Genomic DNA, 56664 nt, shown 5'->3' on the forward strand with positions numbered 1-56664 from the left:
CGCTGCTCGCCCAGGCGGACGAACACGGTGTGCTCAGCGCCCGGTTCACCGAGGTGGGCACCGTGGCCTACGAGCGCGGACTGCACGGCTTCACCTTCCGCGTGCTGATCCCCGCGACCGACGACGACACCGAGGAACTCGTCCTCTCGCAGGCCGAGGAGCTCGCCACGGCGGCCGTCCGCAAGCTCGGCGCCGACTGCGTCGAGCTCAAGTCGGTCTCCACCGACCTGGCCAGCATCAAGATCAAGCGGAAGGGGCGCTGACCCTGAGGTCCCGGCGCGCGCGGCGCCCCGGCGCCGCGCGCCCGTACCGGCAGGCTGCGGAACACTCTGATGACACCTGACGAATTCACCCTCGTGCTGTCCGACCCGGTCATGCGCCGCGTATTCTCCGCGGTCGCGCTCGGCTCGTCGACCTCGTCCGAAATCCTCACCGCCTCGGGGCTCGACACCCCGGTGGCCGCCAAGGCCATCGGGCAGATGACCCGCAACGGACTTCTCGTACCCGAGGGGCGCGGCCGGCTCGCACTCTCCGAAGGCCTCCTGGAGGCGGTGGCGGAGACCGCCGCACGCCGCCGGGACGAGGAGGCGGCCGCCGAGCAGCCCGACGCCCGGCTGCGCGGCTACGTACGTGACCGGCTGCTGGTGAGCCTGCCCGACGAGGCGGAGCACGAGGCCCGGCACGCGGTCCTGCGGCACGTGGCGGAGGCCACCTTCTCCCCCGGAGCGGAGTACGACGAGCGCACCGTGACGGAGCGTCTCGGACCGTGGTGCGAGAGCGGCGCCCTGGACGCCGTCTCGCTGCGCCGGGCGCTCGTCGACCTCGACGTCCTGCACCGGCAGTCGGGGCTGTACGGCCTGACCGCCGCGCCGGTCACCGCCGCCTGATACCGACGGGGCCCGTCTCCGGGCCCCGTCGGCCTTCCTGCTCCTGCTTCCTGACGGCTTCCCGCTGAGCCGCGCCCCCGGTCTCTGCTAGACCGCGCCCATGGGCACCGGCCTGGGGAGGCGTACGGCGTCCAGCACGACGGCCTGGTACGGAGTCAGGGAACCCGCCCGCTCCTGCCGTGACAGCTCCGCCCAGTCGGGCTCCCGCCCGCAGGCGTAGAGGGTCCCGAGCGAGGTGAGCATCGAGCGCATCTCGGCCCGCCGCCTGCCGGAGGGCAGCAACCAGCCCTGCCGCTCGCCGTGTTCGAGCGTCTGGCGCACCGGGCTGAGCAGTACCGGATGGGTACTGACCTCAAGGAACACCTCGTGTCCCGCGGCGGCGAGGTTCTCCACCGCGGCCCCGAACCGCACCGGCTCCCGCAGGTTGCGCATCCAGTAGGCGGACCCGAGCCCGGCACCCACCACCGGCTCGGCCGTCACCGTCGAGTACATCGGCACCCGGGTGGGGGCCGGCTCCAGGGTGCGCAGGGCGGTGTGCAGGTCCTCGCGCAGCTCCTCCACGTAGTGGCTGTGCGAGGCGACCGTCCCTTTGATCACCCGGAAGTAGACGTCCCGCGCCTCCAGTCGCTCGCCCAGCGCGGTCAGCGAGTGCGAGTCGCCCGCCAGGACGGTGGAGCGGGGGCTGTTCTCCCCCGCCACGCTGATCGCGCCGCCGCTGGCCCCGGCCAGCGCGTGTGCCTCGGCGGGCGGGAGTTCCGTCGCCGCCAGCGCCCCCTTGCCGGCGATCCGGCGCAGCAGCGCGCTGCGCCGGCAGGCGACCATCATGGCCTCGCGCAGGGTCAGCCCGCCCGCGGTGTGGGCGGCCGCCACCTCCCCCATGCTGTGGCCGACGACGGCGTCGGGGGTGATCCCCCAGCTGCGCCACAGTGCTGTCAGCGCGATCTGGAGGGAGACCATCGTCGGCTGGAGGACGTCCAGTTCGTCCAGCCGTGCGCTCTCGGCCGGCAGGTTCAGCTGCTCGACGACGGAGATGTCCGTGAACTCCCGTACCATACGGTCGCATTGGTACATCACCTCGCGGAACACCGGCTGATGCACGATGAGTTCGCGGCCCATCCCGTACCACTGGGCCCCCTGCCCGGCGAAGACCAACACCAGGCCGGGGCGACGGGCGGTGACCTCCGCCGGGACCCTGGCCGCCTCGCCCGCGCAGGCCTCTTCGAGCTGGGTGCGCAGGTCTTCGTAGGAGTCGACGGCGAAGGACATCCGGTGGTCGCCGCCGGTGCCCGTCGCGGCTTCGTGGCAGTACCTGGCGAGCGGCGGCAGGGCGTGTGCGCCGCGGACCCTGTCGAGGTGCGCGTGCAGCAGGGCTTCGAGCTGGCCCTCGGTGGCGGCGGCGACGGCGAACAGCCGTGCACTCATGGTTCCTCCCTTCTGTCCCGGTCCGGGCGGCGGGTCATCGGCGGACGGCGATCCGGTGGCGGTAGCTCTCCATGGGCAGCCCGCTCATCCAGGGCACGATGCCCATCTTGCTGAGCACCTTGACCGTGGGGGGCGGCTGGTAGCCCGCGAACATCCCGCCGAACATGAGGATCTGGCTGTGCGCGGCGATCTGGCGCACCAGCGGGTTCATGCGCTGCTTGCCCAGGGTGGTACGGAAGTGGCTGCCGGGTGCCATGCGCCGGCGGACGGCCGCACGGACCTGGTCCGAGATGTCGTGGTCGGACTTCCAGTCCAGGCCCTCGGTCTCCTCCGCGGTGCGCCGCATGGTCTCCGTGCGCTGGCGGGTGTAGACGTCGATGTGGCTGAGGAAGCCGCCGGGGCGCAGCACCCGGGCGGCCTCACCGAGGAACTTGCCGAGGTCGGGGTAGGTGTGCGAGCTCTCGATGTTGACGAGGACGTCCACGGAGGCGTCCTCGAAGGGCAGGTCCTCCGCGTCACCGTGGACGAAGGTGAGCGCGTCGCCCCGGGAAAGAGTGGCGGTGGCCCGGTCGACGGCCTTGGGCGAGAGGTCCAGGCCGGTCATCCGGGCGCCGGGGACGATCCGGGAGAGGAGGTTGAGTCCCTCCCCCATCCCGCAGCCGACCTCCAGGACGTGGCGTCCCGCGTAGTCGTCGAGGTCGATCGGAAGGTCGCGCAGGGCGAGGAAGTAGAGCTGCTCGCTGAAGCCGTCGGTCCACGGCTCGCCGAAGCCGGGCACGCGGACGCGCATCTCCTTGGCGAGGTCGGGGTCGTACATGCCCCAGTTCCACAGCGCTCCCTGGCCGGAGAGCGTGGCGGCCATGTCGTAGATGGTGGCGCTTGCCGACTTCATGCCGGCGGCGTTCGCGCCGCGGCGCGCGCCGCCGGACTCGTCGAGGTTGATGTCCGCGAGGCCACTGGTGAAAGCGGTCATCACGTCAGGGGTGGCACTCATGTGAGTCTCCGATGAGCAGGGGATTCGGTCAGGCGGTGATGGTGTCGCCGCGCACCAGACCGAATCCTTCGGGTACGCCGGCGGGGTCGGTGCCGGTCGTGACGGGGCGGTTGTCCGCGTCGACGAAGACCACGGAGGGTTCGTAGGTGCGGGCGTGCTCCTCGCTCATGGACGCGTAGGAGATGATGATGACGAGGTCGCCGGGGTTGATGAGGTGGGCCGCGGCGCCGTTGATGCCCACGACCCCGCTGTCCGCCTCGCCCTCAATGACGTAAGTGCTGAGCCGGGCCCCGTTGTCGACGTCGACGATGTCGACCTTCTCCCCCGGCCACAGGTTCGCGGCGGCCATCAGGGTGGAGTCGATGGTGACGGAGCCCACGTAGTGCAGGTCCGCCTGGGTCACCGTGGCGCGGTGGATCTTGGACTTGAACATCTCTCGATACAGCACGTGCTCTCCGTTCACCAGGTCATGGGTAACTCACCGAACGGGGCAGCCGCCCCGGGCCACCGGCAGGCCCGCAACCGCGGGGAGGCCGTCGGTCATCACGCCTTGGTCTGCGGAGACAGGAGGACGGGAAGGCGTTGCATCGAGAGCAGGTAGCGCGGCTCGATCTCCTGCGGGTCCACGGCCAGCGCCAGGTCGGGGAACCGGTCGAACAGCGCGGTCAGGGCGACCTCTCCCTCGATCAGGGCGAGGCTCGCGCCCAGGCAGTAGTGCGCGCCGCGGCCGAAGCCCAGGTGCGCGTTCTGCTCGCGGGTGATGTCGAGGCGTTCCGGCTCCTCGAAGACCTCGGGGTCGCGGTTCGCGGCGGCCAGCACCACCTGGATCGCCTCTCCGGGCTGCACCTTCACACCGCCGATCTCGAGATGTTCGGTGGCGAAGCGGCGGAAGGTGTGCTTCACCGGCGCCGTGTGGCGTACGAGTTCGGCGGTGGCGCGGCTGCCGAGGGAGGGGTCGTTCTTCAGCAGCTCCAGCTGGTCGGGGTGTTGGAGCAGGGTGAAGGCGCCGAGTGCGACGAGGTTGCGGACCGTTTCGTGGCCGGCCTGTACGAGCACCATCGCCAGGGCCGTCAGCTCGTCGTCGGTCAGCCGGTCGCTGTCCTCCTCGTGGATCTGCACGAGCTCGGAGATCAGGTCGTCGCGCGGCTCGGCCCGGCGGGCGGCGATCAGTTCCCTCGTCACCCGGGCCATGCCCCGTACGGCGGGGGCGAACTGCTCGGGATTCGGGCGCAGCGCCTGGGCGAGGGTCTCGCTCCACTCGCGCCACTGCTCGCGGTACTCCTCGTCGACGCCGAGGAGTTCGCAGATGACGATGATGGCGAGCGGGTGCGCGTAGTCCGCGATCAGGTCGGGCTCGGGCTTGTCGGCGAGGTCGTCGAGCAGGCGCGCAGCGACGCGTTCGACGGCCGGTGTCAGGGCGAGCATCCGGCGGGCGGACAAGGCCCGGGTGACGAGGCGGCGGACCCGCATGTGGTCCTCGCCGTCCATGGTCAGCAGGGTGGAGTCGAACATGTCGACGATGTCCTCGGGGATGCCCCGGGAGAGCATGCTCTCCCGGTGGGAGTCGCCCGGCGGGCTGCTGCGCAGGGTCGGCTCTCCGAGCACCGTCTTCACGTCGTGGTGCCCGGTCACCACCCAGATGTCGCTGCCGTCCGCGAACTTCCCGCGGCAGACGGGCCGGGGGCCGCCGAGCCAGCGCTCCCCCGCCTTCGGGTCGGTGATGAACTTCGGGTCGGACAGGTCGAACTCACTCGCCAGGGCGTCCTGTTCGGTGGTGAGTTCCGTGGCAGGGATCTCGGTCATACGGCGTGCCTCGTCTCTCGCTGAGATCTTGATGAGATTGCTGGAGTCGTGCTGACGTCCTGCGGGGACCCGGCCGTGCGGAGGCCGGGGACGTGCGGTCAGGAGCTGTGGCGCTGGAGGCCACCGCTCACGACCTCGGCGGCCTCGGTCATCAGGCGCTCGGCCAGTTCGTCGGCGTGCCGGTTCGCCCAGGCGTGCAGCGGGGTGCCGGCCAGCCACCGGTTGCAGGCGCCGAGGGCAGGTCCGCAGGGGATCTGGTAGTTGGCGACGCGGCCCGGCGTGCCCTCGATCGCCCAGGTCGCGGCCTGGGCGCAGTACCAGCGGAAGACGAGCGCCATCCGCCGCTTGGGGTCCAGGGCCTGCTCGGAAGAGCCGGCGGAGGAGTTGCCGGAGCGGGCGAGGATCTCCTCGAAGGAGGCCCCCAGGTAGTCCCGCTCCACCTTCGCGCGCACCGCGGCCGGGACCGCCTCCCAGGAGTCGTGGTTGCGCCACAGGTCGTGGAGCTTTCCCGCGCGGGCGTGGAAGAGCACCCCCTTGCGCAACACCCTTGCCCTCCCGCCCAGTTCGAAGAGGTTGCCGTAGGGCGCGAAGGCGGTGTCGTGGACGTCCGCGGCCTGGAGCAGGTCCTTGGCCGCGACGCTGGTCCCGCTCTCGGCGGTGCACGCGTTGATGGAGCCGGTCAGGACGAAGTCGGCGCCCAACACGAAGGAGGCCGCCGCCGACTCGGGGGCGCCGATTCCGCCGCCGGCCCCGATGCGGACCGCCCCGGCGACGCCGCCCAGCTCCGCGCGCAGTCCACGCAGCGCGGGCAGCAGCGCCCACAGGGCCGCCATGTCGGAGTGGTCCCCCGCGTCGCCCACCGCGCAGACGTCGTCGGCCAGCGCGACTCGGGCGCCGGCCTCCGCCTCCTCGGTGGTGAGCAGCCCCTGTTCCACCAGCCGGCTCACCAGTGCGGCGGGCGGCGGCTCCAGGAAGAGGCGCCCGGCGTCCGGCCGGGTCACCTTCGCCAGGATCTTCCGGGGCACGTACGCGGTGCCGTCCGGCAGCACCCGGGCACCGGTCAGCCGGTGGCGTACGAGGGCGGGTGTCGCCTCGACGTGCGTGGAGGCCTCGACGAACCGCACGTCCTCCCGGATCAGTACGTCGACCAGTTCGGACTCGACACGCGGGTCGAAGGGGTCATGTGTGACGTTGACCCCGAAGGGCGCCCCTGCCGGGACGCGTGCGCGGATCGCGGCGACCGCCAGGGCCACGTCCCCGGCCGCGAGTTCCGAGGCGCCGAAGTAGGACAGCAGTCCGGCCCCGGCCATCCGGGCGACCAGGTCCACGGAGCCCACCCCTTGCCGCATCCCGCCGGCGACGTAGGCGAGGCGGACGCCGTAGTCCTGCCGGAAGGCCTCCGAACCGAGCGACCCGGCTGAGGCCTTCGCGGAGGGTGCGGACACGGCCGGCATGGCCTCGGGACGTAGGGACTCAGGCCGCATGGCCTCATGGCGTACGGGCTCATGGCGTACGGGCTCGGGCCGCTGGGCCGTGCTCTGCTCCGCTGGGCCGGGAGGCGTGAGGGCGGTCGCCTCGGCGCGGATCCGGTCGACCAGCTTGGTCAGCACCTGCCCCGGGCCGAGCTCGCGCACCCGGAGGTCGCCGTACCCCATCAGCAGCCGGATGCTGTCGGTCCAGCGCACCGGCGAGGCGATCTGCCGGCGCAGGGTGGCGGCCACCTCGCCCGCCGCGTAGGGCCGCGCGTCCACGTTGGCGATCACCGGAATCTTCGGTGCGGCGAAGGGGGTGGCGTCCAGCAGCCTGCCGAACTCCTCGGCCGCCGCGGCCATGTACCGGCTGTGGAAGGGTGCGCTGACATTGAGCGGCGCGCACCGGGCGCCGGCCTCCTTCAGCGCGGGCAGCGCCCGGTTGACCGATTCCGCGGGGCCGGCGATCACGGTCTGGTTCGGCGTGTTGTAGTTCGCGATGTCGAGGTCGGTGAGGCCGTTGTCCCGCAGCACCCGCTCCACGAGCGCGGCGTCGACGGACGAGACGGCCGCCATCGTGCCGCCGGTGACCTGCCCCATGATCCGCCCGCGTTCGGCGACCAGGCGCAGTCCCGTCTCGAAGTCGTACACCCCGGCGGCGAACAGGGCGGAGAACTCACCGAGACTGTGCCCCAGTACGTAGTCCGGCAGCCGTCCGCCCTCGCCCACGGCCGCCAGCCAGCTGAGGGAGTTGACCACGTACAGGGCGGGCTGGGTGTAGCGGGTGTCCCGCAGGTTGCGGCCCGGATCCTCCAGGCACAGTTCGCGGATCGAGTAGCCGAGGACGGCGTCGGCGCGGGCGACGAGGTCGGGGAAGCGGTCGAACACCTCCCGGCCCATGCCCTTGGCCTGCGCGCCCTGCCCGGGAAAGACGTGGACGTCGAGCGTCGGTGCGGCGGTGGACGGGCGAGCCGGTGTCTCTGCGGGAGCGCTCACGGGGTTCACCTCGATTCTTGCGGGGGTGGCGGCGAGGCCGGGGCGCGCGTCGAGGACGGCCCGGTACAGCACCTCGTCACGGGCGTACGGGGACAGCAGGGGCAGCACGCGGGAGCGGCTGCCCTCCGGCAGCGCGGCCCGCACCAGGTTGGCCATGGACCCGGAGGGGCTGAGGTCGAGGAAGAGCAGGTCGTCACGGTCCAGCAGCGGCCCCAGCGCCCGGGTCAGGTCGAAGGGCTCCCGGAGCACCTGCCACAGGTGCGCCGGGTCCGGCAGCCGCACGGCGGTGCCGGTGGTGCCGGAGATCAGCGGGATGGTGGCCGGCCTCATGGTCAGCTCGCCGATCAGCTCCTTGAACACGCCCTCGACCGGGTCGATCAGGGGCGAGTGGAAGGGGAACTGCACCGGCAGCCGCTGGCAGAGCGTGCCGGTGGTGTGCAGATGGCTCTCGATCCTGTCCAGGGCCTCGGCGGTGCCGGCCAGGACGAAGTTCTCCGGCGAGTTCACGGCGGCGACGTATGCCTCGGCGAGGACGGGGTCTCGGGCGGCGAGGCCGGGGTCGGCCAGCACCGCGAGCATCCCCCCGCGGGGGCACTCGGCCTCGAACACGTCGACCTGGCGCAGCAGGGAGCGCAGGCACTCGTCCGGGTCGACGGCTCCCGCGACGGCCGCCGCCGCGATCTCGCCCAGGCTGGCGCCGAGCACCGCGCCGGGTTCGAACCCGTAGGCCCGCAGCATCCGCGCCAGCGCGTACTCGACCATGAAGATGGCCGGCTGGGTCAGGGAGAACCGCGACATCGGGTGCTGGGGGCCCAGGCCGGGGCCGTGGATCGCCTCGATCACCGAGTCGCCGCGCACCTCCCTGACGGTCGCGTCCAGGGAGTCGAGGGCGTCACGGAAGGCGGGGGCGGCCCCGTAGAGCCATTTGCCCATGCCGTGGTACTGCGATCCCTGCCCCGCGAACAGGAAGACGGGCGTGAGCATCAGGAGGCACGCAGGGAGGTGACGAACACCTTGTGCTGCGTGGGCAGTTGACCCACGGACTCCACTGTGAGGCCCGCCTCCTCCAGCGCCTTGCGCATGGCGGGCTCGTCCAGTCCTGTGGTGCCCTCGTCGCAGGCGACGGCCTGGAACATGGCCCGCCAGCCGTCGATGTCGTTCTCGACCAGCGGCTCCACGACGAGCAGCCTGGCGTCCGGTGAGCTGTCGGCCATGGCGGTGGCGACGGTGCGCAGGATCCGTACGCAGTTCTCGTATGTCCAGTCGTGCAGCACGTTCTTCAGCAGGTAGCGGTCGGCGCCGGCCGGGACCTCGACGAAGAAGTCGCTGGGGGCGAAGTCGATGCGGTCGAGCACGTCCTCCCGCGCGACCCGCTCCAGGGCGGTGCGGCCCCTGGCGCACACGCTGGCGCGGTCGGCGACGGTGCCGCGCAGGCCGGGGTTGGAGGCCAGGAGGACGGGGAGCAGTCCGCCGCTGCCGCCACCCACGTCGACGACGCTCTTCACATCGCTGAAGTCGTGCAGGCCGAGCAGGCACTGGGCGACCGGCGTCGCGAGGTCGACCATGCCCTTGTCGAACAGGTCCGCCGTCTCGGGGTGGGTCTCCAGGTATCCGTAGAGGGACTCCCCGAACACCTCCTGGAAGCCGGACTTTCCGGTCTTCACGGTGTGCAGCAGACCGGCGAAGGCGTCGTCGTACAGCTCGGCGGCGAGGATGGCGAAGTGGCGCTGGGTGGTGGGGTGGTCCGCGCGCAGCGGCGCGTACGCCTCGGTCAGCCGGAACTTCTCCCCGTCCCTCTCCAGTACGGCCGGCACGGTGAGCATCTGCAGGAGGCGGTGCAGGACGTCGGGGTCGGACCCGGTGCGCTCGGCGAGTTCGGCCGAGGTCATCGATCCGCCGTCGAGGATGTCGGCTATCTCCAGACGGGCGGCGACCGCGAGGGCTCGGGCGAACCAGCCGCTGACTGCGAGCTTGAGGATTTCCATGAGTGGTCTCTTTCGGTCCGTCAGACGAGTCGGCGCAGCCGATCGGCGAGGGCGGCAGGGGTGGGGGTCTCGAAAACGTCGGTCAACGCGAGTCGTACGCCGGTGATGTCCCTGATCCGCTGGGCGAGGGAGACGGCCAGCAGCGAGTGCCCGCCGTTGGCGAAGAAGTGCGCGCCGGCGTCGAGGTCGCTTCGGTCCAGCAGTTCGGCGAACAGGCCCAGGACGGTGGCCGTCAGGTCGTCGTCGTCCACCGCCGCCCCCTCGGGCCGGCCGCCGACGGCCGGGCCGTGATGCCGGGCGGCCTGCTCGGCGAGCGCCAGGTAGTCGACCTTGTCGCTGCCGGTGCGGGGAAAGGCGTCCACGGGGATGAACCGGTGCGGGACGACCGAGCGCGGGAGCTGCCCGTGGGCGTGGTCCCACAGTTCGTCCACGGCCTCGGGCCGGCCGGGGATCCGGACGAAGGCGGCCAGGTAGCCGTCCGCCCCGGGATCGCCGACGACCACGACGGCCGCCGCCTCGACGTCGGGGTGGCCGAGCAGGACCGCTTCGATCTCGGCCGGCTCGATCCGGTTGCCGCGCAGTTTGAGCTGCCGGTCCATCCGGCCGAACAGGTCGATCCTGCCGTCCGGCCGCCAGCGGGCCACGTCTCCGGAGCGGTGGAAGCGTCCGTACTCGTCGTTCTGCCCGAAGCGCTCCGCGGTCAGTCCGGGCCGCTCGTGGTATCCGGAGGCGACTCCGACGCCGGCGACGCACAGCTCTCCGCGGAGGCCGACCGGCAGCGGCCTGCCGTGTGGGTCGGCGATGAAGATCTGGGAGTTGGCCACGGGCGCACCGATGTCCACCCGGCCGCCGTGACCGGAGGGTACGGCTCCGGCGGTCGCCCAGATGGTGCTCTCGGTGGGGCCGTAGACGTTCCACAGTTCGGCGCCCGCGTCGAGCAGCCGGGTGGCGAGTTCGGCGGGCAGGGGTTCGCCGCCGGTGAGGAGGACGCGTCCGGCGGTGGCGTCGGCCGCCTCGTGGGCGACCAGCCGCCAGGTGGTCGGGGTCGCCTGGAGCAGGCCGATGTCGTGCGCGGTGACGGCGTCCGCCAGCAGGGCGCCGTCCGTGCGCGCCTCGTCCGGGAGCACGACGGTGTGACCGCCGTGCAGCAGCGGCATCATCAGTTCAAGCGAGGAGGTGTCGAAGCTGTACGTGCTGAGCCAGCCCGTGGGGCGGGTGGAACCGACCACTCCGAACCGTTCGGCGTAGTCGACGATGTGGTTGACCAGGCTGCCGTGCCGGATCGGGATCCCCTTGGGCCTGCCGGTGGAGCCGGAGGTGTGGATCACGTACGCGAGGGCGTCCGGGTCGGCCTTCACGGCCGACTCGTCCACGGGCACCTGCGGCACGCCCTCCCAGTCGGTGGCGGGCACCGTGACCTGGCCGTCCGGGGCGGTGATCCCCGCACCGACGATGACGACGCGGGCCCGCGTGTCGTCGAGCTGGTAGGTCAGCCGCTCCACCGGGTGGTTGGGGTCGAGCGGCAGGTAGGCCGCGCCCGCGAGCCAGGTGCCGAACACCGAGGCGGCCAGTGCGGCGCCGCGCGGCAGGAGGAGCGCGACGACGTCTCCGGGACGTACACCGGCCTCGGCCAGCCGGGCGGCCGTGTCGACGGCGCCGGACCACAGCCCGCCGTACGTGGCCGTGCGGTCGCCCTCCCGGACGGCCACCGCCGACGGGTCGGCGGCGGCCCTGCGGACGAACCCGGTGAGTACCGACGGCAGGTCGATCGTGCGGGCGGTGGCGTTGGCCGCATCGATGATCTCGTGGTCCCGGTCCGACCAGGACGGCAGGGCGGCGATCGGGGTGTCGACGCCGGTACCCAGGGCCACCAGGAGGGCGTCGTAGCGCCGGACCATCAGCTCGACGTCCGAACGGTCCAGCACACCCGTGTAGAACGCGGCACGGACGGTGGCCGTCTCCCGGTTGGCTGATACGAAGAACTCCAGGTCGAACTGGCTGAAGCCGTTCTCGACGACGAGGAGTTCCGCCTCGGTGCCGGCCAGCTCGAAGGTGCGCTGGTCCTCGGCGAAGGGAACGTAGTTGAACACGTGCTTGAAGAGCGCGTTGCGCCAGCCGGAACCGTCGCGTTCGACCATGTCGAGGACGTCATCGGTCGGTATGTCCTTGTGCGCCATCGCCTCCATGAACGTCCGCCGGGTCAGCGACGTGAGATCACGGAAGGTCGCGTCACGGTCCAGGAGCAGGCGCAGGACGACCAGGTTGCTGTGGTAGCCGACCGCGTCCACCGCTTCGCGGGGGCGGGTGTTGACCGGCGAGCCGATGGCGAGATCGGGGCCGGCCCCGTGAGCGGCGAGAAGGACCGCGTACGCGGTCAGCAGCACGACGGACTCCGGCGCCCGCAGCTCGCGCTGGAGGCGGCGGACGACGGCGTGGGCCTCGGCTGACAGGACGTGGGTGACCTCGTCACCCCGCAGGGTGGTGACGGGCCGGTCGCGCTGTTCGCAGCGGAGTTCCAGGCCCGAGGGCCGGAAGCCGGCCATCTGCTCCTGCCAGTAGCCGCGGCTCTCGGCGGACGGTGCGGACTCGCGCAGGGCGGGCACCTCGGTGGGGGCGGGGAGCCCGCCCTGAAGCACCTCCTCGTAGAGCGAGACGAACTCGGCGCGCAGGATCGCCGTCGACTGCACGTCCGACACGGCGTGGTGGAGGGCCAGGCACAGGACGTCGCTCTCCTGGCCGTGCAGGAGCAGGGCGCGCAGGAGGGGGCTGCCGTCCGGGGCGAACGGCCTGGCGACGAAGGCCGTCAGCAGGGCCGGTTCGTCCTGCTCGCTGCCGTGGTGCGCCGCCTCTTCCAGGTCCACGGCCACGGACGGCGCGATGGCCTTGGTCAGCGCGGCGTCCTCGCGGTGGTAAACCGTGCGCAGCACCTCGAAGCGTTCCGTCAGGAGTCGTACGGCGTGCGCGGTGGCGGCTGCGTCGAGGCGGCCCCGTACCCGCAGGGCCAGCGACAGGTTATTGGCACCGCTGCCGGGGACGAGTTCGTCGAGGAGCCACAGGGTGGTCTCCTTGCGGCTCGGCCGTATGTGCCCGGCCGGCAGCCCCCGCCCGTCCTGGGCGGCGGCGGCAGGGGGTTCGACGCTCACGCACTCTCCCTGGGCCCGGCGGCCAGGAAGCCGGCCACCGTCTCGGCGATGGCGGGCGTGCGCAGCAGGTCTCGGTGTTCGACCTCGAAGCGCCGCTCGTCGGCGACCTCGATGGGGGCGACACCGGGCGTGGTGCGCATCCGGTTCAGCCCGCTGCTCTCGCTGGCGGAGGTGACGACGGTGGCGCCCTGCCAGCCAGGTCGCGGGTCGAGACCGGCGGCGGTGGCCAGGTAGGACATGAACGAGCCGACCAACTGCACCAGTTCACCGGCGTAGCCCTCGTCGAGCCCGGCCCGCCGCAGGGCCGAGGTGCCGATCGGGTGGAAGGCCGCGTAGAGCCCGGCGGCGAAAGCGCCGGGAGCGACGTCGCCCTGGGCGGCGAGCTTCTCCGCGGCGCCGGACAGTTCGGCTATCTCCTCGGCCGTCAGGACGGTGGTCATGTTGCCGATCACCCGGCCGAACTGAAGGTGCACGGTGGGTGCGTCGACCAGTTCGGGGTCGAACAGCACCACGCGGGGCACGGCTCCCTGCCGTGCGCCGATCTTCTCGGCGAGCACGCCGGCGAAGACGGAGCCCGCGCAGTAGCCGAGCACGGCGCGGACCGTGCGACCTGAGGCGGCCACCTCGGAGAGCCAGGGCTCCAGATAGGTGTCGTCCAGGGCGTCGGTCTGCGGGTCACGGACCGGGGCGACCGTCTGCCACAGGGCGCAGTCCAGCTTCAGGCCCAAAGCCAGATCGGCGAATCCGCCCTCGTTCCTCCCCGTGACCGGGAAATCCGCGGCGAGCACGATGTCGGCGTCGGCGTGCGACTCCGCACCCGACCCTGCATCCGAAACGACATTCCACACGGTGGGACTGGGCATAAAGAATCCCCTGAAAGTCAAAGTTTAATCGATTTACTTTCGCGATCGGCTCCGGTCGAATACTAGGGTCAGCCAATCGGCGTTGTCCACAAAAAACTGATCATTAGCCGTCCCCGGCCAGTACGGAAATAGCCCCGGCACGAGACCGGAGGCGAGTTGGACTGGACGTCCGCGATCGTCGATGCCGCGTCGGTGCGGGCGAAAGGGCGAACCCGCGCGACAGCCTCGCCGCAGCCCTGAACTGCTGCAAGAAACTCACCACATGAGACATTCTCTTAAGCCGAAGAGTTTCGGACATCGGAGATACGGTTTCCGCCGGCAGGCAGAGTCGACTGCCCCGTTTCCTGCAAAGTTTCACCAGCGCTTACCCATCGCCGCCACGAAACCGCAGGCCGACCGGGAACGGAGAGAACTTCCTGGAAATCCCGATTTGTCTTTTACAGCCCTGGTACGAGGCGGCCGCCCCCGGCAACAGGGGCAGGACTTCGGCGTAGTCGGCTGACGCCCGCTTCCTGACGGGTGACCGGATTGGACGGGGTCGGGTGAGCCCTGATCGAAAGTCTCGTCCGGATTCTGGGCAGCCTCAAAAATGACCAAAAAGCGGAACGGTCATCTTGGTGAGAGTATTTACTCTCACCTTTGGGACTGGCGGTGCCGCAGGTCATTTTCACCCGAGCGTGATAGCCGGAGGCCTGGTCCGAGATCCAAGGGGGCAGCCCTCAGGCTCCTCCGTCCGAATCGGCGAGGGCCGCGAGCAGCTGATTGGTACGGCGGGCGGCGGCGGCCGGGTCCGGGCCGGTCGCGGCGACCATTCCCCAGCGTTCCGGGACACAGGCGACGGCCCGCATCAGGCCTCCCGCCGGCGTCATCGCCGCTGCCGTCGCTTCCATCCGGCCGAGGGTCTGCGTGGCCGAGGGCCGGAACACCCGGGTGGCCGCGTACCGGTCGGTGATCCCCTCGCGGCGTGCGGTGTCCTGGAAGGCTCGCAGGTACTCCGCCCCGTGCGAGGAGAGGTTGAAGTCGATCGCGCCGACCAGCAACCGGTCGCCGAACCTGCCTCCGACGTATCCGACGGCGAAGTCGACGCCTCCGGTGGCCAGCCCCTGGTGGCTGCCGTCCCGCACGCTCTCCGGGCCGAGAAACGCGGCCCGGATCGCCTCCAGCGCGTCCCGGATGGTCCGGTATGCCTCGTCCGGCAGACCGAGCGCGGCCCAGGCGTCCGCGTCGAGATAGCTGTTGCCCGTCCAGGAGTAGCCGTTCAGGACCTGGAGCGTGAGGCCGTCCGCGACACGTCCGTACCGGAAATGGCCCGAGGGAACGACCGGCAGCCGCGTGCCGTCAAGCTCCACCGAGAGGAACCCGGCCCAGGCTTCGAGGAGGTAGTCGTCCCCGAGTGGATAGGCCGCCTCGGCCTCCGCGGCGAGCCGCCCGGTGTCGCCGAGGTCGATGTTGCCGACGATCCGGGCCCCGTCCCCCGCCTCGCTCGGTTTGAGTCCGGCCGCCCGGAGCCCGTAACGGGTACGGAGCAGCTCGGCGGCATCGAGCACTCCGGCGACGAAGGCTTCCCGCGACACGTCCGTGCGCAGCACGGTGTAGCCGGGCAGCACGGGGATCTCCAGGCCGAGGAGTTCGTACGCCTCGCCCAGCCGCTGTTCGGCCGCGAGCAGCGCGTCGGCGGACAGCCCGTTCGGTGTGAGGGTGCGGGCGGCTTCGACGGTGGGATGGATGTGCCGCTTGCGGTTCCAACGCGTGGCGACGGCTGGGCTGTTGGCGTCGGTGACGAACCGGTCGAGACCGGTCCGTCGGCGGAGCCAGAGCAGGAAGATCTGCATCTCCAGGTCCAGCGCGTACAGCCGGATCACCGCGTCGGGGCGGTCGCGCAGCCAGTCGATGACGTGGCCGAGCGGGGTGTCGGCGCCCCGCTCGTGCGCGTCGGCCAGGGTGAGGAGGGCGTGGCTGAGGTAGTAGTGGTCGCGGTCGCCCGCGTCGACGCAGGGCACGCCCCAGTGGCTGACCGCCTCCGCCCACGGCGCGGTCCGTCCGACCGAGAGGTCGGCCGTGGCACCGAGGAAGACCGCGCGGGCCTCCACATACGTCGCCACGTCGTGCGGAACCCGGTCGGCCCGGAGCTCGGCCACATCGCCCTCAAGCGCCCGCAGTGTCGGGGTGGCCGAGTGGAGCAGCAGGGCGGGGAGCTCGCCGGCGGACCGGGCGTAGCACGGCGCCAGCTCCTTCTGGGCGAGTTGCGCGACCGAGGAGCAGTCCGTACCGAGTAGCCGGTCGGCGACCGCGGCCACTTGCGTGGCGTCGAGGACGCGGTGGCCGGTGAAGAAGCCCGCCCAACAAACGTCCTCGCCGTCCTGCGACTTGTACACGGACGGTGTGACGGGTACGAGCACGGCGGCTCCTTGTCGGGCGGGCGGTGACGGCGGATCGACGACAGGCCCTGGGCCGTGTCGTCAGACCGCCTGGGACGCGAGGACGGCCTTGAAGACGACCGTCACATACGGTAGGTCGAATTCATTGCGTCCCGCGAGTTGTGGGTGCGTGGCGGCGAGTTGCCTGATCTGTTCCTTCAGCTCTTCCTGGCGTTCCGGTGTGCAGTTCAGGTAGTAGGACCGGGAAGTGATGAGTCCGACGAGGGATTCCACGGTCTGCGGTGAGGAGTGCTCGAAGAATCCGATCTCGATGGGGCCGAACCGGGATCCGAAGGTGGGATTCCGCAGCCATCCGGAGAGCCGGCCGGGGTCGTTGCCGCGGAGGGCGGCCAGCACACCGTGCAGCAGGATCGCCGCCGCGGTCTGCGGGTCCGTGCCGGTGTCCTCGTCGGCGAGGATCCGGGAGAGCTCCGCCGACCACGGGACTTCCTCGTCACGCAGGTTCCACAGGGTGGCGAGTGTTCCTCCCGGCCGGATCACCCGGGCCATCTCGGCGTGCGCGGGCTCGGGGTCGAACCAGTGGTAGGCGTGGCTGACCAGGACCGCGTCGACGCTCGCGTCCGCGAGGGGGATCTTCTCGGCACTGCCCGCGTGCACGGCCGCGGTGGGTGCGGAGGCGGTGATGAGTTCCCGCATCCCGTCGTCGGGTTCCACCGCGGACACCTGGTGTCCGTCGGCCAGCAGCGCGCGGGTGAGGATGCCCGTACCGGCGCCGAGGTCGAGCACGGTGCGGGGCTTCTCCCCCAGCACCCAGCGGAAGCTTTCCCGCGGGTAGTCCGGCCGGGTTCTGTCGTACGCCTGCGCGCCGCGTCCGAAGGAGCTGCCGCGCTGCTGCCAAGCCTGTTCCGTGGTCATGTCGTGAGCCCTCTCGCTCGTGGTTTCTGTTCCGAATTTCCGTTCCGAGTTCCTTCGTGCGTTCCTTCGTGCGTTCCTTCGTGCGTTCTCCCGGGTTCCTCATTGGCGCCGGTAGAACATGCGCAGCCGGTCGGGGTGGTAGCGCACGTGCATCGGGTGCGCCTCGCCGTGCACGGCGGTGGCGACGGCCTGGGCGACCACCGGGGCCTGGGCGAAACCACCGGTGTTGTGACCGCCGGTCACCACCACGAGGCCGCCGTGCGCGTTGGGCGCGATCTCCAGGACCGGCAGGCTCGACGCCGTCCACGGGCGTACGCAGTGCCGTCTGCTCCGCTCAAGGAGTCCGTCCGCGCGCGCGTCCTCGAACGCCTCCGGGAAGAACAGCGCCGCGGTGTCCTCGACCGCGGTGTGGAGGGCGTCGAGTTGCGCGGGGTCGATGTGCGCGGGGTCGGCTCCGGTCCAGCCGTAGCCGGACCCCACCACCAGTGACGGCTTCCCGTCCGGTGCTGTCGTCACGGTGACGTTGGTGTCCTTCGCCAGATGGCCGGACCTGCTGATCTTGAGGGAGTTCAGCAGCCGGGGCAGCAGGTTCGGCAGGGTGAGCCAGACGCCCACCACGCCGTGGATGAGTCCGTGCGCTGCGGTGCCGCGCAGCAGTTCGCCGCCGTACGCGCCCGGAGACAGGACGTAGTGGTCCGCGTGCACAGGTCCTTCCGCGCAGCGCAGCCCGTCCGGCAGCCCGTTCGCGTCGGTGTGCAGGCCCTCGACGGGCTTCTCCCAGTGGAACTGGGCCCCCTCCTGCTCCAGCAGGCCGATCAGCCGGGCGAGGAAGCTGTGTATCTGGACGGTGAAGCCCGTCACCTCGATGCCTCCGGCGAGGACGCCCGCCGTGTGGGCGTAGGACAGTGCCGGGTGGCTTCGGGCCACCTGCTCCGGGGACAGCACCCGGCGGGCTGCCCCCAGAGCCTGTTGCCGCCTGATCTGGGCCCGGAGTTCGGCCGGATCGGTGTAGAGGCGGAGGATGCCGTCGCGCAGACCGACGTCACGCGCCAACTCAGGCTCCGTGCTGAGGAGTTCGTCCCACAGTGGTTGCGACAGGCGGTTGAGGAGGAGGACGTCGTCGGTGTAGGCGCCGGCGAGCCACGGCGGTATGCGCGCGCTGTCGCGTACCCAGCCGCGCTCCTCCTCTTTGAGCGCGGACGGTTCGGCGAGACACCAGCCGTTGTCCTTGAGCGGCCGCAGGAAGGGGACCGGGCCCGTCGTCGCGTTGCCGTGGTAGCCGTCGGTCTCGGTGAGGGTGAACATCCGCCCGTCGCCACCGCCCCTGCTGGCCCCGTACGCCGTCCAGTGGGCACCGCTCCTGGGGTCGGGCGCGCTGTCGTAGACGGTCACCCGGTGCCCCGACCGCAGCAGCCGCAACGCGGTGATCAGGTTCACCACGCCGGCGCCCACCAACGCCACCGATCCGCGGCGGGCCCGGACCGCGGCGAGTCGGCTGGAAAGCGTCGGCGCTGTCACCGCGGTCAGCCAGCGGAGCTCCGCCAGTGCCAGGGCTCGTGCGTACAGTTCGCGTCCCGTGGCAGCCCGGCCGGTGAGGCGGAGCACGGTCAGATGCGCGTCCGCGGCGTCCTGTGCGGGCTGTCCGGCGCCTTCCCGCCCGGCGCCCGCTTCCGGTGCGACGAGTACGACGACGAGCGGCGCGTCGCGGGCCGTCGCCCGACGCCAGGCCGCCGCTTCCGCCGCGTCGGGCACGGTCAGGGTGAGCAGGACATCCGGACGGTGCCTGGCGAGCACGGCACCGCGCCGGCCTGCCGGTAATCGGGAGAGTCCGGGTCGGTAACGCAGGCCCGGACCGCGCACGAGGGATTTGACGTCAGCGGGCAACGAGTGATCCACAAGCACCAACAACAGCCGCTCCCGGTCGCGTAGGGCGGAACGGGTGCGTCCTGACAGCCGCGTTCCGTACTGCCGTGCACGTGCGGGTGTACATCCGGGTGCCGGCGGTACACCTCGACGAGCGCCGGTCCCGCGGAGCGTTCGCCGTCATCGCATTGAACCCCACGGCCGCCCTCGCGGGCGTCGCGATCGTCTTGAACCGCCGCCTCACCACTGGCGGGACAAACCACCCTTTCCGTACACCTGGCCGTACGCGCGGCATGCCGGCTCCGCCGCCGTGCGATGACCCGCCGGTGCGCGCTGTGAGACGGACGGTGAGTTCGTCGCCCTGCGAGGCGGTCCCGATGCCGCGGCGGATAGCATGGGCGCATCTCGCCTCGTTGTTGAGGAGCGGGTGGTGTGCCGGGAAGCCTGGTCGGCGACGTAACTGTCGCGCGCCCGGAAAGGCTTGCCGTGCCTATTGCTCTTCGTGTCCGTCCACCGTGCCCGTGAATTCGTCCGGCTGCGCGGTGAGCTGACCAGCGGCAGAGCACCATGCTCCGCTGGAAACCTTCCCGAGCCGTCGCTCGTGTCCCTGACGTTGCCGAGACGCGTCTCGGCAGGGTCACCTTCCTCGCACCGGACGCCGGTGCCCCGCTTCTGGCTGCCGCGGGCACTGCCCGCCGGACCCGCGTGCGTCCCGTCATCGGCAGAGCCACGCCCCGCGTGCTGCGCGGGCCGGGGTCCTCGGTGCCCCATGGGCACCCGACTCCGGGCCGGCCGGCAGCTTCCGACTGGATTGAGAGTTCAGAGATGTCTCCGCAGCGCCCTTCCTCGCCGCCCCCCTCCCTGCCTCGGGAGCCGCTGATCCAACAGGTGCTCGCCTGCTTCGACGCCTACGCCAGGGTCCGCGGGACGCGCGACAGCATCCTGCCGGCCTCCCGGGTCACCCCCCGGGAGGAACAGCGGGCCTTCGACGAACTCCGCCAGGCAGTCGCGCGACTCCGCGACGCGGCCGGTGAAGACGGCTGACCGGCACGGGCGGGTCGCGCGCTCCCGGAGGGCGGCGACGCCGAAGCCGTGACGGAGCGGGCGGTACGGATGGCGGCTGCCGCCGCAGGGGCGGGGCGGCGGTCGTGAGGGACAGCGGTGCCGTCCGGCGGCACTCCCGTCAGGGCGCGGGCGGGGTCCCCCAGGGTGCCGCCTCCTCCAGCTGCGCCGCCAGGGCGAGCAGCACGCCCTCGCCGCCGAAGGGTGTGGCGAACTGGACGCCGAGCGGCAGCCCTTGGCTGTCGTGGCCGAAGGGGACGGACATGGCGGGCATCCCGGTCACGTTGTACACGCTGGTGAAGGCGGCGTAGACGGAGGCGTGCCGGTAGACCGACTCCGGAACCGACGTGTCGAGGGTGCCGAGCAGCGGGGTGGGCTGCGCGAGGGTCGGGGCGAGCAGTACGTCGAACCGCCGGAACGCCGCGCCGGCCTCCCAGCCGATCTCCTGGGCGCGGCGCAGCGCACGGCTGACGTCGGCCGCCGAGAGGGTGCGGTAGTGGTCGTACAGCACGCGGGTGAAGGGTTCTATGTCGTCGTCGGCCAGGGGCCTGCCGAGCCCGGCGAGCCGGGCGTCGATCTGGGCGACGAGGTCGGCGCCCATCAGGACGCCCGAGGTGCGGCCGACGTCGTCGGGGCGGTACGGGGCGGTGGTCTCGGTGACGTCGTGGCCGAGGCGTTCGCACAGCAGGGCCGCGGCGTGTACCGCCCGTTCGCAGTCCGGGTGCACGCCGGGGCCGTCCGGCAGTGCGGTGAGCAGCCCGATCCGCAGCCGTCCGGGGGCGCGGCAGGCCAGTTCGGCGAAGGGTGCGGCGGGGGCCGGTGCGGCGTAGGCGTCGCCGGGCAGCGGGCCCGCGGCCACGTCGAGGAGCAGGGCGCTGTCCCGGACGGTCGTGGTGAGGGCGTGGTGTGCGGAGAGGAGGCCCGAGAGGGTGGTGGGGCGGGGTGCGGGCGAGACGCGCCCGCGGCTCGGCTTGAGTCCGAACAGTCCGCAGGCGGCCGCCGGGATGCGGATCGAGCCGCCGCCGTCGCTCGCGTGCGCGACGGGGACCATCCCGGCCGCCACGGCGGCCGCCGAGCCGCCGCTGGAGCCGCCCGGCGAGTGGGCGGTGCTCCACGGGTTGCGGGTGGGGCCGAAGAGCGCCGGTTCGGTGGAGGCGTTGAGGCCCAGTTCGGGGGTGTTGGTGGTGCCGAGGACGACGGCTCCGGCGCGCCGGTAGCGGGCCACCAGTTCGCTGTCGTGGCGGGCCGTCGCGTCGGCGAAGAGCCGGCTGCCGCCCGTGGCGGGCAGTCCCGCGACGTCGGTGCCGAGGTCCTTGACCAGCATGGGGACGCCGTGCAGCGGGCCCTCGGGCAGCCCGGCCGCGATCTCGGCGCGGGCGGCGTCGAACCGGGTGTGGACCACCGCGCCCAGGGCGGGGTCCAGTGTCCGGATGCGGGCGATCGCCTCCTCGGTGACGGTACGGGCGTCGGTCCGGCCGTCCCTGACCGCCTCGGCCGTGGCGACCGCGTCGGGCCCCCTCACTTCACGTATCCGGCGGGCGTGCCCCAGGTGTCGCGGCGGGTGGTGTCGCGGTCGACGAGCACGCAGCGGGTGCCGGTGAAGTTGGTCGGCATGCACTTGTTGCAGTGGATGCACAGGGACGGGGTGGTGGCGTCGTCCCGCAGGCGGTTGACCAGGTCGGGTTCGCGCAGCAGGGCGCGGGCCATGGCCACGTACTCGAAGCCCTCCCGCATCGCGAGTTCCATGGCCGGCTTGTCGGTGATGCCGCCGAGCAGGACCATCGGGAGCTTCACGGCGGCCCGGATCTGCCGGGCGTCCTCCAGCAGATAGGCGTCCCGGTAGGGGTAGCTGCGCAGGAACCGCTTGCCGACCGCCTTCACCCCGAGCTTGATCGGCTGCGGCATGATCGCGGAGAACTCCCGGAGCGGTGCGTCGCCCTTGAAGAGGTACATCGGGTTGAGCAGGGAGCTGCCGGCGGTCATCTCCAGGGCGTCGACGGTGCCGTCCTGTTCGAGCCACTGGGCCACCGGGATGGCCTCGTCGAGCCAGAAGCCGCCGGGCACCCCGTCGTCCATGTTCATCTTGGCGATGACGGCGATCCGGCCGCCCACGGCGTCGTGGACGGCCCGCATGATCTCGCGGGCGAACCTGGCCCGGTTGGGCAGGCTGCCGCCGTACGCGTCGGTGCGGTGGTTGATCCGGGGGCTGAGGAAGGAACTGGCCAGGTAGTTGTGGCCCAGGTGGACCTCGACGGCGTCGAAGCCCGCGTCGACGGCGCGGCGGGCGGCCTCGGCGTGTGCCTCGGTGATGCGCCGGATGTCGGCGGCGGACGCCTCCCGGGCCCAGCTGAGGGTGGTGGCGTGGAAGTGCCTGGACGGGGAGAGGGCCGGGGCGCCGTTGCCCTTGGGGTTGGCGACGGGTCCGCCGTGGCCGATCTGCGCGGCGATCGCGGCGCCCTCGGCGTGCACGGCCTCGGTGAGCACGCGGAGTCCCGGCATCGCCTCGTCGGTCCAGTGGATCTGGTGCCGGTCGGTCCGCCCCTCCCGGGCGACGGCGCAGTAGGCGACGGTCGTCATGCCGACGCCGCCCCGCGCGTAGGCGACGTGGAAGTCGACGAGGTCCTGGGTCACCAGGGACTTGTGGCTGAGTCCCTCGTAGGTCGCGGCCTTGATGACTCGGTTGCGGAGCCTGACCGGGCCCAGCTGGGCGGGGGCCAGGACATCGGGTGCCTCGGTGGTGGTCACGAGTGGTTCCTTTTCGGTTCGGCGTGATGACAGGCGACCCGGTGTCCGGGCCGGATGTCCCTGAGCGGGGGCTCCTCCTCGGAGCACAGGCCGGTGGCCAGCGGGCAGCGGGTGCGGAAGCGGCAGCCGGACGGCGGGTTCAGGGGCGACGGGAGCTCGGCGGCGGGGCCGGCGGGCGCGGCGGGGTCCCCGGCGGCGCCGGGGCCGCGCTGGGCCTCGGGGAGGGAGGCGAGCAGCAGCCGTGTGTAGGGGTGGACGGCCTCGTGCTGCATCCCGTCTGAGGGCAGCACCTCGCAGACCTTGCCGAGGTACATCACCATGACGCGGTCGCTGACGTTCTTCACCACGGAGACGTCGTGGGCGATGAAGACCATGCTCAGCCCGCGCCGCCGCGTCGTCGTCTCCAGGAGGTTGAGGATCTGCGCCTGCACGGACACGTCGAGGCTGGAGACGGGTTCGTCGCAGATCAGCACCTCGGGGTCAAGGAGCAGCGCGCGGGCGACGCAGACCCGCTGGCACTGGCCGCCGGAGAGTTCGTGCGGTCTGCGCTCCCGTACGGTCGCGGGGTCGAGGCCGACGTCGCGCAGCGCCGCGTCGATCCGGGTGTCCTTGTCGCGGGCGCCGTCGCCGCTCCCCCAGATCGACGGACCCTCCCACACCAGGTCCTTGACCCTGCGGCGGGGGTTCAGGGCGGAGACCGGGTCCTGCATGATGATCTGCATCCGCGCGCGGGCCCGGCGCAGTTCCTCGGGGGCCAGGCCGGTCAGGGTCACCCCGCCGAGCCGTACGGTGCCCGAGTCCGGGGGCGGCAGTTGGATCAGGGAGCGGCCGACGGTGGACTTGCCGCAGCCGGACTCGCCGAGAATGCCGAGGGTCTCGCCGGCCGCGACGTCCAGGCAGACACCGGAGACGGCGTGCACCTTCCGGCCGCGCCCGGCCGGGAACTCCACGACGAGGTTCTCCGCGCTCAGTGCGGGCGGCCGCGCGCCCCGTTCGGTGGAGGCGGACGTGGCGGTGGTGCGGGTGCTCGTCATACGGCGGCCTCCTCGGCGGCGCCCAGGGGGTGGTGGCAGGCGACGACGCCGCCGGCGTCACGCTCACCGGCGTACGCGGCGAGCGGGGGCGATTCGGTGGCGCAGCGGTCGGTCGCGGCGCCGCAGCGGGGGGTGAACCGGCATCCGGGGGGAGGGTGCAGCAGATTGGGCGGGCGGCCCTCGATCGTGGGGAGCAGGGTGTGCGGGGGCAGGTCGAGTCGGGGGATGGAGGCGATCAGGGCGCTGCTGTACGGGTGCCGGGGGCGCTCGAAGACGGCCTCGGTGGGCGCGTATTCGACGAGCCGGCCCGCGTACATGACCGCGACCCGGTCCGTGCGGCCGGCGACGGTGGCGAGGTCGTGGCTGATGAGGACGGTCGCCATCCGCAGGTCCCGCGCCAGGGTCTGGAGCAGGTCCAGGATCTGCTTCTGCACGGTGACGTCGAGCGCGGTGGTCGGTTCGTCGGCGATGAGCAGCCGGGGGCCGCAGGCCAGGGCCATGGCGATGACGACGCGCTGCCGCATTCCGCCGGAGAGTTCGTGCGGGTACTGGCGTGCGCGCCGGGCCGGTTCGGGGATGCCGACCTGCCGGAGCAGGTCGACGGCGCGTTCCCTGGCGTCGGCGCGGCTCAGGCCCTGGTGCAGCCGGACGCTCTCGGACAGGTGTGTGCCGACCTTCTTCACCGGGTTCAGGGAGGTCATCGGGTCCTGGAAGACCATGGCGACCTCGGTGCCCCACAGGGCCCGCCGCCCCGCCGGGCTCAGGGCGTGGACGTCCCGCCCGCCGAGCAGGACGGTTCCGGAGACGGTGGTGCCGGGGCCGTCGGTGATGAGGCCCATGAGGGTGCGGCCGAGCACGGACTTGCCCGATCCGGACTCACCGACGATGCCGAGGGTCTCGCCCTCGGACAGCGACAGGCTGACGCCGTCGACGGCCCGCACCGGACCGCGCGGGGTGTGGAAGGCGGTGCGTACGCCGGTGGCCGTCAGCAGCGGCGGTGCGCCGGCGGCGATGGGGGGTACGGGGGCCTTGGGCAGCGGTGCGGTGGTCACAGTTTCACGCTCCGGGAGTCCCATCGGCCACGGGCCTTCTCGCCGACGATGTTGAAGGCGAACACGGTGAGGAAGAGGAAGGCGCCGGGCACGAGCACGATGTGCGGGTGCGCCTCGAAGACCCGGCCCTCCCCCTCCGCGATCATGTTTCCCCAGGTGGGTTCCGGTGGCTGGATACCGAGTCCGAGGAAGCTGAGGGAGGCCTCGGCGACGATGAGGACCGAGATCATCACGACGGCCAGGGACAGCAGGGGCAACAGGACGTTGGGCAGCAGTTCGCGCAGCAGGATGCGCGAGCGGGTCGCTCCCATGGCGCGGGCCGCGACGACGAACTCCCGGTTGGCGTACGCCATGGTCGTGGCGCGGGCGAGCCGCACCATGCCGGGGACGGTGAGCAGCGCCAGGGAGAACGCGACGTTGCGCAGCCGCGGCTGGAGCACGGTCGCGAGCGCGATGAGCAGGATGAGCGGCGGTACGGCGAGCAGTGAGTTGGTGGCGATGCCCACGGCCCGGTCGGCGGCCTTGCCGAAGTAGCCGGCGACCATGCCGACGGCCCCTCCGACGACGGTGCCGATGGCGACGGCGGACAGGGAGATGAGCAGCGAGGAGCGGGCACCGTAGAGGGATCTGGCCAGCAGGTCGAGGCCGAAGCCGTTGGTGCCCAGGGGGTGGGCGCCGGTGAACGCCGGGGGGCTGAAGACGGGTTCGAGGACGGTGGTCGCGACGTCGCGGTCCTCGGCGAGCCCCAGCCACGGGGCGAACAGGATCGCGAGGCCGAGCAGCAGCAGCCAGCCGGCGCCGAACCAGAACACCACGTCGAAGCCGGGGCCCGCCCACCGCTTGCCGAGCCGGGAGGCGCCGCCGAGTGCCATGCCGAGGCCGAGCAGCGCGACGGCCGCCCTGGCGGGCGGGACGAGCTGGGCCGTGGTCGCCCCGAACACCAGGAGGGCGAGGCCGACGGCGGTGAGGGCGACGGCGGTGAGCAGGGGCAGGGGGAAGGCGGTCCGCGTGCGCGGAACGATGTCAGACATGGACACGTCGCGTCCTCGGGTCTAGATAGCCGTAGGAGAGGTCGATGCCGGCGTTGATCACCACGTAGATCACGGCGATGGTGAGCACGGCGCCCTGGACCATCGGGTAGTCGCCCTGGCCGGCCGCGTTGACGATGAGGGTTCCCATGCCGGGCAGTTGGAAGAGGTACTCCACGACGACGGTGCTGCCGATCAGCCGGCCGAGGCTGAGGCCGAGCAGGGTGACCAGGGAGAACGAGGAGGGGCGCAGGGCGTCGGAGAACAGGATGCGCAGCGGGTTCATCCCCTTGGCGCGGGCGGCGAGGATGAAGTCCTCCCGCAGGGTCACGATGAGGTCGCCGCGCAGTACCCGGGTGAACATGGCAAGTTCGGCCAGGGCGACGGTCAGGGCGGGCAGGAAGGCGTGGTGCAGATTGCCCGCGAGGTCGCCGTCGCCGAGCCGCACCCATTCGGATCGCGGGAACCAGCCGGCCGAGTTGACCAGGACGAGGACCAGCAGCAGACCGGCCAGGAAGCTGGGCACGGACAGCACGCCGAAGGTGCCGGCGCCGATGATCCGGTCGGCGGCCGAGCCCTCGCGGTACGCCGACCACATGGCCAGCGGCACGGCGATCAGCAGGGCGATGAGCAGTCCGAGTGCCGCGATCTCGAAGCTGACGGGCAGCGCGGACAGCACCCGGTCGGTGACGTCGCTCTGGGGCGGTACGACGGAGTGGCCGAGGTCTCCGGTGAGGGCGTTGCCCAGCCAGTGGAAGTAGCGGGTGACGACGGGCTGGTCGAGCCCGAGGTCATGACGGAGCCCGGCGTACTCGGAGGGTGCCCGGCCCGCCCCGAGGATGTCGACGGCGGGATCGCCCGGCATCAGGACGACGAGGGAGAACACCCCGATGCTCGCGATCAGGAGCACGCCCACCAGTTCCAGGGCCCGGACGGCCAGGCGGCGAAGCGCAGCGGGACTCATGGTTCCTCCAGATCCGGGGCCGGTCGTCCGGCCCGTCGCGCGCCACGGTCGGGTGGGTCCACACACGGGCGGGCCGGGCGGCCCGGGGCGGCAGCCCGGTGAACGGGGGCCCGGCGCGCACCGGGCGGGAGCGCCGGGCGGCGGGTCATCACTTGCTGATCCATGCCTGCCCGAAGAGGGCCATGTACTCGTCGGTGGGCACGATGCCGTGGACGTTCTTGCCCCAGGCGGTGAAGCCGGCGCTCGCGCCGAGGTTCACCACGGGCACGTCCTCGTTGAAGAGTGTCTGCACGTCGTCGAGGATCCGCTGGGTCTCGGCGTGGCCGCGGGCGCCCTGGAGCTCGACGAGCAGTTGGTCCATCTTCGGGTTGGCGTACGCGCCGGGGTTGCCGTAGCTCTTGGAGTTCAGGACGCTCTGGAGGCGGTGGTAGGGGTCGCTCTCGGAGATGCTCGCCGCGCCGCGGCTGATGTCGAAGTCGTGCTCCACGTATGTCTTGGACACCCTGTCGGCGATGGAGGAGACCAGGTCGAGTTCGACCGTGAAGCCGACCCGTTCCAGCATCGCCTTGGTGACGACCGCCTTGGCCCGGGAGACGGGGTCGGTGCCGTCCATGTAGGTGAGGGTGCCGTCGAAGCCGTCCTTCTTGGCCTCGGTGACGAGCTTCTTCGCCTTGCCGAGATCGATGCCGGTGGGCTTCACCGCGGAGTGCAGGCGTGATTCCGGCGGGAAGATCTCCTGCCCCGGCAGGCCCTTGCCCTCGTAGGCGCGTGCGGTGTCGAGCTTCGGGTCGAGGGCCAGGGCCATCGCCCGGCGGACCCGCAGATCCGCGCCGGGGCGCCCGCCGCGGGTGTTGATGGTGATCATGTTGCCGAGGCCGGTGAGGGTCAGCTCCCCCGGATGGCCTTCGTGCACGGCGTCGTCGACGACGTCGGGGCTGCGCATGTACGTCACGTCGGCGGTGCCGTCGTTCAGCGCGTCGAGTTTGGAGCGGTCGGACTGCGGCCAGGTGAAGCGCAGCGCGTCGAGGTAGGGCTCGCCCTTCCAGTACTTCTTGTTCGCCTTGAGGATCATCTCCTCCTGCGGGGCGTACTTGCCCAGGGTGAAGGGACCGGCGCCGATCGGCCGGAACGTCTTCGAGGCGTACGCGGCGGGGGCCACGATCATGCCGGGTGCCTGGGCGAGCATCGCCGGGAAGGTGGCCCAGGAGTTGCGGAGGGTGAAGACGACGGTGGAGTCGTCGGTGGCCCGCGTCGTCGCGAGGTTCGGGGCGAGCAGCGCGGTGTCGGCTCCCTTGCTCCGCTGGTACCAGGCGATGCTGGCGACCACGGCTTCGGCGTCCAGGGGTGTGCCGTCGGAGAATGTGACGCCGTCGCGGAGTTTCAGGGTCCAGGTCTTCAGGTCGTCGCTGCTGTGCAGCGATTCGGCCAGCCACGGCTGGTACTTCTTCGCCGCGGTGTCGTAGCGCATCAGTACGTCGTAGACGGCGGCGAGCGCGGAGCCGCCGGACGCGCCCGTCGCGTAGGTGACGGCGGGGCTGAGGCTGCGGGCCTCCGCGTAGTCCGCGAAGCGCAGGGTGCCGCCGCGGACGGGCTTGCCGCCCTCGGGCTGGTCGCCGACCGTGCCGAACTCGTAGCGGCCGCGTTCGGCCGTGTGCTGCTTGCCGCTGCCCCCGTCGTCGGGTGAGGCGCATGCCGAGGTGAGCATGGCCGCGACGGCCAGGGCCGCTGCGAGGCGGGCTCTCACCCGTGGTGCTCGCTTCATTTCTTCCTCCAGTTGTCCGGGTGCGGGAAGCGGAGTTCGTCCGGTGCGGGCAGCGGCGAAGAGCGTGGGAGCCGGATCAGATGGGGGACGCTACGGCCGGCGAAATCCGGCCGACGTGACCTATCCCACTCACCGGGAACCGGGGCCGGGGGCGGCCTGACCCGGTGGGAGGAGGGCTCCCGCTCCCGGCAGCGCCGTGGCACGGTGTCCCAGTGACCGGAACCGGCCGGGGGCAGGGGCCCCGTACTGGCCGACACTGGCGTCGACCGCGATCCCAGTGGAGTTCACGACGCCCAGGAGTTCCCGATGCCCAGCGAAACGGATCACCGCACCCCCGCCCCCGGTCCCGCACCGGCGAACGGCCTCACCGGCCCGCACGGCCGGTTCGAGCTCGCCGACGACGATGTGCTGGGCACCCGGCTGCCGGTGTTCACCCACCGGCAACGGGCCCTGCACGAGGTGCTGCACGCGTCCGTCGCACACGCGGGACGCGACTTCATCGTCACCGCGGACCGCCGGATCACCTTCGCCCAGCACGCGGCGCACGTCGCCTCACTGGCCCGGGTGCTGCGTGAGGAGTACGGCATCGCCAAGGGCGACCGGGTGGCCGTCGCCGCCGCCAACTCCCCGGAGTGGATAGAGACGTTCTGGGCCGTCGTGTCGATCGGCGCGGTGGCGGTCGGGTTCAACGCCTGGTGGTCGGCGCGCGAGATGGCCCACGGCCTGCGCAACGCGGAGCCCGCCCTCGTGGTGGCCGACGCCAGGCAGTCGGCGAAGCTGGCCGGCTGCACGGTCCCGGTGCTGTCCATGGAGGACGACATCAGCCGCTGCGTCACGGCCCACGCCGACGCGCGGCTGCCGTCCGCCGATGTCGCCGAGGACGACCCGGCCGTCATCCTCTACACCTCGGGCACCTCGGGCCGCCCCAAGGGGGCCGTGCACACGCATCGCAACCTGCTGGCCGTCGTCGAGTACCACCGCATGAACGACGCCCTGCTCCAGGAGTTCGGTGACCCGACGCCCCCGCAGGACCGCGTGTACCTGCTGACGCTGCCGCTGTTCCACATCGCGAGCCTGCACAACCTGGCCGTGCCGCGGCTCGCCACCGGCAGCCGGATCGCCCTGCACCAGGGCTCGTTCGACGCGGACGCGGTGCTCGGCATGGTCGAGCGGGAGCGCGTCACCAACTGGGGTGCGGTGCCGACGATGGCCCACCGGCTGCTCGAACACGGCGGGGCCCACCGGTACGACACGTCTTCGCTCACGGCGTTCTCGCTGGCCTCCGCCCCGTCGTCGACCGAGTTCAAGGAGCGGCTGCGCAAGAGCCTGCCGTTCGCGAAGGACTCGCTGGTGGACAGCTACGGGCTGACCGAGACCTGTACCGCCGTCGCCGCGGCGAACCCGCAGGAGCTGGCGGCGGCCCCCGGTACCCTCGGCCGGCCCGTCGCCGGTGTGCGGCTGGAGATCCGCGACCCCGGCGGCGAGGTGCTCGGCGAGGGCGAGGAGGGCGATGTCTGGGTCCGCAGCCAGTACAACATGCTGGGCTACTGGCGTGACCCCGAGGCCACCGCCGGTGCGATCGGCCCGGACCGCTGGCTGCGCACCGGGGACCTGGGGCAGCTGCGCGAGGGCAGGCTCCATCTCAGCAGCCGCCGCTCGGACCTGATCATCCGCGGCGGCGAGAACGTGTACCCCGCCGAGGTCGAGACGGTCCTGGCCGAACACCCGGACGTCCGGGAGTGCCTGGTGCTGGGGGTGCCGCATCCCGACCTCGGCCAGGAGGTGGCCGCCGTCGTGGTGCTCGCGGCGGGCTCGGCGGTCACCGAGGAGGCGCTGCGGGAGTACGCGGGACACGAACTGGCGTACTTCAAGGTGCCCAAGCGGTGGCGGCTGACCACCGACGAGCTCCCACGCAACGCGACCGGCAAGGTGATCCGGCCCGAGGTACGGATCTGACGGGTACGGCTCCGACGCCCTGCCCGTGGTTCGGCAACGATGGTGCCCCGGCCGCCCGACGCGGCCGGGGCACCATCGGATGACCGCTCAGAAGTCCGCGGGTCCGCGCAGGGTCGCCTCGGCGCCTCCGTCGACGTACACCACCTGACCGGTGATGTGGCTGTTCTCCTCGGAGACCAGGAACAGCACGGCCGCCGCGACGTCCTCGGGCCGCAGATAGCCGTTGAGCGGCATGGGGACGGCGGCGTCCATCACCTTCCTCATCTCCGGGTCGTCGAAGAGCCCCGCGCTCATCGGGGTGAGCACGATGCCGGGCGCGACCACGTTCACCGGGATTCCGGCGTCGGCCCAGCCCCCGGCGACGGCGGTGCGCCGCGCCCACTGGGCGAGCGCCGCCTTGGACGAGGGGTACAGCTGCCGGGCGCGGCCGTCGGCGACGGCCCGCTCCGCGTGTGCCAGGGCGGTGGCCTCGTCGTCGGCCAGGCAGGCGGCGACGACATCCGGGTCGCCGGGCTGGGTCCCGGAGATGGAGCCGATGACCACGGCCCTGGGCCGTTCGGCCGCGGCGAGCGCGGGCCGCAGCGCCGTCAGGAACTCGGTGGTGCCGAAGTAGTTGACGGTCACCATCGCGGTTCCCGGCACGGAGGTGCCGGCGCAGGTGACGACCGCGTCCACCACCCCGCCGGCCGCCTCGCGGGCCGCCGCCGCGGCGGCGGCGCGGCCTTGTGGCGTGGACAGGTCGGCGTCGATCTCGCCCCCGCGCAGGTCCACCCCGATGACCCGGTCGCCCCCGGCACGGAGCAGAGCGGTGAGTGCGGCACCGATCCCGGACCCGGATCCGGTGACGACGACGTTGCGCGGCATGGTTACTCCTCAGATCGGTCGATGGTTCCGGTGGGGCGGCCCGGCCCTCGGGGCGGCGGCGCGCGTGCGGAGCCACTGCCCGGGGACGGACCCCCTGCGCACCGTAGAGGGTCCGCCCCCCGGCGGGTGTGCGCTGTCCCGCTGGGCGGACAGTGCACGCGGACCGCCACGCGGACCACCACGCGGACCGCCACGCGTGCCGGTTTCCGCGTCAGAGGCCGCGTCCGCTGCCGGTGCGGCTCCTGCGGGTACCGCGGCCGGCCAGGACCGGGCCGAGCAGGAGACGGCAGGCCAGCCGGATGCCGTCCTGCGCCGCCTCCGCCGACGAGCGCTCGTACAGGACGGTGGTCAGCAGTCCGTACCAGGCCTGCTCCAGGATGCGGACCACCCGCCGGTCCCGTTCGCAGGGGTCGCTCACCCCGGCCGTGCGCAGCACGAGGTCCATGAGGATCTCGTCCGTGCGCCGGGCCGGGCTGCCCTCGGCGAGGTGGGAGACGTTGCCGGACTGCATCATCGCCAGGGCCAGCAGCGGCTGTTCGAAGAGCTGCCGGCTGGCCCCGGTGAGCAGGTCGGTCACCGCCTCCACGGGTCCGGTGCCCGGCGGCGGCGCGGGCGTGCCGGCGTCGAGGCGGAGCACCTGGTCGTGCATGACGGCGGCGAACAGGTGTGTCTTGGACGGGAAGTAGCGGTACAGGGTGGCGATCGCGACGCCGGACTCCCGGGCCACGTCGTGCATCTGCATCCGTTCGAGGCCGTGCTCGGCGCCGAGGCGTGCGGCGGACCGCAGGATGCGGGCGTAGCGCTGGCGCTGCTTGGCCGAGGTGGGGTGTGCGGGGGTTCTCTCGCCGTTCGTACGGGGCACGGTGCCGACCTCCTTCCGCCGGAGCCGACGATGCTCTCCCGCACGGGGCCGGCCGGGCGCGCCCTGTTCCGTTCAGCGGGACGGGTCCTGCGGGCTCTGGGTGGCGGAACTTGGATGGCCTCTCGACCTTGCGTCCTGTCCCGACCCAGAGAGGTTCCCCATGCGGCTCGGCATCAACAGTCCCGTCGTCACGGCCGTACCCGGCGTCCACTCCCCCTGGGAGCGCACTGCCGGAATCGAGGAGCTGGGAGCGGTCGCCGAGGCCGCGGACCGGCTCGGCTTCGACCATCTGACCTGCTCGGAACATGTCGCGGTGCCCGTGGACATCGCCCGGCAGCGCGGCGGAACCTACTGGGATCCGCTCGCCACCTTCGGATATCTGGCCGCCAGGACCCGCCGGATCCGGTTCGCCACCCAGGTCCTGGTGCTCGGCTACCACCATCCGCTGGCGCTCGCGAAGCGCTACGGCACGCTGGACCGCGTCTCGGGCGGACGGCTCGTGCTGGGGCTCGGTGTCGGCAGTCTGGAGGAGGAGTTCCGGCTGCTGGGCGCGGAGTTCGGGGGGCGGGGTGCGATCGCGGACGACGCGATCGCGGCACTGCGCGCCTCGCTGTCCCGTCGTGAACCCGCTTACCACGGTGAGCACTTCGACTACGCGGGGCTCGTCGTGGAGCCGCACGCGGTGCAGGCCCGGGTGCCGCTGTGGATCGGTGGCCGCACCCCGCGTTCGCTGCGCCGGGCGGTGACGCACGGCGACGGCTGGGTGCCGTTCGGGCTGCCGCTCGACCGGCTGCGGGAGATGGTCGGCGCGGCCGAACTCCCCGACGGCTTCGAGGTGGTGCTGAGCGCGGGCCGCCCGCTCGATCCGTCCGGCGACGCGGACCGCACGTCCGAGGCGCTGCGGAAGGTGTCCGACGCCGGTGCCACGCTGGTCAGCGTGGCACTGAGCGCGGAGTCGGCGAGCCATTACGTCGAACAGCTGGAGGCGCTGGCCGTGCTCGCCGGCACCACGGCGGCCCCGGAGGCACGGGTATGAGCGGGGACCGGCTGGCAGCGGTCGAGGCCCGGCTAGCGGCTCTGGAGGACGAGCGCGACATCGCCCGTGCCATGGCCTCGTACGGGCCACTGGTGGACGGCGGCGAGGCGGACGGTGTCGCGGCGCTCTGGGCACCTGACGGGGTGTACGACATCGACGAGATCTTCCTCGCGGGCCGGGAGCGGATCCGCGAGATGGTGCGCTCCCCCGCGCACCAGGGCTGGATCCGGCAGGGCTGCGCCCATGTCGTGGGTCCGCCGCACATCACCGTCGCCGGTGACGAGGCCGTGGCGGTGTGCCACTCCCTGATGGTGGTGCACGAGGCGGGCCTGTACATCGTGCGCCGGGCCACGGCCAACCACTGGCGGCTGCGCCGTACGGAGTGCGGCTGGCAGGTGGTCACCCGGACCAACCGGATCCTGGACGGCCGCCCGGAGTCCCCCGGACTGCTGGCCCGAGGGGTCCGCGGGGAGCCGGCGGGCTCCTGAACACGGGCGTGGCGGGGGTCGCATGACGATGCGTCAACCACCCCCGCCACAAGGTGACTTCAGCGCGCCCCGTACACCGGCTGCGGCGTCTCGGCCGCCGCGAGCAGTCGGGAGGCGGCGGCCCCGGCCTCCGCCGGGCTCCAGCGGGCGCCCTTGTCGGCGGTGGGGCCGGGCCGCCAGCCCTCCATCACCGTGATCCGTCCGGCCTCGGCCTCGAAGACCCGGCCGCTGACCCCGGCGCACGCGGCGGAACCCAGCCATACGACGAGCGGCGAGACGTTCTCGGGAGCCATCGCGTCGAACCCTCCCCCGGTGGGCGCCGCCATGGTCCCGGCGAAGGTGTCCTCGGTCATCCGGGTACGGGCGGCCGGGGCGATCGCGTTGACCTGGACCCCGTAGCGGCCCATCTCGGCGGCGGCCACCAGGGTCAGGGCGATGATCCCGGCCTTGGCGGCGGAGTAGCTGCCCTGGCCCACGCTGCCCAGCAGCCCGGCCCCGGAACCGGTGTTGACGACCCTCGCCTCGGGCACCCGGCCGGCCTTCGCCTCGGCGCGCCAGTGCGCCGCCGCGTGCTTGAGCGGCAGGAAGTGGCCCCTGAGGTGGACGCGGGTCACCGCGTCCCAGTCGTCCTCGTCCAGGTTCACCAGCATCCGGTCGCGGAGGAATCCGGCGTTGTTGACCAGGGTGTCGAGGCGGCCGAAGGAGTCGAGCGCGGTCGCGACGAGGGAGGCCGCACCGTCGGCGGTGGCTATGTCCGCGTTGTGCGCGACGGCCTGCCCGCCGGCCGCGCGGATCTCCTCGACGACCCGCTGGGCGGGGCCGGTGGCCGTCCCGGAGCCGTCGAGGCCCACGCCGAGGTCGTTGACGACGACTTGTCCGCCCTCGGCGGCGAAGGCCAGGGCGTGGGCGCGGCCGAGTCCGCGGCCCGCGCCGGTGACGACGGCGACGCGTCCGGCGCACAGGGCTGTCGATGAGGTCATGACGAGTGTCCTTTCGAGGGGCGACGAGCGGAGAACGGGGCGCCTGGACCACTGAGTGGCATGACGCTCTCCCGCGGCGTCCATATCACTGCTACGTTGAATCTAACAAACGTTTGGTGGAAAGGTAGCTGATCTGCTCATGGGTGTCTCCACCTCCGCCCCGGAAGAGGGCGTCGCCGTCGTCACCGTGGACTTCCCGCCGGTCAACGCCCTGCCCGTACAGGGCTGGTACGACCTCGCCGCCGCGGTGCGCGCCGCCGGGGCCGACCCGGACGTCCGCTGCGTGGTACTCACCGCCGAGGGCCGCGGGTTCAACGCGGGCGTGGACATCAAGGAAATGCAGCGCACGGACGGGCCGGAGGCGCTGATCGGCGCCAACCGGGGCTGCTTCGAGGCGTTCGCGGCGGTCTACGAGTGCGAGGTCCCCGTGGTCGCCGCCGTACACGGCTTCTGCCTGGGCGGCGGCATCGGCCTGGTGGGCAACGCGGACGCGATCGTGGCCAGTGACGACGCGACCTTCGGACTGCCGGAGCTGGACCGGGGCGCGCTCGGCGCGGCCACGCATCTGGCCCGGCTGGTTCCGCAGCATCTGATGCGGACCCTGTACTACACCTCGCGCACCGTGACGGCCCGTGAACTGCACCGGCACGGCTCGGTGTGGAGCGTCGTCCCACGCGGCGAACTGCCGGGTGCCGCCCTGGAACTGGCCCGGGAGATCGCCGCCAAGGACGGATATCTGATCCGGCTGGCCAAGGCCGCCATCAACGGCATCGACCCGGTCGACGTACGCCGCAGCTACCGCTTCGAGCAGGGCTTCACCTTCGAGGCCAATCTCAGCGGCGTCGCGGACCGCGTGCGCGACACCTTCGGCACGGACAAGGAGCAGCAGGCGTGACACACGACAAGACGATGACGGCCGACGACGTCGTCGGCCGGCTGGAGAGCGGAATGACACTCGGCATCGGCGGCTGGGGTTCGCGCCGCAAGCCGATGGCCCTGGTCCGGGCGCTGCTGCGCTCGGACGTCACCGATCTGACCGTGGTGTCGTACGGCGGCCCGGATGTCGGTCTGCTCGCCGCCGCGGGCCGGATCCGCAAACTGGTCGCGGCGTTCGGGACCCTCGACTCGATACCGCTGGAGCCGCACTTCACCGCCGCCCGGCAGCGCGGTGCGTTCGAGATGGTCGAGCTCGACGAGGCGATGATGATGTGGGGGCTGACGGCGGGCGCGCAACGGCTGCCGTTCATGCCGGTGCGGGCCGGTCTCGGCTCGGACCTGATGGAGGTCAACCCGGCGCTGCGCACGGTCACTTCGCCGTACGAGGACGGGGAGAAGCTGGTCGCGGCGCCGGCCCTGCGCCTGGACGCCGCCCTGGTCCACCTCAACCGGGCGGACGTCCAGGGCAACGGCCAGTACCTGGGCCCCGACCCGTACTTCGACGACCTGTTCTGCGAGGCGGCCGACCACAGTTACGTCTCCTGCGAACGGATCGTGGAGACGGCGGACCTGCTCAAGGAGCACGGGCCGCAGACGCTGCTGGTCAAGCGGCTGTTCGTGGACGGGGTCGTGGAGACGCCGAACGGCGCGCACTTCACGTCCTGCGTGCCCGACCACGACCGGGACGAGAGCTTCCAGCGCGCCTACGTCCGGGCCGCCCGCGACCCCGAGGCATGGCCCGCCTTCGTCGAACGGTTCCTGTCCGGCGACGAGGCCGCCTACCAGGCCGCCGTCACCGCGTTCCACCAGGAGGAAGCATGAGCGGCACCGAGACCACCGGCAGCGCGACGGTGAGCCGCGCGGAGTACTGCGTGGTGGCCTGCGCCGAGGCGTGGCGGGACGCGGGCGAGATCCTCGCCAGCCCGATGGGCACCGTCCCGGCCATCGGGGCGCGGCTGGCGAGGCTCACCTTCTCACCCGATCTGCTGCTGACCGACGGGGAGGCGCTGCTGATGGGCGACACCCCCGCGCTGGGGACGAGGCCGGGGAGCGTCGAGGGCTGGCTGCCGTTCCGTCAGCACCTGACGCTGACCGCCACCGGCCGCCGGCACGTGATGATGGGCGCCAGTCAGATCGACCGGCACGGCAACCAGAACATCTCCTGCATCGGCCCATGGGCCAGGCCCGCCCGGCAGCTGCTCGGGGTGCGCGGGGCCCCGGTCAACACCCTGAATAATCCGACGAGTTACTGGGTGCCCAAGCACTCGGCGCGGGTGTTCGTGGAGCACGTCGACATGGTCAGCGGGGTCGGGTACGACCGGGCGGCCGCCGCCGGCCCCTCCGCGACCCGCTACCACCGCATCCCCGAAGTCGTCAGCAATCTGGGCGTCTTCGACTTCGAGACCCCGGACCGCACCATGCGGCTGCGCTCCCTCCACCCCGGGGTGAGCGTCGAACAGGTCACCGAGGCGACCGGGTTCGGCCTCACGGTCCCCGCCGATGTCCCGTTCACCCGGGATCCCACGGACGCCGAACTCCGGCTGATCCGCGAGGTCATCGACCCGAAGGGGCTGCGCGAGCGCGAGGTCCCGGCGTGACGGGGCCCGTGCCGGTGCCGACCGCGCTCACCGAGCTGACCGGGGTGCGCTACCCCCTCGTGCAGACCGGGATGGGGTGGGTCGCCGGTCCCCGGCTGGTGTCCGCCTCCGCGAACGCGGGGGCGCTCGGCATCCTGGCCTCCGCGACGATGACCGTCGAGCAGTTGCGCGCGGCGGTCCGCGAGGTCAAGTCCCGTACGGACGCGCCGTTCGGCGTCAACCTGCGGGCGGACGCCGGTGACGCGGCCGAGCGGGTGCGGATCATGATCGACGAGGGCGTGCGGGTGGCGTCGTTCGCGCTCGCCCCGTCGAAGGAGCTGATCGCGCGGCTCAAGGACGCCGGCGTCGTCGTCATCCCGTCCGTGGGTGCCCGGCGGCACGCGGAGAAGGTCGCCGCGTGGGGCGCCGACGCGGTGATGGTGCAGGGCGGCGAGGGCGGCGGCCACACGGGCAACGTGGCCACCACCGTGCTGCTCCCCCAGGTCGTGGACGCCGTCGGCATTCCGGTCATCGCGGCGGGCGGCTTCCACGACGGCCGCGGCCTGGTCGCCGCGCTCGCCTACGGAGCTGCCGGAATCGGGATGGGGACGCGCTTCCTGCTCACCTCCGACAGCACCGTCCCGGCGGCGGTGAAGGCGAGGTACCTGGCCGCCACCGTCAAGGACGTCACGGTCACCGACCGGGTCGACGGCCTGCCGCACCGCATGCTGCGCACCGAGATGGTCGACGCCCTGGAGCGTTCCGGCCGGGCGGCCTCCCTGCTGAGGGCGGTGCGGCACGCCTCGGCCTTCCGGAAGGAGTCCGGGGCGAGCTGGCCCCAGCTGATCCGTGACGGGCTGTCGATGAAACACGGCAAGGAGCTGACCTGGAGTCAGGTGCTGCTGGCCGCCAACACACCGATGCTGCTCAAGGCCTCACTGGTCGAGGGGCGTACGGACATCGGGGTGATGGCGTCGGGCCAGGTGGCGGGGCTGATCGAGGATCTGCCGTCCTGTGCGGAGCTGGTCGAGCGGATCATGGAGGAGGCGCGGGCGACGCTGAAGGCGCTGCCGGGGGCGGACTGACGTCGCGGCGCCCGCGCACGGGACCGGCGGCGGAGCGGGACCGGCGGCGGAGCGGGACCGGCGGCGACCGGGGGCCGGCGGCGGAGCGGACCCCTCGCGGGGGTCCGCTCCGTCAGGCCCAAGGGGCGAACGGCGGCCGGGCGGGAGCGGGGCCGAGCGTGGTGGTGCCCGGTTCGGCACGGTGCCCGAGGCCGGTCCGGTAGGCGTTCAGTGCCGCTTCCGTCCGGCCCTCGCCGCGCATCAGGTCTCCCAGCAGCCGGCAGATGTCGGCGAGGTCTCCGGCGGCTCCCGTCTGTTCGAGCACGGAGAGCGCGGTGGCGTAGTGCCGCTCGGCGCTCTCGGTGTCTCCGGCCTCCTGGGCGATCAGCCCGAGAAGCCGGTGGGCGCCGCCGGCGTGCAGCGCACCGCGGCCGGCCTGGAGCCCGACCAGCAGGCTTTCCAGAAGCTCCGCGGCCTCGGCCGGCTTCCCTCTCCTGCGCAGGACGTCGGCGAGCTCGACCTCCACCTGTGAGACGTAGAGGGCCGCCCGCTTGGAAACCAGCATCGAGTGCGCGGTACGCAATTCCGCCTCCGCCCGCACGAGGTCGTCGTGCTGGGCACAGACATAGCCCCGCATCCAGTGACAGTGGGCGAGTTCGGTACGGATCTGCAGCTGCTGGTAGAGCTCGGTGGCCCGCGCCAGCGACGCCTGGGCGGCCTCGGCCCGGCCCTCGGCGATCAGCGTACGGGCCACCGTTCGGTGCATGGCGGCGACCAGGGCCGGGTCGGACACCTGTGGCACCAGGGCGAGTGCGAGTTCGGCGGCCTGCGCGGCGCGGGCGTGGGCGCCCATGTCCATGTACGGGGCGATCGACGCCGTGTAGAGCTGGAGCAGGGCGCCCGGATCGTGCAGCCCGGACGTGTTCAGCTCGTCGATCGCGCTCTCCAGCAGGTAGCACGAGTAGCGCAGTTCACCGGCGAGGTAGTGGGCGACCGACCTGCCCCGGACCGCCCGCGCACGGGCGGGGAGCGGTTCGTCGGCCAGCATGCGGTCGGCCGCCTCGAACCGGATCAGGGCCTCGGGCAGTTCCCCCGTCTCCAGCGCGCACTCCCCGAGGCCCACGAGCGCGGCCGCGTGTTCCTGCGTGAGCCCGTACTCCTCGGCCCGGCCGCGGATCTGCTCGTAGGCCGCCCGCGCGTCGGTGGCGTCCTCGACGGCCAGTACCCGCTGGGCGTCGGCCAGTTGCATCCGCAGGGCCGTGGCGATGTGGGTGGGCTTGCCGGTGGCGAGTTCCTCGTGATCGACACCGAGCCGTTCCGCGATGTGCCGGAGGGCGGCTTCGGAGGGCCGCACCCGGCCCGCTTCGAGGGTGGAGACATAGGCGGCGGTGTACGCGGGCTCGGCGAGCTGTCGCTGGGTCAGTTCGCGTTCCTTGCGCAGCCGCTTCACCCGGCGGCCGATCGCGGCCGGTGCGTCCTGCTCCTCCCGGTGCTCCGGGTGCTTCTGGTGCTCCGGGTGCTCCGGGTGTTCCCCACCCGGCCGGTCAGCGGCCTCGTTCCCGGCCGCCCGCTCCCGTTCGCCGCTCGTCGTCGTGCTGGTGCCCGTCATGGCAGCCTCTCGCCCTGTATCCGCCGGTGGTCACCGGCGGCTTCACTCATCTGCGCCTGCTGAACGGAGCGACCCCCGCCGGGCTCCCCCACGCAGTCGGGACCTGCCCGTCTGTTGCCAACGATGCACCATCCACCCTAGGTTGAGCGTCACCTTAAGGGCACTTACATTACCGCTTTACTTCACTTCCGAGCTGGACACCAGAGTGAGGATTGACATGCGCACGAGCAGAACTGCCGTCATATCCGTGAGCGTCGCGCTCACGGCGATAGTGGGGGCGCTCCTCGCCACTCCCGCGGCCGCCGCGGACCCGGAGCCCCACCAGGAGCGGCGCGTCACCGTCGAGTACTTCCCCGAGCCCGGCGGCGAGGGCCGGCGGACCGAGGTCCCGGCCACCACGGAGGCGGTGACCGGCCGCGCCGCCGCCCGCAGCGTGGCACCCGCCGCGGAAACGACGGACGGGGAGGTCGGAAAGCTGTCCGTGACCGGCCCTTCGGCCGACCGGCTCGACGTGGTGATCATCGGCGACGGCTACACCGCCGGCCAGCAGGGCGCCTTCCACACCGCGGCCGCCGCCAAGTGGGCGGACATCACCGGCATCGAGCCCTACGCGAGCTATCAGGGCCTCATGAACGTGTGGACCGTCGACGCGGTGTCCGCCGAATCCGGAATCACCGGCGACCCCGGCACCGACGTCGTCAAGAACACCGCGCTCGGCAGCTACTTCTGGTGCGAGGACACCGAACGCCTGGTCTGTGCCGACATCGACAAGGTCGCCTCCTACGCCGCCAAGGCCCCCGAAGCCGACCTGGTCATCGTCGTCTCGAACTCCACCAAGTACGGCGGCGCCGGCTACTCGGGACTTGAGGCGGAGGGATACCCGTTCGACGGCGTCTCGACCCTCTCGTCGGACAACGCGCAGTCGAGCATGATCGCCGCCCACGAGATCGCTCACTCGGTGGGTCTGCTGGCGGACGAGTACGCCTACGACGGCTACGGCACCTGGCCGGGCGTCGAGCCCGCCGACATCAACTCCAGCACCTTCACCGCCCAGAAGATGGCCGCCAACCAGGCGAAGTGGTACCGCTGGCTCGGCGAGACCGATCCGACCGGCGGCCCCGTCGGCACGTACGAGGGAAGCAGCTACTACCCGTTCGGGATCTACCGCCCGACCGCCAACTCCCTCATGCGGGCCCTGGACGTCCGTGACTTCAACCTGCCCGGCCGTGAGGCCATGATCGCCGGCTTCTACCGCGAGGCCAACGCGCTGAGCAGCAAGGTCAGCACGAGCAGCGCGGTCCTCAGGACCAGCCGCATCAAGGTGTCCCGGGCCGAGCTCACCGGTCTGGCCTCGCCCGAGCTGCGCTGGTACGTCGACGGCGTACGGGTCAAGCGGGCGCAGGGTCTCACCGCCGTCGTCCCCGCCGCGCTGGGCGTCAGGGCGGACGGCAGGACGCACACCGTCACGGTCGAGTCCACTGACGGGACCAAGTCGATCCGCGACCCCCAGGTCCGTGCCGAGGCCACCGAGAGCATGTCCTGGACGGTCAAGGCATCCGGGCACACGTCCCACAGGCGACACTGACGGCAGTACGGCAGCACGCGGCACCCCGGTCTCCGGTCACCCCTTGTGCGAGACCGGGGCCCCGGCGGGTGCGGGCGCCGGGGCGGCCCCGTGCCCGGACAGGAGCCGCATGACGTGGCCCACCCTGGCGAGCCTCTCGTCGACCGTGGCATCGCCGGGAACCTGGATCTTCGCCCCCGCGTAGGAGTACGCGCCCTCGGCAGCGCGGAGACAACGGCGTACCTCGTCGGCGTCCATGAGGGATGTGGGCTCGTCCTCGGTGAGGGGCAGGTGCGCGTCCGCCCACGGTCCCCCGAACTCGTTCGCGGCCGGGCCGGCGCCGGAGAAGACGACGCCCTCCAACAGGCCCTCGGAGACGAGCCGGCCGATCTGGGCGAGCGGCCGGCCCGGGTCCCGCGCCTCGATCGCCGAACGGCCCCAGTTGATGGTGATGCCGATCCCCCCTTCGCGGGCGAGGGGGATCTCGTCCTCCAGCGCCAGGAACCGCTTCTCCCCCGGGACGGTCGGCGCGTACGCGTCGCAGTGCTCCAGGACGAGCCGGGTGGACCAGCCGCCCGTGGCGGGAACGCCCGCCGCGATCTCGTCGAGGGAACGAGCGAACATCTCGCCCACCGCGGTCGTCGAGGGCGCGGTGTGGACATGGATGGCGGAGACCGACTGCTCGCCGGTGAGCTGGTTCACCTCCTCGGCGGCGATGCGGGCCTCGCGGAGGAATTCGAGTGCCGCCCGTCGGCCGTCGTGGTCACCGGAGGCGAGCCCGAAGACGCCCGAGGCCCCCAGGCGCATCATCGTGCCGGGAATCAGGGTGATCACCGAACGGGTGAAACGGCCGCGCATCTGTGCGGCCAGCCAACGCGGGTCCTCACCGAGGCCGTCGCGGAACGGGATCTCCAGCCCGTCAGCGATCCCCCGGCCCGCGAGCCCTTCGTAGAAGTGTTCCTGGTCGGCGCGCAAGGAGGGCAGCGCCGCGTACGCGCCCACCAGTGCGGCGGGCTGTTCCGTGTTCATGGTGTGGGGTCTCCAGTGCTGATGGGTCTCGGGCGATGTCGTGCCGTTCCGCCCGGCGGGGCGGGAGAACGGTCCGTCCTTCGCCCGCGGTGATGCGCGCCGGTCATGGGGGCGTCGCGCCGAGCGCCCTGCCGATGGGGTCGTAGTGAGCCGTGACCGCCGCGTGAAAGGCGCGGGCGTCGCCCGCCTCGGCGGCGTCGAGCATGAGCCCGTGCGCGCGCGCCGTCTGGTCCATGTCGGCCGCGACGGAGAGCCCGAGGGTGGGCACCACCACGGTGTGCACTTCCCAGAACGCGCTGACCAGCTGTCCGACCAGCGCGTTGTCCAACCGTGCCAACAGTCCGGTATGGAACGCGCGGTCCTGCTCGGGGAAGGTGCGCCCCTCCGCGGCCACGGCGACCATCTCGTCCACCAGCGTGTGCAGATCAGGGTTTGAGGTGCCCGCCAGACTCGCCACGATGCGCTCGGCCATGCCGTGGTCGAGTACCTGGCGGATCTCGACCACGTCACGCAGTGCGCGCAGGTCGTCGCCAGGACTCAGCACCCCGCGGAAGACGAGCATCTCGACGAGAGCGTCGAGCGACATGGCGCCCACGTACGTACCGTGGCCGTGGCGGACATCGACGATGCCGAGCGTCGAGAGGGTGCGAATCGCCTCCCGCACGCTGGAGCGGGACACACCGAGACGCTCACAGAGCTCGACCTCGGTGGGCAGCAGGTCACCGGGACGCAGGCCCTCCACCAGGATGAAGTCCTTGATCCGGCCGGTGGTGGCTGCCCGCCGCGAAGTGTCCGCCGCCCGCGGCGCCCCGGGCGCGAGCGTCCTGAAGCCCCGCCGCGCTGCGGCCATTTCGCCCCCTTCGGTTCACGTTCCCAGGGTGATGCTACCTAAGATAAGACGTCAGATGTTCTACATCGGCGCTCGGCGTCGAAAGACGTACCGGACGGGCCGCACCGCCACCCGGTGGCCCGCCCGGTCACGGGGCCACCGGGTGGCGGTCTGCGGGCCCGGCGTTCAGAGGCGTTCGATGATGGTGACGTTGGCCTGGCCGCCGCCCTCGCACATGGTCTGCAGACCGTAGCGGCCGCCGGTGCGCTCCAGTTCGTGCAGCAGGGTCGTCATCAGCTTGGTGCCGGTGGCGCCGAGCGGGTGGCCGAGCGCGATGGCGCCGCCGTTGACGTTGACCTTGTCCGGGTCGGCGCCGGTCTCCTTCAGCCAGGCCAGCACGACCGGGGCGAACGCCTCGTTGATCTCGACCAGGTCGATGTCGTCGATGGACATCCCGGCCTTCTTCAGGGCGTACGCCGTCGCCGGGATCGGCGCCGAGAGCATCCGGATCGGGTCCTCGCCGCGCACCGAGAGGTGGTGGATGCGGGCGCGGGGTGTGAGGCCGTGCTCGGCGACGGCCCGCTCGGAGGCGATGAGCAGCGCCGAGGCGCCGTCGGAGACCTGCGAGGAGACGCCGGCGGTCAGCCGGCCGCCGTCGACGACCGGCTTGAGGCCGGCCATCTTCTCCAGCGAGGTGTCGCGGCGCGGCCCCTCGTCGACCCGGACCTCTCCATAGGCGACGGTCTCGCGGTCGAAGCGGCCCTCGTCGATGGCGTGCAGGGCCCGGTGGTGCGAGCGCAGCGCGAACTCCTCCATGTCCCGGCGGCTGATCCCCCACTTCTCGGCGATGAGTTCGGCGCCGTGGAACTGGTTGACGGGCGCGTCGCCGTAGCGGGCGCGCCAGCCCTCGGAGCCCGCGTACGGGCCGTCGGTCAGCCCCAGCGGTTCGGCGGCCTGGCGGCTGGCGAAGGCGATGGGGATCATCGACATGTTCTGGGTGCCGCCCGCGACGACCAGGTCCTGGGTGCCGGACAGGACGCCCTGGGCGGCGAAGTGGACGGCCTGCTGGGAGGAGCCGCACTGCCGGTCGACGGTGGTGCCGGGCACCTCCTCGGGAAGGCCGGCGGCGAGCCACGCGGTGCGGGCGATGTCGCCGGCCTGCGGGCCGACGGTGTCCAGGCAGCCGAAGACGACGTCCTCCACGGCGGCCGGGTCGGCCCCGCTGCGCTCCATGAGCGCCTTGATGACGTGGGCGCCGAGGTCGGCGGGGTGGACGGCGGACAGCCCGCCCTTGCGCCGGCCGACCGGGGTGCGTACCGCGTCGACGATGTAGGCCTCGGCCATGACTGCTCCTTCGTGAGGGACATGATGGGATGTCAGGTACGGGGGGTGATGCCTTCCAGGACCATGGACAGGTACTGGCGGGCGATCTCCTCCGGGCTGTGGGTACCGCCGGGGCGGTACCAGGAGGCGGCCACCCAGACGGTGTCGCGGACGAAGCGGTAGACGAGCCGGACGTCCAGATCGGCCCGGAAGGCCCGCTCGGCGACGCCGCGTTCCAGGGTGCGCAGCCAGGCGTCCTCGAACTTCGCCCGGGAGCCGGTGAGGTAGGCGAAGCGCGGCTGGGCGGAGAGGTGCCTGGACTCCTTCTGGTAGATGGCGACCGCGGGGCCGTGCCGGTCGATCTGCCGGAACGACTGGGTGACGAGCGCCTCGATGGTCGCTCCGGGTCCGAGTCCGGCGGCGAGGACCGTGCCGTAGCCCGCCCACAGCTCATCGAGGAAGGCCGAGAGGATCTCGTCCAGCATCGACTCCTTGGAGTCGAAGTGGTAGTAGAGGCTGCCCGCGAGCAGCCCCGCCTCGTCCGCGATGCGGCGGACGGTGGTGGCGTTGTAGCCCAGGGCGGCGAACACCTCGGCGGCGGTCGCCAGGAGTTCGGCGCGTCGTTCGGCGTTGGCGTTCGCGGCGATGGGGGTCACGCCCTCTGGCTGCTGACGGAGACGGTCTCCCCGGTCATGTAGGAGGAGTAGCCGCTGGCCAGGAAGACGATGACGTTGGCGATCTCCCAGGGCTCGGCGTAGCGGCCGAAGGCCTCGCGTTCGGTGAGTTCGGCGAGGAGCTCGGGGGTGGTGACCTTCACCAGGTGCGGGTGCATGGCCAGGCTCGGGGCGACGGCGTTGACGCGTACGCCGAAGTCGGCGGCCTCCAGGGCCGCGCACCGGGTCAGGGCCATCACGCCGGCCTTCGCGGCGGCGTAGTGGGCCTGGCCGCGCTGGGCGCGCCAGCCGACGACGGAGGCGTTGTTGACGACGATGCCGCCGCTGTCGCGGTCCTTGAAGTGGCGCAGGGCGGCGCGGGTGCAGCGGAAGGTGCCGTTCAGGGTGACGTCGAGGACCTTCGACCACTGCTCGTCGGTCATGTCGACGAGGTCGGCGGTGCCGCCGAGGCCCGCGTTGTTGACGACGATGTCGAGGCCGCCGTGGCGCTCCGCGGCGAACGCGAACAGGGCGTCGACCTGCTCCTGGTCGGTGACGTCGCAGGGCAGGGCGGCGACGCTGTCCGCGCCGAACTCCTCGGCGAGGGCGGTGGCGCTCTCCCCCAGCCGGCGTTCGTGGGCGTCGCCGATGACGATCCGGGCGCCCTCCTCCAGGAACTTGCGGGCCGTCGCTCCGCCGATCCCGGCGCCCGCGGCGGCGGTGATCACGGCGGTGCGTCCGGCCAGGAGGGAGTGCCCTGCTACATAGGGCGGCTGGGTGGTCACGGGCGGATCTCCTTGGGCAGGCCGAGGACGCGCTCGGCGATGATGTTGCGCTGGATCTCGTTGGATCCGGCGTAGATGGTGTCGGAGCGGGAGAAGAGGAACAGCCGCTGCCAGTCGTCGAGTTCGTACGGCTCCCCGGCGGCGGTCATGCCGCCGGCGCCCAGCACGCTCATGGCGAGTTCGCCGAGTTCGCGGTGCCAGGTGGCCCAGAAGATCTTGCCGATGGACGCCTCGGGGCCCGGTGCGCCGGCCGTCACGCCGTCGAGCATGCGCAGGGCGTTGCAGCGGATGGTCTCCAGGCCCGTCCAGGCGCGGGCGAGCCGGTCGCGGATCAGCGGGTCCTCGGCGGCGCCGTTGCGGCGGGCCAGGGCGATGAGGGTCTCCAGTTCGCGCCGGAAGCCGACCTGCTGGCCGAGGGTGGAGACACCGCGCTCGAAGCCGAGGGTGGCCATGGCCACGCGCCAGCCGTCGCCCGGCGCCCCGACGATGTGCCCGGCGCGGGTGCGGGCGCCGTCGAAGAAGACCTCGTTGAACTCGGAGGTGCCGGTCAGCTGGGCGATCGGCCGGATCTCCACGCCGGTCCCGTCCAGTGGGACCAGGAGATAGGACAGCCCCCGGTGGCGGGACGAGCCGGGTTCGGTGCGGGCGACCACGAAGCACCACTGCGCCTCGTGGGCGAGTGACGTCCAGATCTTCTGCCCCGTGACGACCCAGTCCCCGCCGTCCCGGACGGCCCTGGTCCGTACGTTCGCCAGGTCGGACCCGGCGTCGGGCTCGCTGTAGCCCTGGCACCACAGCTCCTCGACGGCGACGATCGGCGGCAGGAACCGGGCCCGCTGCCCGGGGGTGCCGAAGGCCACCAGCGTCGGGCCGAGCAGCTGCTCCCCGATGTGGTTGACCCGCGCGGGGGCGTCGGCCAGGGCGTACTCCTCGTGGAAGGCGACCTGCTGCTCGATGGTCGCCCCCCGGCCGCCGTACTCCTCGGGCCAGCCCACGCAGGTCCAGCCCTCGGCGGCCATGTGCCGTTCCCAGCCGAGCCGTTCGGCGAAGGCCTCGTGCTCGCGGCCGGGTCCGCCGCGGCCCCGGAGGCCCGCGAAGGAACCGGTGAGGTTGGCGGCCAGCCAGCCGCGGATCTCGGTGCGGAACTCCTCGACGCTGCTCATGGGGGTACGTTAATCTACCAAACACTTGTTAGGGAAGGAGGGGCCGATGTCCGCTGCCCACGACGAACCGGTGCGCTACGAGAAGCGGGGTCCCGTCGCGACGGTGACCATGAACCGGCCCGACTACCGCAACGCGCAGAACTCCGCGATGACCTACGCCCTGGACCGGGCGTTCTACCGCGCGGCCGACGACAGCGAGGTGAAGACCGTCGTACTGGCCGGAGCGGGCAAGCACTTCTCCGCCGGCCATGACATCGGCACCCCCGAGCGGGACGCCCATCTGCCGTTCGAACGCCGGGCGGGACTCTGGTGGGACCACTCGGACAAGGAGGGCGCGGAGAGCCGCTTCGCCCGCGAGTCCGAGGTGTATCTCGGGATGTGCCGCCGGTGGCGGGAGCTGCCCAAACCGGTCATCGCGTCCGTGCAGGGCGCGTGCGTGGCGGGCGGCCTGATGCTGGCCTGGGTGTGCGACCTGATCGTGGCGTCGGACGACGCGTTCTTCGCCGATCCGGTGGTCCGCATGGGCATCCCCGGTGTCGAGTACTTCGCGCACCCCTGGGTGATGCCGCCGCGGATCGCCAAGGAGTTCCTCTACACCGGCGACCGGATGAGCGCGCGGCGCGCGTACGAGGTCGGCATGGTCAACCGGGTCGTACCCGGGGAGGAACTCGCCGAGCGCACCCGGGAGCTGGCCCTGCGGATCTCCGAGATGCCGCGCCTTGGCCTCGCCCTGACCAAGCGCGCCGTCAACCAGGCCGAGGACCTCCAGGGCATGCACACCGGCATGGACTCCGTGTTCGGACTGCACCACCTGGCACACGCCCACAACGCCGAGACCGCACCCGACGCGCTCGGCGGCATGGACATCCGGGCGATGAAGGAGGCGGGCGCCTGATGGACCTCGACTTCGACGCGGCCGACGAGGCGTTCCGTACCGAGGTGCGCGACTGGCTGGCCGCCCACGTCCCGGCCGCTCCCCTGCCGTCCCTGGAGACCGCCGGGGGGTTCGCCGCCCACCGGGAGTGGGAGGCGGCACTGGCCGCGGACCGCTGGTCGGTGGTGTCCTGGCCCGAGGAGTTCGGCGGGCGCGGCGGCTCCCTGCTGCGCTGGCTGGTCTTCGAGGAGGAGTACTACGCCGCCGGGGCGCCCGGCCGGGTCAGCCAGAACGGCATCAGCCTGCTGGCCCCCACCCTCTTCGAGCACGGCACCGCCGAGCAGCGCGCCCGCGTCCTGCCCGCGATGGCGCGCGGTGAGGTCATCTGGGCGCAGGCCTGGTCGGAGCCGGAGTCCGGCTCCGACCTGGCCTCGCTGAGGTCGACGGCCGTACGGACCGAGGGCGGCTGGCTGCTCAGCGGCCAGAAGACCTGGTCCTCGCGGGCCGCCTTCGCCGACCGGGCCTTCGGCCTGTTCCGCAGCGACCCGGACGCGGACCGGCCGCACCGTGGACTGACGTATCTGATGTTCCCGCTGGACGCCGAGGGCGTCACGGTCCGGCCCATCGGGCGGCTCGACGGGAAACCCGCCTTCGCCGAACTCTTCCTGGACGAGGTGTTCGTCCCGGACGAGGACGTCATCGGTGAGCCCGGACAGGGCTGGCGGGTCGCGATGAGCACCACCGGGAACGAACGCGGACTCACCCTGCGCAGTCCGGGCCGGTTCACGGCCGCCGCGGACCGGCTGACCGCCCTGTGGCGCGAACACGGCGACCCGGCGGACACGGCGCTGCGCGACCGGGTGGCCGACGCGGTGATCGGGGCCCGCGCCTACCGGCTGTTCTCCTACCGGGGCGCCTCCCACGTACTGCACGACGAGGGCGGGCCCGCCGGGGCCGCCTCCAGCCTCAACAAGATCTACTGGTCCGAACTGGACATCGCCCTGCACGAGACGGCGCTCGACCTGCTCGGCCCGTACGGCGAACTCGCCGACCACGCGGGCGAATCCCCCGCCGGCGGCGGCTGGGCGGAGGGCTACACCTTCTCCCTGGCCGGCCCGATCTACGCGGGAACCAACGAGATCCAGCGCGACATCATCGCCGAGCGGCTGCTCGGCCTGCCGAAGGGACGCCGGTGATGCGCTTCTTCCCCGACGCCGAGCAGCGGGAGTTCGCCCGCTCCCTCGACGCTCTGCTCACCTCCGGCGACACCCCGGCCGCCGTACGGTCCTGGGCCGACGGCGACCACGGTCCGGGGCGGGCCGTCTGGGCCCGGCTCGCCGAGGCCGGGGTGTTCGCGCTCGCGGTCCCCCAGGAGCACGACGGCTTCGGCCCGCTGCCCCTCGAACTGGCCGTCGCCTTCGAGGTGCTGGGGCGTCACGCCGTTCCCGGACCGCTGGTCGAGACGGTTGCCGCGGCGGCCCTTCTGGACCGGCTCGGCGACGAGCGGGTCGCCGCCGAGCGGCTGCCCGGTATCGCCTCCGGGAAGTCCGTCGTCTCCCTCTGTCTGACCTCGCTCGGCCCCTACGCCCTGGACGCCGACATGGCCGACCCGGTGTTCGTGGTGGACGGCGACACTCTGCGCGTCGCCGCCGGGCCCGGTCCCGTGCAGCCCTCGGCCGATCCGGGGCGGCGGCTGTCGAGGCCGTCGGGCGGGACGGTCCTCGCGCGGGGCCCGGCGGTGAGCGCCGCCGCCGGGTACGCGGCCGATGTCGCCGCGCTCGCCACGGCCGCCCAGGCGCTCGGGGTCGGCCGGACCCTGCTCGCCCGTACCGTCGCCTACGTCACGCAGCGCACCCAATTCGGCGTGGCGATCGGCTCCTTCCAGGCGGTCAAGCACCGGCTGGCGGACACCCTGCTGGCCCTGGAGTTCGCCGAGCCGCTGGTGCACGGCGCCGCGCTCGCCCTCGCCGCCGGCGACGACGGGGCGGGGCGCGAGATCGCCGCGGCCAAGGTCACGGCGGGCGAGGCCGCGTACGGGACGGCGCGCACGGCCCTCCAGCTGCACGGGGCCGTGGGCTACACCGACGAGCTCGACCTGTCGCTGTGGATCCGCAAGGCCCGGCCGCTGCGCGACGCGTGGGGCACCCCGGCCGCGTGCCGGGCCCGCGTACTGGCCGGCTGACCGCACACCGAGGGGAGCAGCCGGATGAGGCTGACTGAGGAGCAGGAAGAGCTGCGGTCGGCCGTACGGTCGCTGCTGACAAGACATCAGGGTGCGGCCGCCTGGGGCCCGTTGATCGAGCAGATCGGCGCCGCCGGTCTCGCCGTGCCCGAGGCGTACGGCGGAGTGGGCGGCGGCGCCCGGGACGTCCATGTGCTGATGGAGGAGCTGGGCCGGAGCCTGAGTCCGCTGCCGTGTCTGGGCTCGGCGGTGCTCACGGTGGGGGCGTTGCTGGCCTCCGGTGACAAGGAGGCGTGCGGGCGGCTGCTGCCGGGGCTCGCCGAGGGCACCTCGGTGGGCACACTGGCCTGGGCCGAGCGGGGCTCCTGGGAGCCGGACGCGATCCGCGCCGGGGCCGTGCCGGGCCCCGGCGGAAGCTGGCTGATCACCGGGGCCAAGGAGCACGTACTGGACTGGCCCGTCGTCGATGTGCTGCTCGTCGCCGCCCGTACGGCTTGTGGGGTGTCGCTGTTCGAGGTGCCGGCCGACGCCGCCGGGGTGCGCCGGGAACCCGTCGTGACCATGGACGGCACCCGTGGCCAGGCCCGCTGGGTGCTGGAGGCCGCCGAGGGGCGCCTGCTGGGTGCGGACGGCGACGGCGGGCGGAGCCTGGAGCACGTACGGGACCTCGCGTGCACGGCCCTCGCCGCGGAGCAGGTGGGCGCGGCCGGACGCGCGCTGGAGCTCACCGTCGCATACGCGCGGGACCGGGTGCAGTTCGGACGGCCCATCGGCTCCTTCCAGGCCGTCAAGCACCGGCTGGCGGACGCCTACGTGCTGGTGGAGTCGGCGCGTTCGGCGGCGCTCGGGGCCGCGTTCGCGGCGGACGAGGACGCGGGCGCGCTGCCGCGGGCCGCCGCCGTCGCCAAGTCCGTCTGCTCCGAGGCGTTCTCGGCGGTGGCCGGCGAGATGATCCAGCTGCACGGCGGGATCGGGATCACCTGGGAACACGACGCGCACCGCTACTTCAAGCGGGCGCACGGGGCCGGCGAGCTGTTCGGCCCGCCCGCGCGCCACCGGGCCCGGCTCGCCGCCGGACTCGGACTGACCGCGCACTGAAACCGTCGGACAAGAGAGGCCTCACATCATGGACACCGAAAGCCCGTTGGACTTCACGGGGCGCGTGGTGCTGGTCACCGGCGGCACCAAGGGCATCGGGGCCGCCATCGCCGGGGCGTTCCTCGGCGCCGGGGCGGACGTGGTGGTCTGCGGCCGCACCACCCCGGACACCCTGCCCTCGGGCGGGGGCCGGGAGGCCGTCTTCGTGGCGGCCGATGTGCGTGATCCGGCGGCGGCGGCCTCGTTGGTGGACACCGCCGTGGAGCGCTTCGGCCGGCTCGACGTACTCGTCAACAACGCGGGCGGTTCCCCGGACGCCGACGCGGCCACCGTCTCGCCTCGGTTCGTGGAGCGGATCGTCGCGCTCAACCTGCTCGCGCCGTTCTATGTGGCGCAGGCGGCCCACCGCGCCATGTGCGCCCGCGGGGGCGGTGGTTCGGTCATCAACATCGGCAGTGTCTCCGCCCATGACCCGCAGCCCGGCACCGCCGCGTACACCGCCGCCAAGGCCGGGCTCCTGGCGCTCACCAGGGCGCTGGCCCTGGAGTGGGCGCCCGCGGTCCGGGTCAACCACATCACCACCGGGCTGATCCGCACACCGGGCGCGGCGTCGGTCTACGGCGCGGACGGCGGGGCCGCGGTGGCGGGCGTCATCCCGATGGGCCGGATGGCGGTGCCCGAGGACGTCGCCCGTGCCTGCCTGTTCCTCGCGGGCGACCTGTCCGGGTACGTCAACGGGGCGGACCTGGCGGTGCACGGCGGCGGGGAGTTCCCGGCCCGCTACCTCGCCGCGAGGGCGGCCGGCGAACCGGGGTGAGGACGCGGAGAGGTCCCGGACCCCGCGCGGGGTCCGGAACCTCGGCCCGTGCTCAGACCAGGTTGTCCTCGACCGTCAGCCCGAAGGCCCCCCGGCCGTACATGGCGAGGGCGCGTTCCACGTCGTTGGCGACATGGACGCTGCCCGCGTGGGCGTCGCGCCAGGCGCGTTCGACGGGGTTGCCGCGCCGCAGCGCGTTGCCGCCCGCGGTCTTGAAGAGCAGGTCGATCGCGGCGACGGCCCGTTCGGTGCCCCGGACCTGGTCGCGCCGGGTGCGCAGCCGCAGCTCCATGGGTATCTCCCGCCCGGCCGCCGCGAGTTCGGACAGCTCGCGCAGGTTGCGGTCCATCTGCAGCACCGTCGCGTCGATGTCGGAGGCGGCGCGCGCGATGGCGACCTGGGCGAACGGGTCCTCGGTGAACCTGCCGCCGCCCAGGCTGAGCCGCACCCGCTCCTTCATCCGCGACACGTACGACGCGTAGCCGCCCGACACCGCCCCGATCACCGGTGCGGTGACGGCGCTCGTGAAGATCGCGCCGAACGGCAGCCGGTACAGCGGCCCCGGGTTGACCTGCTGCCCCGGTACCTTCAGCCGGGCCTGCTCGTAGTTGCGGAGCACCCGGTGGGCCGGCACGAACGCCGACTCGACGAGGATGTCGTTGCTCGCGGTGCCACGGAGCCCGACCACGTCCCACATGTCCTCGATCCGGTAGTCGGACCGCGGCACCAGGACGGTGAGGAAGTCCACCGGCCGTCCCTGCGCCCCGACGACGAGGGCGCCGAGCAGCGCCCACGAGGCGTGTTCGCAGCCCGAGGAGAAGCTCCACCGGCCGGTCAGCCGGTAGCCGCCGTCGACCGGTGTCAGCCGGCCCACCGGGGCGTACGACGAGGAGATCCGGGTGTCCCGGTCCTCGCCCCACACGTCGTCCTGCGCCCGCTTGGGGAACAGGCCGAGCTGCCAGGGGTGGACGCCCAGGACGGACGCCACCCAGCCCGTGGAGCAGCACACCGCGGAGATCGCCCGCACCACCTGGTAGAAGTCGACCGGGTCGGCCTCCAGGCCGCCGTACCGGGCCGGCTGGAGCATCCGGAACACACCTGCCCCGGTCAGCTCACGGACCGTGGCGTCCGGGATGCGCCGCTCCTCGTCCGTGGCCACGGCCCGCTTCTCGATGGCCGGCAGCAGGGCGCGCACCGACTCCAGAACCTCGTTGCCCATAGTCCGTCCTCCATGCCCTTGTCGCACTGTGCGGTGTGTCCGTCAGATCGTCCGCAGGGCGGCCTTGTCCACCTTGCCGGTGGCGTTGCGCGGGAGGGCCCCGAGGACGACGACCTCGCGGGGCACCTTGAAGTTGGCGAGCCGCTCGCGGCAGTGGCCGACGAGTTCGCCGGGTCCGGTCCCGGTGCCCGGCCGGACCGTCACGTACGCGCGTCCGACCTCCCCGAGCCGTGCGTCGGGGACTCCGACCACGGCGGCCTCGGCGACGGCGTCGTGCCCGGCGAGCACCTGCTCGACCTCCGCCGGGTAGACGTTGAACCCGCCGACCACGAACATGTCCTTCGACCGTCCGGTGATCACCAGGTTGCCGCGTGCGTCGAGGTGGCCGACGTCGCCGGTGTCCAGCCAGCCGTCGGCGTCGACGGCCGCCGCGCTCGCCACCGGATCGTCCAGGTAGCCGAGCATCACGTGGTAGCCGCGGACCAGGATCCGGCCGTCCTGCCCGGCCGGCAGCGGGCGCCGGGAACCGTCGGCCACGAGCACCTCGGTGCCGTCGATGGGGCGGCCCGCGGTCCGGGCCACGGTCTCGGCGTCGTCGTCCGCCGAGCACACGGTGACCGTGCCGCAGGTCTCGGTCAGCCCGTACGCGGTGAGCACCTCGGGGAAGAGTTCGGCCCGCATCCGCCGCACGAGCGCCACCGGCACGACGGCGGCGCCGGTCACCGCCAGCCGCAGCGACGACAGGTCGAACCGGTGCCGGCCGGGCGCGTCCAGCAGTTCGGTGTAGATCGTGGGCGGGCCGGGCAGCACGGTGATCCGTTCGGCCTCGACGGCGCGCAGGACCCGGTCCACGTCGAACACCGGCTGAATCACCATGGTGGCGCCCCGCAGCAGGCAGGCCAGCACGCCGGCCTTGTAACCGAAGCAGTGGAACATCGGGTTGACGACCAGACAGCGGTCGTCCCCGGTGACTCCGGTGCGGCTGCTCCAGGCCCGGTACGTGGTGAGGTTCTGCCGGTGCGTGGTCAGGGCGCCCTTGGGGCGGCCGGTCGTGCCCGAGGTGAACAGGAGGTCGGACGGGTCGTCGGGGTGCACGGCCGCGGTACGGTCGGTGGCCTCGGTGTCCGGCAGCGGCTCGCCGCACCGGAGGAAGCCGTCCCACGGCAGGGTGCCGGGGCGCTCGGTGCCGTCGAAGGTCACCACCCGTTCCAGGCGGGGCAGTTCCGGCACCGGCCGTCCGTCGCCGCCGGGCCCCCGGCCGGTACCCAGCATGGCGAGGTAGTCCTTGCCCAGGAAGCCGTTCTCGACGAACAGCAGCCGCACGCCGCCGCGTTCCAGGAGCCAGCTCGCCTCGGCGCCCTTGTAGCGGGTGTTGACGGGCACCAGCACCGCCCCGGCCGACGCGGCGGCCAGCGCGGCCACCACCCAGCGGTGGCTGTTGGGCGCCCAGACGGCGATCCGGTCGCCGGGTCGCGTACCGAGGGCGATGAGCGACTTCACGGCCGCCCGCACCCGGTCGCGCAACTGTGCCCAGGTCAGCCGTACGTCACCGTCCACGACCGCGTCCCGGCCGGGGTGCCGGCTGGCGGCGAGGTCGAGGGCGCCGGGGATCGTGAGGGGGTGCTCGGTCTCGCTCATCTGCTCTCCGGGAGGGGACGGGCCTGCGCGGTGAGCGCGGGAGGGGACGGGCGCTGACCTTCCGTCAGGAGGACTCAGGCAGCAACCGCTTGGATGCCTCATGGGCTCCGATGACCAGGTCAGCGCGGGGGAATCCGCTGCGCTTCTCCGCCGCCCCGGCGTTGCCGCCCGCGACCCGTACGGGTCCGTCGGCGAGGTGTTCCAGGCCCTCCCGGGCGATGTCGTCCGGCTCGGCGACATTCAGTCCGGGCAGGTCCATGCGCAGCCCCGCGCGCTCCATGGCGGGGGTGCGGGTGACGCCGAGGACGAGTTCCAGGACGTGTACGCCGTACGGCCGCAGTTCCATCCACAGCCCCTCGGCGAAGACGCGGCTGAAGGCCTTGGCCGCCGAGTAGACGCTGATCTGCGCCTGGCCCAGGTAGCCGGCCAGCGAGCCGACGAGCAGGATGCCGCCCCGGCCCCGGTCCTTCATCAGGGCGCCGAAGTGGTGGGTGAGGGCCAGTTGCGCGGTGATGTTCAGGTCGAGGACGCCCTGCACCCGGACCAGGTCGCCGGTCACGAACTCGTGGCCGTAGCTGTTGGCTCCCGCGTTGAAGATCAGCAGCCCGACCTCCAGGCCGTCGGTGACCGCGCGGACGGAGGCCAGGGCGCCGGGGTCGAGCAGGTCGAGTTCGAGGGTGCGGACCTCGACGCCCTTGGCCCGTACCCGGTCGGCGGTCTCGTTCAGGGGGCCGGAGCTGCGGGCGATCAGCACCAGGTTGATCCCGGCGTCCGCGAGCCGGTCGGCGAACGAGGCGCCGACTCCCTCGGAACCTCCGGCGACGACCGCCCACGGCCCGTACTCACTCTTGTTCGGCATCGGATACCTCATCCTTCTGTCCTGGCCGGCGGTGCCGTGACCGTAGAACGGCCTTCGGGGACGCGCCGCCGGGGATCCCACTGGCCGGGACGGCGCCGCCCGCCCGCCCCTGGCCAGGCCGGGCCGCCGGACCGCCGCGCCATGTGCCGGACGGCCAGGGAGGCGAAGACCATGGCGGTGCCGAGCGGGACGCCGGGGCCCGGATAGACCCGGCCGGTGAAGGAGGCGCTGGTGTTCCCGGCCGCGTACAGGCCGGGCAGCGGACGGCCCTGACCGTCGAGGACGCGGGCGTGGGCGTCCGTGCGGAGTCCGCCCTTGGTGCCGAGGTCGGCGAGGACCAGCCGGGCCGCGTAGTACGGCGGCCGGTCGAGCGGGACCAGGCACGGGTTGGGCCCCGGCGCGTTCCGGTCGGCGAAGAACAGGTCGTAGGGGTCCTCGCCGCGGTGGTGGTCCTCGTCGGTCCCGGTGGCGGCGAAGCCGTTGAAGCGGCCGACGGTGTCCGTCAGGGCCGCGGCCGGTACGCCGATGAGCGCGGCGAGCTCCGGCAGCGAGTCCGCCCGCACCCAGGTGCCGGCCGCCAGGTGCCGCGCGGGGTCGGCGGGCGGCACGGTGATGGCGGGCAGGGCGCCGCCCTCCCGCGAGTCGAAGACCAGGTGGACGGGGCCCGCCGCTCCCCCGGCGGCGGCGATGGCGCGGCCCATGCGGTCGTACGGCAGCGACTCGTTGGCGAACCGCCGCCCCGTGCCGTCCACGACCAGGCCGCCGCGCAGACCGAGGGTGAACGCGGCCGAACCGTCGGGGAGTTCGGTCCCCGGGCACCACCAGGCCTCGTCCATGAGGCCCGTGGCGGCACCGGCCGCGACGGCGGCACGCAGCACCTCCCCGGTGTTGGTC

The 56664-nt window shown here is 72.5% G+C and carries 48 protein-coding genes (2 of these 48 cut by a window edge); 16 read left to right on the top strand and 32 right to left on the bottom strand.

Annotated elements, in window-relative coordinates; translation table 11 throughout:
- Together ACZ6S6_RS28610 and ACZ6S6_RS28615 are read left to right on the top strand one after the other, a co-directional pair.
- Positions 1 to 263, top strand: the 3' portion of a protein-coding gene (locus tag ACZ6S6_RS28610) for a DUF6204 family protein (RefSeq protein ID WP_469707468.1). It extends 73 nt beyond the left edge of the window; 263 of the gene's 336 nt are visible here — the last part of the coding sequence; the start codon falls outside the window, past its left edge; its stop codon occupies positions 261 to 263.
- A 69-nt stretch (positions 264 to 332) separates the two neighbouring features.
- Positions 333 to 887, top strand: coding sequence for a DUF2087 domain-containing protein (locus ACZ6S6_RS28615; protein ID WP_469707469.1), 555 nt, complete (start codon positions 333 to 335; stop codon positions 885 to 887).
- Between the two features lie 87 nt (positions 888 to 974).
- Here ACZ6S6_RS28615 and ACZ6S6_RS28620 read toward each other — a convergent pair whose 3' ends face one another.
- The 11 genes from ACZ6S6_RS28620 to ACZ6S6_RS28670 form a co-directional block, all read right to left on the bottom strand.
- Positions 975 to 2309: an acyltransferase domain-containing protein gene (locus tag ACZ6S6_RS28620; protein ID WP_469707471.1), complete on the bottom strand. Its 1335-nt coding sequence runs from the start codon at positions 2307 to 2309 to the stop codon at positions 975 to 977.
- Positions 2310 to 2343: 34 nt separating this feature from the next.
- Positions 2344 to 3303, bottom strand: coding sequence for a class I SAM-dependent methyltransferase (locus tag ACZ6S6_RS28625; protein ID WP_362962407.1), 960 nt, complete (start codon positions 3301 to 3303; stop codon positions 2344 to 2346).
- Between the two features lie 28 nt (positions 3304 to 3331).
- Complete coding sequence (gene panD / locus ACZ6S6_RS28630) at positions 3332 to 3748, bottom strand: aspartate 1-decarboxylase (RefSeq protein WP_362962419.1); 417 nt, start codon at positions 3746 to 3748, stop codon at positions 3332 to 3334.
- Positions 3749 to 3846: 98 nt separating this feature from the next.
- Positions 3847 to 5106, bottom strand: coding sequence for a cytochrome P450 family protein (locus ACZ6S6_RS28635; RefSeq protein WP_469707473.1), 1260 nt, complete (start codon positions 5104 to 5106; stop codon positions 3847 to 3849).
- A 98-nt stretch (positions 5107 to 5204) separates the two neighbouring features.
- Positions 5205 to 8555 carry an ACP S-malonyltransferase gene (gene fabD / locus ACZ6S6_RS28640; protein WP_469707475.1) on the bottom strand — a complete coding sequence of 1117 codons (3351 nt, stop codon included), beginning with the start codon at positions 8553 to 8555 and terminating at the stop codon, positions 5205 to 5207.
- Positions 8555 to 9556, bottom strand: a complete 1002-nt coding sequence (locus ACZ6S6_RS28645) for a methyltransferase (RefSeq protein WP_362962401.1) — start codon at positions 9554 to 9556, stop codon at positions 8555 to 8557. Before ACZ6S6_RS28645 ends, fabD begins: the two co-directional genes overlap by 1 nt.
- A 20-nt stretch (positions 9557 to 9576) precedes the next feature.
- Positions 9577 to 12699 (bottom strand): non-ribosomal peptide synthetase, encoded by a 3123-nt coding sequence (locus tag ACZ6S6_RS28650; protein ID WP_469707477.1) that lies wholly within the window; start codon positions 12697 to 12699, stop codon positions 9577 to 9579.
- Positions 12696 to 13562, bottom strand: a complete 867-nt coding sequence (locus ACZ6S6_RS28655; RefSeq protein WP_362962397.1) for a hypothetical protein — start codon at positions 13560 to 13562, stop codon at positions 12696 to 12698. Before ACZ6S6_RS28655 ends, ACZ6S6_RS28650 begins: the two co-directional genes overlap by 4 nt.
- A 719-nt stretch (positions 13563 to 14281) precedes the next feature.
- The gene (locus ACZ6S6_RS28660; protein ID WP_469707479.1) at positions 14282 to 15961 is read right to left on the bottom strand and encodes a hypothetical protein; all 1680 of its coding nucleotides are present in this window, start codon (positions 15959 to 15961) and stop codon (positions 14282 to 14284) included.
- Between the two features lie 60 nt (positions 15962 to 16021).
- Entirely contained in the window at positions 16022 to 16855 is an 834-nt protein-coding gene (locus ACZ6S6_RS28665) for a class I SAM-dependent methyltransferase (RefSeq protein ID WP_362962393.1), read from the bottom strand.
- Positions 16856 to 16954: 99 nt separating this feature from the next.
- Positions 16955 to 18649 carry an NAD(P)/FAD-dependent oxidoreductase gene (locus ACZ6S6_RS28670; protein WP_469707481.1) on the bottom strand — a complete coding sequence of 565 codons (1695 nt, stop codon included), beginning with the start codon at positions 18647 to 18649 and terminating at the stop codon, positions 16955 to 16957.
- A gap of 894 nt (positions 18650 to 19543) precedes the next feature.
- Between ACZ6S6_RS28670 and ACZ6S6_RS28675 the strand changes: the two genes are divergently transcribed.
- Positions 19544 to 19762, top strand: coding sequence for a hypothetical protein (locus ACZ6S6_RS28675; protein ID WP_362962389.1), 219 nt, complete (start codon positions 19544 to 19546; stop codon positions 19760 to 19762).
- 139 nt (positions 19763 to 19901) lie between these two features.
- Here ACZ6S6_RS28675 and ACZ6S6_RS28680 read toward each other — a convergent pair whose 3' ends face one another.
- The 7 genes from ACZ6S6_RS28680 to ACZ6S6_RS28710 all read right to left on the bottom strand — a co-directional run bounded on the left by ACZ6S6_RS28680 (position 19902) and on the right by ACZ6S6_RS28710 (position 28365).
- Positions 19902 to 21302: an amidase gene (locus ACZ6S6_RS28680; RefSeq protein ID WP_469707483.1), complete on the bottom strand. Its 1401-nt coding sequence runs from the start codon at positions 21300 to 21302 to the stop codon at positions 19902 to 19904.
- A complete protein-coding gene (locus ACZ6S6_RS28685) occupies positions 21299 to 22525 on the bottom strand; it encodes an NADH:flavin oxidoreductase (protein WP_469707485.1) in 1227 nt (408 codons plus the stop codon). Before ACZ6S6_RS28685 ends, ACZ6S6_RS28680 begins: the two co-directional genes overlap by 4 nt.
- Positions 22522 to 23559, bottom strand: a complete 1038-nt coding sequence (locus ACZ6S6_RS28690) for an oligopeptide/dipeptide ABC transporter ATP-binding protein (RefSeq protein WP_469707487.1) — start codon at positions 23557 to 23559, stop codon at positions 22522 to 22524. The genes ACZ6S6_RS28685 and ACZ6S6_RS28690 overlap by 4 nt, the downstream gene beginning before the upstream one ends.
- Complete coding sequence (locus ACZ6S6_RS28695) at positions 23556 to 24635, bottom strand: ABC transporter ATP-binding protein (protein ID WP_469707489.1); 1080 nt, start codon at positions 24633 to 24635, stop codon at positions 23556 to 23558. The genes ACZ6S6_RS28690 and ACZ6S6_RS28695 overlap by 4 nt, the downstream gene beginning before the upstream one ends.
- A complete protein-coding gene (locus tag ACZ6S6_RS28700) occupies positions 24608 to 25642 on the bottom strand; it encodes an ABC transporter permease (RefSeq protein ID WP_469707491.1) in 1035 nt (344 codons plus the stop codon). The genes ACZ6S6_RS28695 and ACZ6S6_RS28700 overlap by 28 nt, the downstream gene beginning before the upstream one ends.
- Positions 25635 to 26603 carry an ABC transporter permease gene (locus ACZ6S6_RS28705; protein ID WP_362962377.1) on the bottom strand — a complete coding sequence of 323 codons (969 nt, stop codon included), beginning with the start codon at positions 26601 to 26603 and terminating at the stop codon, positions 25635 to 25637. Before ACZ6S6_RS28705 ends, ACZ6S6_RS28700 begins: the two co-directional genes overlap by 8 nt.
- Positions 26604 to 26751: 148 nt before the next feature.
- The gene (locus tag ACZ6S6_RS28710) at positions 26752 to 28365 is read right to left on the bottom strand and encodes an ABC transporter substrate-binding protein (protein WP_469707494.1); all 1614 of its coding nucleotides are present in this window, start codon (positions 28363 to 28365) and stop codon (positions 26752 to 26754) included.
- 306 nt (positions 28366 to 28671) lie between these two features.
- On the opposite strand from ACZ6S6_RS28710, the gene casG reads away from it, so the two are divergent.
- Complete coding sequence (gene casG / locus ACZ6S6_RS28715) at positions 28672 to 30321, top strand: steroid-24-oyl-CoA synthetase (protein WP_469707496.1); 1650 nt, start codon at positions 28672 to 28674, stop codon at positions 30319 to 30321.
- An 87-nt stretch (positions 30322 to 30408) separates the two neighbouring features.
- Here casG and ACZ6S6_RS28720 read toward each other — a convergent pair whose 3' ends face one another.
- Both ACZ6S6_RS28720 and ACZ6S6_RS28725 read right to left on the bottom strand, forming a co-directional pair.
- Entirely contained in the window at positions 30409 to 31185 is a 777-nt protein-coding gene (locus ACZ6S6_RS28720) for an SDR family oxidoreductase (protein ID WP_469707497.1), read from the bottom strand.
- Between the two features lie 211 nt (positions 31186 to 31396).
- Positions 31397 to 32047, bottom strand: a complete 651-nt coding sequence (locus ACZ6S6_RS28725) for a TetR/AcrR family transcriptional regulator (protein WP_362962369.1) — start codon at positions 32045 to 32047, stop codon at positions 31397 to 31399.
- 160 nt (positions 32048 to 32207) lie between these two features.
- Between ACZ6S6_RS28725 and ACZ6S6_RS28730 the strand changes: the two genes are divergently transcribed.
- Both ACZ6S6_RS28730 and ACZ6S6_RS28735 read left to right on the top strand, forming a co-directional pair.
- Complete coding sequence (locus ACZ6S6_RS28730; RefSeq protein ID WP_469707499.1) at positions 32208 to 33083, top strand: LLM class F420-dependent oxidoreductase; 876 nt, start codon at positions 32208 to 32210, stop codon at positions 33081 to 33083.
- Positions 33080 to 33571, top strand: a complete 492-nt coding sequence (locus tag ACZ6S6_RS28735) for a nuclear transport factor 2 family protein (protein WP_469707501.1) — start codon at positions 33080 to 33082, stop codon at positions 33569 to 33571. Before ACZ6S6_RS28730 ends, ACZ6S6_RS28735 begins: the two co-directional genes overlap by 4 nt.
- A 59-nt stretch (positions 33572 to 33630) precedes the next feature.
- On the opposite strand, the gene ACZ6S6_RS28740 is transcribed toward ACZ6S6_RS28735, so the two are convergent.
- Entirely contained in the window at positions 33631 to 34551 is a 921-nt protein-coding gene (locus ACZ6S6_RS28740) for an SDR family oxidoreductase (RefSeq protein WP_469707503.1), read from the bottom strand.
- 139 nt (positions 34552 to 34690) lie between these two features.
- Here ACZ6S6_RS28740 and ACZ6S6_RS28745 point away from each other — a divergent pair, with 139 nt between their 5' ends.
- The 4 genes from ACZ6S6_RS28745 to ACZ6S6_RS28760 are packed head-to-tail and all read left to right on the top strand — an operon-like array spanning position 34691 to position 38149.
- A complete protein-coding gene (locus tag ACZ6S6_RS28745; RefSeq protein WP_362962360.1) occupies positions 34691 to 35446 on the top strand; it encodes an enoyl-CoA hydratase family protein in 756 nt (251 codons plus the stop codon).
- 14 nt (positions 35447 to 35460) lie between these two features.
- On the top strand, positions 35461 to 36309 hold the full coding sequence (locus ACZ6S6_RS28750; protein ID WP_362962417.1) for a CoA transferase subunit A: 849 nt from the start codon (positions 35461 to 35463) through the stop codon (positions 36307 to 36309).
- Positions 36306 to 37085: a CoA-transferase subunit beta gene (locus tag ACZ6S6_RS28755; RefSeq protein WP_362962357.1), complete on the top strand. Its 780-nt coding sequence runs from the start codon at positions 36306 to 36308 to the stop codon at positions 37083 to 37085. The genes ACZ6S6_RS28750 and ACZ6S6_RS28755 overlap by 4 nt, the downstream gene beginning before the upstream one ends.
- Before the next feature lie 14 nt (positions 37086 to 37099).
- Positions 37100 to 38149: an NAD(P)H-dependent flavin oxidoreductase gene (locus ACZ6S6_RS28760; RefSeq protein ID WP_469707580.1), complete on the top strand. Its 1050-nt coding sequence runs from the start codon at positions 37100 to 37102 to the stop codon at positions 38147 to 38149.
- Between the two features lie 112 nt (positions 38150 to 38261).
- Here the strand turns inward: ACZ6S6_RS28760 and ACZ6S6_RS28765 are convergent, their stop codons facing one another.
- Positions 38262 to 39737 carry a helix-turn-helix domain-containing protein gene (locus ACZ6S6_RS28765; protein ID WP_469707505.1) on the bottom strand — a complete coding sequence of 492 codons (1476 nt, stop codon included), beginning with the start codon at positions 39735 to 39737 and terminating at the stop codon, positions 38262 to 38264.
- Positions 39738 to 39954: 217 nt separating this feature from the next.
- On the opposite strand from ACZ6S6_RS28765, the gene ACZ6S6_RS28770 reads away from it, so the two are divergent.
- Complete coding sequence (locus ACZ6S6_RS28770) at positions 39955 to 41322, top strand: M64 family metallopeptidase (protein WP_469707507.1); 1368 nt, start codon at positions 39955 to 39957, stop codon at positions 41320 to 41322.
- Positions 41323 to 41358: 36 nt separating this feature from the next.
- On the opposite strand, the gene ACZ6S6_RS28775 is transcribed toward ACZ6S6_RS28770, so the two are convergent.
- The 6 genes from ACZ6S6_RS28775 to ACZ6S6_RS28800 all read right to left on the bottom strand — a co-directional run bounded on the left by ACZ6S6_RS28775 (position 41359) and on the right by ACZ6S6_RS28800 (position 47083).
- A complete protein-coding gene (locus ACZ6S6_RS28775) occupies positions 41359 to 42330 on the bottom strand; it encodes a DUF4862 family protein (RefSeq protein ID WP_469707509.1) in 972 nt (323 codons plus the stop codon).
- A 103-nt stretch (positions 42331 to 42433) separates the two neighbouring features.
- Positions 42434 to 43180, bottom strand: a complete 747-nt coding sequence (locus ACZ6S6_RS28780; protein ID WP_469707511.1) for a FadR/GntR family transcriptional regulator — start codon at positions 43178 to 43180, stop codon at positions 42434 to 42436.
- Between the two features lie 165 nt (positions 43181 to 43345).
- Positions 43346 to 44503 (bottom strand): acetyl-CoA C-acetyltransferase, encoded by a 1158-nt coding sequence (locus ACZ6S6_RS28785; RefSeq protein ID WP_469707513.1) that lies wholly within the window; start codon positions 44501 to 44503, stop codon positions 43346 to 43348.
- A 32-nt stretch (positions 44504 to 44535) separates the two neighbouring features.
- Positions 44536 to 45138, bottom strand: a complete 603-nt coding sequence (locus ACZ6S6_RS28790) for a TetR/AcrR family transcriptional regulator (protein ID WP_363023494.1) — start codon at positions 45136 to 45138, stop codon at positions 44536 to 44538.
- Entirely contained in the window at positions 45135 to 45920 is a 786-nt protein-coding gene (locus ACZ6S6_RS28795; protein WP_362962344.1) for an SDR family oxidoreductase, read from the bottom strand. Before ACZ6S6_RS28795 ends, ACZ6S6_RS28790 begins: the two co-directional genes overlap by 4 nt.
- Positions 45917 to 47083, bottom strand: a complete 1167-nt coding sequence (locus ACZ6S6_RS28800) for an acyl-CoA dehydrogenase family protein (RefSeq protein WP_362962342.1) — start codon at positions 47081 to 47083, stop codon at positions 45917 to 45919. Before ACZ6S6_RS28800 ends, ACZ6S6_RS28795 begins: the two co-directional genes overlap by 4 nt.
- 46 nt (positions 47084 to 47129) lie before the next feature.
- Between ACZ6S6_RS28800 and ACZ6S6_RS28805 the strand changes: the two genes are divergently transcribed.
- Genes ACZ6S6_RS28805 through ACZ6S6_RS28825 form a run of 5 tightly spaced genes read left to right on the top strand, consistent with a single transcriptional unit; the run spans position 47130 to position 52054 of the window.
- Entirely contained in the window at positions 47130 to 47978 is an 849-nt protein-coding gene (locus tag ACZ6S6_RS28805) for an enoyl-CoA hydratase (RefSeq protein ID WP_469707516.1), read from the top strand.
- Positions 47978 to 49153: an acyl-CoA dehydrogenase family protein gene (locus ACZ6S6_RS28810; protein WP_362962338.1), complete on the top strand. Its 1176-nt coding sequence runs from the start codon at positions 47978 to 47980 to the stop codon at positions 49151 to 49153. The genes ACZ6S6_RS28805 and ACZ6S6_RS28810 overlap by 1 nt, the downstream gene beginning before the upstream one ends.
- Positions 49153 to 50139 (top strand): acyl-CoA dehydrogenase family protein, encoded by a 987-nt coding sequence (locus ACZ6S6_RS28815; protein WP_469707518.1) that lies wholly within the window; start codon positions 49153 to 49155, stop codon positions 50137 to 50139. Before ACZ6S6_RS28810 ends, ACZ6S6_RS28815 begins: the two co-directional genes overlap by 1 nt.
- Before the next feature lie 24 nt (positions 50140 to 50163).
- Positions 50164 to 51237 carry an acyl-CoA dehydrogenase family protein gene (locus ACZ6S6_RS28820; RefSeq protein WP_362962334.1) on the top strand — a complete coding sequence of 358 codons (1074 nt, stop codon included), beginning with the start codon at positions 50164 to 50166 and terminating at the stop codon, positions 51235 to 51237.
- A 28-nt stretch (positions 51238 to 51265) separates the two neighbouring features.
- A complete protein-coding gene (locus ACZ6S6_RS28825; protein ID WP_469707521.1) occupies positions 51266 to 52054 on the top strand; it encodes an SDR family oxidoreductase in 789 nt (262 codons plus the stop codon).
- A 52-nt stretch (positions 52055 to 52106) separates the two neighbouring features.
- Here the strand turns inward: ACZ6S6_RS28825 and hsaA are convergent, their stop codons facing one another.
- From hsaA to ACZ6S6_RS28845, 4 genes are all read right to left on the bottom strand, one after another.
- Positions 52107 to 53273, bottom strand: a complete 1167-nt coding sequence (gene hsaA / locus ACZ6S6_RS28830) for a 3-hydroxy-9,10-secoandrosta-1,3,5(10)-triene-9,17-dione monooxygenase oxygenase subunit (RefSeq protein WP_362962330.1) — start codon at positions 53271 to 53273, stop codon at positions 52107 to 52109.
- Between the two features lie 42 nt (positions 53274 to 53315).
- Positions 53316 to 54911 carry a FadD3 family acyl-CoA ligase gene (locus ACZ6S6_RS28835; RefSeq protein ID WP_469707523.1) on the bottom strand — a complete coding sequence of 532 codons (1596 nt, stop codon included), beginning with the start codon at positions 54909 to 54911 and terminating at the stop codon, positions 53316 to 53318.
- Between the two features lie 64 nt (positions 54912 to 54975).
- A complete protein-coding gene (locus ACZ6S6_RS28840; protein ID WP_469707525.1) occupies positions 54976 to 55770 on the bottom strand; it encodes an SDR family NAD(P)-dependent oxidoreductase in 795 nt (264 codons plus the stop codon).
- A gap of 8 nt (positions 55771 to 55778) precedes the next feature.
- A protein-coding gene (locus tag ACZ6S6_RS28845; protein ID WP_469707527.1) for an FAD-dependent oxidoreductase crosses the window boundary here: on the bottom strand, positions 55779 to 56664 show its 3' portion. The gene runs 779 nt beyond the window's last position; 886 of the gene's 1665 nt are visible here — the last part of the coding sequence; its start codon lies off the right edge, out of view; its stop codon occupies positions 55779 to 55781.

Source organism: Streptomyces sp. NPDC048671, from assembly GCF_055587045.1.

Coding starts and splice junctions, on each gene's coding strand:
- ACZ6S6_RS28745 (WP_362962360.1), top strand. CDS start 34,691: ATGGGTGTCTCCACCTCCGCCCCGGAAGAGGGCGTCGCCGTCGTCACC.
- ACZ6S6_RS28625 (WP_362962407.1), bottom strand. CDS start 3,303: ATGAGTGCCACCCCTGACGTGATGACCGCTTTCACCAGTGGCCTCGCG.
- ACZ6S6_RS28835 (WP_469707523.1), bottom strand. CDS start 54,911: ATGAGCGAGACCGAGCACCCCCTCACGATCCCCGGCGCCCTCGACCTC.
- ACZ6S6_RS28695 (WP_469707489.1), bottom strand. CDS start 24,635: ATGGGACTCCCGGAGCGTGAAACTGTGACCACCGCACCGCTGCCCAAG.
- ACZ6S6_RS28750 (WP_362962417.1), top strand. CDS start 35,461: ATGACGGCCGACGACGTCGTCGGCCGGCTGGAGAGCGGAATGACACTC.
- ACZ6S6_RS28705 (WP_362962377.1), bottom strand. CDS start 26,603: ATGAGTCCCGCTGCGCTTCGCCGCCTGGCCGTCCGGGCCCTGGAACTG.
- ACZ6S6_RS28730 (WP_469707499.1), top strand. CDS start 32,208: ATGCGGCTCGGCATCAACAGTCCCGTCGTCACGGCCGTACCCGGCGTC.
- ACZ6S6_RS28700 (WP_469707491.1), bottom strand. CDS start 25,642: ATGTCTGACATCGTTCCGCGCACGCGGACCGCCTTCCCCCTGCCCCTG.
- ACZ6S6_RS28780 (WP_469707511.1), bottom strand. CDS start 43,180: ATGGCCGCAGCGCGGCGGGGCTTCAGGACGCTCGCGCCCGGGGCGCCG.
- ACZ6S6_RS28645 (WP_362962401.1), bottom strand. CDS start 9,556: ATGGAAATCCTCAAGCTCGCAGTCAGCGGCTGGTTCGCCCGAGCCCTC.
- ACZ6S6_RS28810 (WP_362962338.1), top strand. CDS start 47,978: ATGGACCTCGACTTCGACGCGGCCGACGAGGCGTTCCGTACCGAGGTG.
- ACZ6S6_RS28655 (WP_362962397.1), bottom strand. CDS start 13,562: ATGCCCAGTCCCACCGTGTGGAATGTCGTTTCGGATGCAGGGTCGGGT.
- ACZ6S6_RS28775 (WP_469707509.1), bottom strand. CDS start 42,330: ATGAACACGGAACAGCCCGCCGCACTGGTGGGCGCGTACGCGGCGCTG.
- ACZ6S6_RS28755 (WP_362962357.1), top strand. CDS start 36,306: ATGAGCGGCACCGAGACCACCGGCAGCGCGACGGTGAGCCGCGCGGAG.
- ACZ6S6_RS28675 (WP_362962389.1), top strand. CDS start 19,544: ATGTCTCCGCAGCGCCCTTCCTCGCCGCCCCCCTCCCTGCCTCGGGAG.
- ACZ6S6_RS28785 (WP_469707513.1), bottom strand. CDS start 44,503: ATGGCCGAGGCCTACATCGTCGACGCGGTACGCACCCCGGTCGGCCGG.
- ACZ6S6_RS28635 (WP_469707473.1), bottom strand. CDS start 5,106: ATGACCGAGATCCCTGCCACGGAACTCACCACCGAACAGGACGCCCTG.
- ACZ6S6_RS28710 (WP_469707494.1), bottom strand. CDS start 28,365: ATGAAGCGAGCACCACGGGTGAGAGCCCGCCTCGCAGCGGCCCTGGCC.
- ACZ6S6_RS28815 (WP_469707518.1), top strand. CDS start 49,153: ATGCGCTTCTTCCCCGACGCCGAGCAGCGGGAGTTCGCCCGCTCCCTC.
- fabD (WP_469707475.1), bottom strand. CDS start 8,555: ATGCTCACGCCCGTCTTCCTGTTCGCGGGGCAGGGATCGCAGTACCAC.
- ACZ6S6_RS28620 (WP_469707471.1), bottom strand. CDS start 2,309: ATGAGTGCACGGCTGTTCGCCGTCGCCGCCGCCACCGAGGGCCAGCTC.
- ACZ6S6_RS28690 (WP_469707487.1), bottom strand. CDS start 23,559: ATGACGAGCACCCGCACCACCGCCACGTCCGCCTCCACCGAACGGGGC.
- ACZ6S6_RS28825 (WP_469707521.1), top strand. CDS start 51,266: ATGGACACCGAAAGCCCGTTGGACTTCACGGGGCGCGTGGTGCTGGTC.
- ACZ6S6_RS28615 (WP_469707469.1), top strand. CDS start 333: ATGACACCTGACGAATTCACCCTCGTGCTGTCCGACCCGGTCATGCGC.
- ACZ6S6_RS28720 (WP_469707497.1), bottom strand. CDS start 31,185: ATGCCGCGCAACGTCGTCGTCACCGGATCCGGGTCCGGGATCGGTGCC.
- ACZ6S6_RS28805 (WP_469707516.1), top strand. CDS start 47,130: ATGTCCGCTGCCCACGACGAACCGGTGCGCTACGAGAAGCGGGGTCCC.
- ACZ6S6_RS28765 (WP_469707505.1), bottom strand. CDS start 39,737: ATGACGGGCACCAGCACGACGACGAGCGGCGAACGGGAGCGGGCGGCC.
- ACZ6S6_RS28770 (WP_469707507.1), top strand. CDS start 39,955: ATGCGCACGAGCAGAACTGCCGTCATATCCGTGAGCGTCGCGCTCACG.
- hsaA (WP_362962330.1), bottom strand. CDS start 53,273: ATGGGCAACGAGGTTCTGGAGTCGGTGCGCGCCCTGCTGCCGGCCATC.
- casG (WP_469707496.1), top strand. CDS start 28,672: ATGCCCAGCGAAACGGATCACCGCACCCCCGCCCCCGGTCCCGCACCG.
- ACZ6S6_RS28840 (WP_469707525.1), bottom strand. CDS start 55,770: ATGCCGAACAAGAGTGAGTACGGGCCGTGGGCGGTCGTCGCCGGAGGT.
- ACZ6S6_RS28735 (WP_469707501.1), top strand. CDS start 33,080: ATGAGCGGGGACCGGCTGGCAGCGGTCGAGGCCCGGCTAGCGGCTCTG.
- ACZ6S6_RS28740 (WP_469707503.1), bottom strand. CDS start 34,551: ATGACCTCATCGACAGCCCTGTGCGCCGGACGCGTCGCCGTCGTCACC.
- ACZ6S6_RS28665 (WP_362962393.1), bottom strand. CDS start 16,855: ATGACCACGGAACAGGCTTGGCAGCAGCGCGGCAGCTCCTTCGGACGC.
- ACZ6S6_RS28800 (WP_362962342.1), bottom strand. CDS start 47,083: ATGAGCAGCGTCGAGGAGTTCCGCACCGAGATCCGCGGCTGGCTGGCC.
- ACZ6S6_RS28820 (WP_362962334.1), top strand. CDS start 50,164: ATGAGGCTGACTGAGGAGCAGGAAGAGCTGCGGTCGGCCGTACGGTCG.